The following is a 57,671-nucleotide window of genomic DNA, read 5'->3' as shown; positions in this document are numbered from 1 at the left end:
GCAGCGTACGTCGGTGTGGATGGAGAACATGGAAGGGGGCTTAGACTACCTTAAACAAGTGATTCTGGATGACTCTCTGAATCTATGTGACTCTTTGGATGAACAAATGGCACGAGTCGTAGATACCTATCAATGTGAGTGGAAGAGTACGCTGGATAATCCTCAAAAACTGCAACGCTTCCGTCCTTTCTTGAACAGCACGTCGGGCAGCAAAGTCTTGCCTTGCCAGCGTGTGCGCGGACAGCGTATTCCAGTGAAACAGGAGGTGTAAATGGCAGCGTTAACCAAAGTGAAATTGTGTCAGCTTGATGACCTAATGCCGTTCATCGGTGCCACGGTGTTGATTGAAGGCGAGCATGTCGCGCTATTCTACATTCCTGATAGCGGTGTTTACGCCGTTCAAGATTGGGACCCAATTGGTAAGGCTTATGTGATGAGTCGAGGGATTGTCGGTGATATTGATGGTGAGATGTGTGTTGCATCACCACTGTATAAACAGCACTTCAGTTTAAAGAATGGGCAATGTCTGGAAGACGAAGCGCACTGCCTAAAAACGTGGCAAGTAACGATCGACGATAATCAGGTTTGTTATTTAGCCGAAGAATGATCCTCGAAATTAGTTTGCTCGATATGAGTAAATTCTTAGCGTAAGAGATAAGCGAATAAAGCTCCAGAGACAGTACAGTATGGCTCTGGAGCTTTTTACTATTTGGAAGGATTCACTTGTAGTTCGGTATAGCCAGTCGAGTCGTCCATTGCTCTGGTAAACTCAAGTTTTGAGTAAGAATGGATGATCAATTCTGCGGTAGTATCAATCACTGTGCCTTCCAGCAAATGCCCACCCCAAACTCGTCCTTCACGATCAGACACCGAGATATGAACGTGCTGATGCTCAGGCGTTAGTGTTCCCATCACAGAGACGATTTCAAATGGCTCTTGTTTGGTTAACGTACTCTCTGCACCTGCCAAACGAAGGTTGAGGTCAGAGACACAACCAACGCATGAAGCAATCGAGCCTGCTTTGATACCATGTTGCTCGACCAATTTCGCTAGGCTCAGCTTTAAGTCCATGCCTTTGGTAAGACGTACTGCTATCACTTCAATCGACATGTCACTTCCTAATCAAAACCAGCAAGCAGGAAAGCGCCGTATCCAAGTCGGCATAACGTTTGGCTTTGCCAAGTACGCGCATGCCTTGCATGTTGTTGAGAACAAAACGAGCGAGTTCTTCTGGTTTCAGCGTTTTCGGCACTAAGGTTTCTTTCTGCGCATTGGTCAGCGCATCCGCAATGATGTCGATAAGATGGTCAAATAAGAAATGCCCTTTACGCAGTACATCATCGTCTTCACCAGCGTGCTCAATCAACGCATTTTGAATAAAGCACCCACAGTTGCGTTTGCGTTGCAGCTCAGCAAAAGATTTAAGGAACGATTCCAACTCAGGTAAGGACGCGTCGTCTTTTTCCAAATCATTCAGTGACGGTAGCGAGACCTTTTTCAAGTAGGTATCGAGCGCTTCGTAGTAGAGCTGTTGCTTGTCACCATAGGTGTTGTAAAGACTGAAGCGGTTGATGTTCAACTCGTCGGTGAGATCCGAGATAGACGTGTTCGCAAAGCCCTTGCGCCAAAACACATCCATAGCCACGAGAAGCTTTTCATCTCGGTCGAAGTTGGCTTTTCTTGCCATAAATTACCTGCCTGGGTCTGCTTATCGGGTAATTAAATTGCTTTGGAGGGATGGTACAGAGAACCTCTAGCGTCCGAACTGAACCAATATGATGAATACCCATCTATTCTTGGGTATCAGCCTCCAAATTCATGTGAACTCACAAACGGCATCAAAAATCTCGCTCAGCAAACAGACCCACAACTGTTTGAAAATTTTTGATAGTGAAGTTCTTGACTGATCGTTTATAAACTGGCTACAGTATATCCTAACCAATCGGTTAGAAAAAGATAAAAGGATGTGAAATGAAGCTCTATGAAACCGCAATGACTCCAAGTTGTAAGCGAGTTAGCATTTTTCTAAAGGAAATCGGTGGCGAGGTTGAGCGAATTGCGCTGAACGTTCGTGAGGGCGATAACCTATCTGAACCGTTTAAATCGAAAAGCGTGAACGGCAAAGTGCCTCTACTGGAACTGGATGATGGCACGACGATCTGTGAAAGCGTGGCGATTTGTCGTTACCTAGATGAAGCGTTTGAAAATGATCTGGCGCTGTTTGGTGCTAACCAGCTCGAACGTGCTCAGGTGGAAATGTGGCATCGTGTGGTGGAGTTCCAAGGACTAAATGCGGCATTTCAGGCGTTTCGAAACATGACCGGAGTTTATGGAGACAGAGAACGTTGCGTTGAAGCATGGGGCGAAGAATCAAAACAACGCGTCTACGAATTTCTGCCTGTCTTAGACAAGCGTCTTGAACATAATGATTTTATCGCCGTAGACCATTTTACTATTGTCGATATAACAGGCTTTATTTTGATCAGCTTCGCAATTAAAGGCCTAGAAATTGATGTGCTATCGACGTCGCCAAACATTGCTCGATGGTATAACCAAATTTTAGCTAGACCTGCATTTCAGAGTTAATGTATTGCAGCGAGTGGATGATAGCTCGCTGCTACCACCTTACCGATTCTTAACTCAGCAGGATATTCAAATTTTTTCAGATTTTTCTTATTTTTTCTCCTATCGCCTATAATTGGAAAAACAACCTCAATTTGCTTCGTTGCGTTTTAGAGCCTCGAGCTCTTGGTCCGTAGACGCTCTCTTTCATCATGGAAAGTCTAATAATAGACAAGGAGAGGTCATGAGTATTCAAGTGAAAACTATCAATAATATTCTAATAGCCCTGTTAATGGTTTCGGTTTTTGGTCTATTCGCACTGTACCTCAATTACACACAGCAGAATGAACAGATTGAAAGGCTGCAAAGTCAATTAATCGAAAAAGAGCATCAGATACTAATTTCTAATGAAGCGTTGTCTTACACTCGATATCAACACCAATTATTAGCCGAAGACTACAGCCGTTTTAGAAATGAGCAGTCAGTGACTAGTGTTTTGCGTTAGCCAGTATAGCAACCGTATTAAGGAGGAAGATGAAATCCATTCTTTTGGTCGATGATAGTAAAACAGTCCTGCTTTACATCAGCAGTGCATTGGAAAAGCAGGGCTATGAAGTGGTTGCAGTTGAAGACGGAAGAGCGGCGCTTGAAGTGCTAACCCACCGCCCTGATATTCAGTTTGTGCTGAGTGATTTAATGATGCCTGGAATTAATGGTATTGAATTGTGTCGCCAATTAAAATCTAAAGTTAGCGAGCGTTACATTTTCTTTGTTCTACTGTCTTCTAGAAATGACCAAAGTTCGATCGTGAAAGGCATTGATGCTGGCGCAGATGATTTCGTAGATAAGAAGACGTCTGTAGAGGAACTTCAGGCCAGAATCCGTGCGGGGTTTCGTACTTTAGAACTGCACAACAAACTCGTTGAGAGAAATAAAGAACTCGATGCGGCCTATCAAACAATTCACCAAGACCTGCAGTCTGCGAGTCATCTGATGGAGCAACTACTCCCTGCTGAATCAACTATCCAAAATATACAGTTTAGTTATGTCTACAAACCATGCTCCCAGATTGGTGGTGATATGTTGGGGTATTTGGAGCTCGATGAACAACATGTTGCGTTTTATGTATTTGATGTTTCTGGTCATGGTATTTCTTCAGCTTTGATGGCTTTTTCTATTCAACAGACGCTATCTCAAAGTCAGGGGCCTGATTCGATCACGATGGAGTTGAGAGATGACGGCTATTGCGTAAGTGAGCCTGCATCTGTGATTGAACGGCTAAATCGGCGTTATCAGCAAACTAGAAACAGTCAACATTACTTTACTATGGCTTACGCCATTCTTAACACAAAATCAGGGCGACTTAGCTATTGCACGGCTGGCCACCCTAGGATCTTAGTTTGGCGAGCGAGTACGAAAACGATGGAACAGATAGGTGACGATAACTTTATCGTTGGTGCAATGCAGCCGATGGAATATATCGGTAACCAAATTAGTCTGGATGAGGGCGATGCATTGTGGCTTTATTCGGATGGTTTGATTGAAGCGAGGCAGGGTGAGGAGATGTTTTCACTACAACGATTGGCATCGAGTATAAAAGTTGTTTGCACGCTGACAGTTGAAGACCAAGTGGGAGACGTCTTTAAAAAAGTACAATCTTGGCATAACGAAGATGAGTTTGATGATGATGCCAGCCTTTTACAGGTAAAATGGCATGGTGAGAGGCTCGATTTTAAGGAAAAGAATGTCAAAGAGCGAATTTAAACGAACTTACGGGAGCTCCCTTACTCACTCACGAAGTGCGAGCAAAGACGTTGTTCGGTTTTTGATGGGTCATCAAATCCCCTTAAATGCAATTCAATCATTGGAGCTTTGTGTCGTTGAACTCATGAATAACGCTTATATTCATTCTTACAGTGAAATAGAAGGCCTACCAATTGAAGTGGAGTGTAGGGTTGGGGATGACCAAGTGTCCGGTTTCGTGGAACTGAGAGTCTCTGATTGCGGAGCGCCGATCAATGAAAAGACGTTCATCCAACATAAAAATAAACAGATTGAGGCACCTAACTTAATGGATGACGATAGTTGGTCCTCCTCAGGTCGCGGACTGATGTTAGTCGCTCAATTATCTGACCTGTTTACATTGGAAAAAGGTTTCGAAAACAATACGTTTGTTGTAGTGAAAAGGAATAGGGAGAGAAACTAACAACCAAGCAAAGTCGATTTGCTTCACTTGGTCCCTAGCGTTAATCTGACGGTTGCGTTGTATATCATTGTTATTTTGTATTCGTTGTTGGTGCCGGTGATAGTAACGCCTCCAACTCTTCTGGTGTTAGAATATCACTGATGTTTAACATATTACTTTCATCATCTAGCGCCATCTTTGTACGGTTAAGTAAGTACCTTTTTTGAGTTGGTGTTAAGTCTTTGAGAGACTCAATCAACTCCCTGAAATTGCTATTATTCATTGCCATATTTCCCCCAGTTAAGCCTTGAATTTCTTTATTGCATATTCTTCAAGTAAGTGAAGATTTGTTGATTAATTGCAGCTAGCTCTTTAGTAACTATAGCTATATCTGAGCTATCTGGCGCTGTATCGTTTCTGGTTTTTTCTTCTATTCTTTGAAACGCAATGACCGCGGTGTCTTCTCCGAAACTCTCTAAAATGCCCTTTAAACTATGAGCTAATAGATAGAGTTCTGACCAACATTTGCTTGCATATAGCTCATCTATACGCTCTATATCATTCGTGTGATCTTCAAGGTATGTAGAAAAAACAGTGACGATCAGATCTACGTCGTTATCCATGTATGTATTGAGAACATCAAAATTAATCATGTATACCCCTATTAAACGTTGAGGTAGAGGAATGTTTCGGATAATGAAGGCTTAGCCGAAGGTATGAATGGCATAACCAGTATTTGAGCAGAAATAGTTTGCTTGTCGCTTGAGATAAACTTACAAAAAGAAAGTCATTGTTAAAGATATTTTGACTTATATCCAAACGGCAATGGTCGAAATGTAGGGATGAAAAAACTTCAACTCGCGTGTTTTTAACACAAGTAGCAAAGGGGATGTTTCCAAGTAAAACGCCGAGTCGGTAAGTGTCTTGCAGTCCTAGTTTAAGGCTATCGTTACATACGGACGCCAGACGTTCGCCAACTTTGACTATTCCTTCAGTCAAGGCTAACTCTCCTCATTAAGTACAAGTATAAATTAGCAATCTAGTTGCATATTGGCAAGTAATCTACGGCAAAAAAGGGACTCGCGTCCCTTTTGTATTACTAGCTTTGCTTAGAGTCCTGTTCTATTTGCTTCATAAGCTCGTTGGCTTTCTTCATAGCGCGTCTTGCGCTTGAAGTCCTTCGCTTATTAAGCAATATATCGGAGAAGCGTAAGTATTTATCAGCAGTTTTGAATCTTAAATCGTTAACATCCTGAAAACCAATAGGAAAGTTTTTCGAGAACAGATCCACATCCTTCACCAAGTTATCGAGATGAGTTGTCGTCCTTGCCTTTTCTAGGCGAGAATAAAAGTTTTCAAACTCTTCTTGGAACAGGATTCTAGCGGCATCTTCTGGAAACGGTAGAGGGCTGTTGGAATCTAGCGCTGTCTCATATAATTTCATTTCCAGCACTGCATCTTTCATCGCATTACTTATCTGTAAGTTCTCTTGATGCTCTTCTACGTTTGAAAAGAAGGTGTTCCCAACCTTAATAAGAGCAACAAGTGCAGCTGCGTCTTTCTTTTTGAGTGCTTCAGTGAGGTGCTGACCGAAAACATCGCTAGATAACGAACTTGGCGTGAAAGGATAACCTTGATGAATCTGATTTAACTCATCCTTGAGCTCATAGATGGATTTACTGCCGTCTTCTTTACTGTACCGAGACTTTTCAAGTTGACTGTTGATTTGCCTTGCTATCGAAAGTAACGTGGAGTGCTTGCTTGACTGAATATCTAAGGCAAGAACTTCTATTTTATGTGAGTCAGGGTAGTAGGTTTTTGCTTTATCAAGTATGGACTCAATTTCATCATAATTCGGGTAGTTGTTGGCATCAGAATTCAAAACCTGATCAATTTCAGATTCAAACTCGCTGAGAATATAGGTCTTGTGTAAGCGTAATAAGCCAGCCTTAACGACTGGATGTAAGCTTTTTTCACTATCAATCAGTGCCAAACTTTTTTCTGCTGGCGTATCAAGCTGCCACTCTTGTCCGGCAATTTGATCATTTTGCTTGCTAATAACGGTTTCCAAATTGGCGATGGTTTCTTGTTGCTGCTGATAACCAAATACAATGCCGCTAACTAATAATATACTCGCTGCCGCGCCGCTAGTGATAGGCCAATAGCGCATATTCAATTTGCGTTTCAACTGCTCAGGGGTCAGCTCGTTCGGAATGATGCCAGTTGAAAATACGCTTGAAAATATTGGCCACTTAGATGCAGGCATGTTAGTTGGTTTAGAGACCTTGATCTTCTTTTTGAGAGCTTCATTAACTGGAGTTCTTGCGTAAGGGTGTTTGCAACTCAATAGCTCGTAAGCAATACAAAATAGAGCAAACATATCGTCGCTTAAGTTCGGTTCCTTACCGGATAACAGGTTGAGTGATGCATAGTTGGGAGTATAACCAAGCGTTTCAACATTTTCGGATTTACGTTTAGCCGCATATTGATCCTGCTTTAATTGATGAGTTTTAGATACACCAAAATCAAGCAACTTAACGTTACCCTCAGACGTTAAAATCACATTAGCGGGCTTTAGGTCGGCGTGCACTACACCAAGAGAGTGAGCATATGAGAGTGCATCGAGTACCTGATTTAGGATTGATAAAGTTGCATTAAACTTCAGCCCATGGGGCCTAGAACGCTGTATTAAACTCTCTAATGTTTCTCCGTTAATATACTCCATAACTAAAAAGTATATTTCGCCATCAACACCAAAATCAAAAACCCTAATGATATTAGGGTGGCTTAACCTTTGAGTTTGTTGAGCTTCACGTATTAACATGCGTGCAGTCTCTGGTTGAGAAGCAAACTCTTTCTGTAATATTTTTAACGCAACGTAGGGTGTTTCTGAACCTGAAGATTCAAGAATCCTATCTTTAGCTAAGTAAACATCGCAAAGCCCACCATGCCCAATAACCGACTCAATTTCATACCGATTTTTAACGGTCGCTCCTATTAAGCTTTCGTTAATAACATCTTTGTTATTATTTAATGAGTCATCTTTATTGTTTTTTTTCTTATTAACTAACGGAGTGTTTTCTTTTTGAGACAGTTTTGTATTTGTTTCATTTTTATTTTTAACGGAGGTTTCATTATTAGTGAGTTTGGTTGATTTAATTGCATTGTCTCGTTTTTGAGTCTTTACAATTTTAGTTTTATCTCCGCTTTCTTCGTTATTTATAGAATTGTTTTTATTACTGTCTTCCATCACAAGAACTCCGTATAAATGATGGGGGAATATATACCTTTCTGCTCAATGAAAAGTCATTATGTTAGAATTTCTCGGCCAAACTAACATTCGTTTTTTTATTGATGAAAGTCTAAGTGTCAAAAATTTGAACTTGGTTGGATAATTAAAATTGTTGAACAATACGTGATTGCTTTGATAAAAAAATGATTCATTATTCCGTGCATGATTTTCAATGGCAGTATTAAGATTTTTATTAATCTTACTGTTAATAAAAACGCAGTTAATAATAAAATTAAAAATAATATCTAGCAGGTCTTTGGCGAGGTTTACATGAAGTTGGTTTTAACCATAACAAGTTTTCACAAATTTACTCCAGAGATTGAGAGTGAGTTCGTGTTTGAATCAAGTGATGAACATGCCAAGGTTACATTTGGTAGGTCTGAACAATGTGATTGGACACTACCAGATCCTGAAAGAGTGGTATCCGGAACCCACGGAGAACTGATTAAGTTTGGTGACAAATACTTGATAAAAGACCTCTCAACTAATGGTACTTTTGTAAATAATGCTGTAACTCCTGTGGGTCAAGGAAATGAAATAGCACTAAGCGATGACGATATGGTTAGCTTAGGGGATTATCAAATTTCAGTTTCTATTCAAACAGATACAGATGTATTCAGTCTTGAGACAAGTAAAAGTCTTTCTAGCGCACCCCCTGAAGTAGTCTCAAGTCCATCGGAAGCAGAATTTGTTGACCTAGGCCTTAGTGCTAGTGAACTCTTAAACGAAAGTGTTCCTTCTGACTTTCAGCTAGATATTGGTTTAGTCGATGATTTTATTGATATTCCAAAGCCCGAAAAACAGAGCACCGTATCTGAAACTTTACCGAAAGTTAACCGACAATCAGAACACCTATCGACTCCCAACTTTGATACCAATGGGGGTGAACTTGCGGCTTTTGTTAGAGCGGTGGGTATAGATCCAATGATGATTCCCAGCGATAACCGAGAGGAATGGTTCGAACAACTGGGGGAGTCATTTTCTTTGATGCTAGTTGGTTTAATGGAAACACTGCATAACAGAGCAGTGTTTAAACAAACAAATCGACTTAGTCATACCGCATTTCGTAAGTCAGAAAATAACCCTTTAAAGTTTTCTGCAAACTTAGAAGATGCGATTCATAACTTATATAACCGTCAAACCGCTAGCTTCTTAAAGCCAAATGCAGCCATTAAAGAAGCATTTAATGACATCGAAAGTCATGAGCAAGCCTTAATGAAAGGTGTTGAAGGTACGGTTTCGAGTGTTATGTCACTTGTTGAACCTACTTCTATATACTCAGATGCTTTAGCGAAAGACACGGTTATTAATAAGGTTATTCCAGCTAGGAAATATGCTCAAAGTTGGAAGAGGTTTGAGGATATTCATGAAAAGCTATCCGATGATATTATCAATAAAGAGTCTCCGTTCTATTTAGAAGACTTCGCTAAGCACTATGAATTAGCATTAAAAAACAAAGGCTAGGAATTAGGGTGATGAAAAAGTTTTACCAATATATTTTGTTATTAATTTCAATAGCTTTATTTGGGTGCTCAGCAGCGAACCTAGTTGTTGATCCATACTCAGATTTAGAAATAGCAGCAAGTCATAACATTAATCCTGATTCAAACGGCAGGCCTTCTCCTGTAGTGGTGTATGTATTTGAATTAACGTCAAATACCATTTTCGAAAGCCAGGACTTTTTTTCTATTTATGAAGAAAGTGAAAAAGTCTTAGGACCTGATTTAGTGAATAAATATGAAGTTTCATTAACTCCAGGTCAGAAAGAAACATATCAAGCAAGTATGTCTCCAAAGACAGAATATTTAGGCATTGTCGTAGCGTTTCGAGATATTGAAAACTCAAATTGGCGACAAGTCATTAAAGTGGATAAGACCGGTTACAACACATATCAAGTATTGTTAGAAGATCTGTCTTTGGTCGTTAAATAACGTTTAGTTGGCTAATTATAAATGACGCAATACTCCAAGACGGCTTGGTGCGAAGGAATGTTTTTACGTCCCCAGCACTTCCAACAACAAGAACGCGCAACCTCTCAAGAATTCAAGGGCTTACATCAGTTAGGTGGGGCTTACAATTGGGGAGTTTGGAAATGTCGAGTAAAAAAACACGCGCTAAAAGATGGTCTTATTGAACTTGAGCATCTTGAAGCTGTTTTGCCAGATATGACGTTGGTTAATACGTTAATATCCAACGATTCAGTTTCGCCTCTACTTATTGATAAAAACACTGAAAATACGTTAGTAAAAATAACTCTCCCTCTTTCAAGTGTTACAGGTAAAAACGTTTCGGATGTAAGCGAATCGATCGTCTCTCGTTATGTACTTCAAGATATCGACGTGATAGATAACCTTACAGGACAAGATGAAGAAACCATCCAAGTTGCAGCCCTTAACCTAGAGTTGAAAGCGAGTAATGACAAATTAGCGGGTTATGTGGAGTTACCTATCTTAAGGATCAAAGAGGTAACTCCTGAAGGGGAAGTTATACTAGACGATGAGTACGTTCCTCCGCTTATCAACCTCCTTAGCGACAAAGTTATGTCAGCTTATCTACGTAACGTTATCGCGATGACAAAGATGCGTGCTGACGTTATTGCACAGCGCTTGATTAAGGGTAAATCTGCATCGGCATCTGCTGTTGATTTCATCATGCTCCAAATGCTGAACCGATATGAGGCGAAGTTAAAGCATTTCAGTGAGTTAGATAGGTTACATCCACTGGAATTAGCGACGACACTTAAAGGTTACATTGGTGAGTTAGCCACTTTTTCTAATAAAACTAAAAGAGTCCCAAGTTTGCTTGCGTATGATCACTTAGATGTATCAAGTGTCTATAGCGAGTTGAATCAGATACTCAGTCAGTACCTCAGTGTTGTCCTTGACCAAACTGCGGCCAAACTTCCGTTGGAGCCTCGCCAATACGGTATTCAAGTGACGCCGCTTCCAGATAAACGCTTGCTTGAGTCATGCCAATTTGTGCTAGCAATTAAAGCAGACACCACAACAGATGAAATAAGACGCCTGGTCCCAGCGCAACTCAAGTTTGGCCCGGCAGAACAGATTCGCGATCTAATTAATAATCAGATCAACGGTATAAACGTAGTGCCGTTGAGTGTCGTCCCGAGACAGATTCCTTACCAAACGGGCTATGTTTATTTCGAAGTTGTCAAGAAAGGGCCATTTTGGATGAGGCTAAAAGATAGTGGCGGTATTGCGCTTCACCTATCAGGGCATTTTCCGAATGCTGAACTTGAGCTTTGGAGTATTAATCAATAGGCGCGCTCTGTATGGAACAAACGATAGTAAAACCAACACCGGGTGGAAGAGCACCCGCATCGAAACCACAATCAGAAAAGTCTGTGGATAATACCGTAGTTATCTCAAAAAGTCCTGAATTGGTGAACAATGATTCAGTGGTCGCTTATGGGAATAACTCTCTACTAGCAGAGGCGAATGGCCTGTTATCTATTATCGGTCAAATTCGCTCGACAGCGACTCATTCCGATCCGTTGTTTCTAAAAGAGACATTGGCGCAAAAGCTTAGAGATTATGAGAACCGATTACGTCAGCATGACGTTGATTTGGATACCATTGATACAGCTCGTTATTGTTTATGCTGTTCACTAGATGAAGTTGTCCTTAACACCAATTGGGGTGGGAATTCATTCTGGAGTCACGATTCATTACTTAGCTCCTTCTATGCTAGCAGTCAAGGTGGGGAAGCGTTCTTTAAGCATCTTGATAAGTGCATGGCGAAACCAGATGTGAACTTAGATTTGCTTGAACTAATGTATGTGTGCTTATCTCTCGGGTTTCTGGGTCAATACCGTTTAGAAAAAAATGGACTGGAATCGCACCGGAAATTGAGAAGACAGGTTATTGCTACTCTTAAGACTTATGGGAGAGGAGTCCCTCAGGAACTAAGCAATAGTATCGACCAACACATTTTGAATGGCTCAAAGGCTTCTGATAGAGCTCCTCTTTGGGTTGTATGTTCTGTAACGGCGGCACTATTGGTCTGCATATATATGTATTTTAGTTATGAGCTAAATAAGGCATCCAATCGCACCTTTTCTCAATTAGTCAATTTGATTCAACCACAACAACTTAACCAAGATGCAACGTCAGAATCAAAATCAGCGCCAATTGCAGAAAAGATTTCAATGTATCTAGCAACTGAGATCGGTAAGGGGCTAATCAATGTTGAGCCGCTGCAAGACAGGGTAAGAATTTCGTTAAAGTCTCAAGATCTATTTGAATCAGGTAGTGCTGATGTTGTCGCTTACATCCAACCCGTTATTTCTAAGCTTGCGAGAACATTGGAGTCGACCCAAGGCAAGATCATTGTTACTGGTCACACCGACGATAGGCCTATTTTCACGAGTAAATATCCCTCGAACTGGCACCTATCATTAGCTCGAGCCACTGCTATGTCTGAACAACTGATCTCGAATAGTGCATTAGAAGGGCGAGTGATACCCGAGGGATTGGGGGATGCAAGACCATTAGTTGAAAACAGTAGTGATGAAAACCGAGCTATTAACCGCCGGATTGAAATCGACCTTCTTGTCGCGAATTAATAATAGGTAGATAGAGATGCGTATTAAAGAAATTGGCAGAATATTTACTCAAAGATGGTTTCTCGGTCTTATAGGTGTCGCTGCTTGTTCTATTTTCATTTGGGTTGTTGGTCCACTTATTGCGATAGCGGGATATGAGCCCCTAAAGAGTGACTTTCAACGGCTAGTCACTATTCTAGTGTTGGTGTTGCTTTGGGCGATATTTAACGTTACCAAGCAGCATAAGCAAAAGGTGAAAGAAGACGAAAGTATTCAAACGTTGCTTGAGGTTGATAGCCTATCAGATAAAGAAGCGGCAAGTGAAATTGACTTAATGCGCGAGCGTATTGAGCAAGCTGTCAAAGTAGTGACGAAAACACACAAAGGCAAGAGAAGCTTGTATGACTTACCGTGGTATGTGTTGATTGGCCCTCCTGGAACGGGGAAAACAACCGTATTAAAGCAGTCGGGGTTAGAGTTTCCATTAGGAGACAGCCTTGGCTCTGACTCTATTGCCGGTGTAGGTGGCACTCGCCACTGTGATTGGTGGTTTGCAAATAAAGCAGTTCTTATAGATACGGCTGGCCGGTATACGACACAAGACAGTCAAGAAAAGGTCGACTCTAAAGCGTGGCATGGTTTCTTAGGATTGTTGAAAAAGTATAGAACGCAAAGACCAATTAATGGTGCGATTGTTACGATAAGTTTAGCCAGCGTGATGTCTCAGACTCGAACCGAGCGAAGTCTTCATGCTCGAGCAATTAAGTCGAGACTTCAAGAACTGAAAAACCAGTTAGGCATGCAGTTTCCGATTTACGTATTGCTCACCAAAATGGATTTAGTTGCCGGTTTCAATGAGTTTTTTGCCGATTTAAGTAAGGAAGAGCGAGAGGAATTATTTGGTTTCATGTTCCCTCGTGAAGTGGATGATGAAAGAGGCGTTATTTCTCTATTCAACAAAGAATTTCATGGCATGTTGGAGCGCCTTGATGCCCGTATGCTTAGAATACTTGAAACAGAGGACGATTTAGATAAACGCGCGCTTATCTTTGAATTTCCAAAGCAATTAAGAGTGCTACAAGCTAATCTTGACGAGTTTTTAGCTGAAATTTTTGCACAAAACAGTTTTGAAGAGCCTGCCTTGATTCGTGGTGTGTTTATGTTGAGTTCGGTTCAAGAAGGCTTACCAGTCGATAAGCTGATGAATGAATCAACCAATGGACTTGGGTTAAATCGTTTAGCTCTAGCAAAGAGTCAGACTGGTTCTCATAGTTATTTCGTAAAGAATCTTTTTGACAAGGTTATTTTCAAAGAGCAACTGTTAGGAACAGTTAATCGTCACTATCAAAAGCAGTCAGGTTGGATGCGTCGAGGTGTTTACATTGGATGTACAACGCTACTGCTAGGAGCTTCTGCGCTTTGGTTTATGAGTTATAAGTGGAACTCACAGTTAATTGTCGATACCAATGAACAAGCGAGCCATATTGATGCAATGATTGGCGCTCAAAGTTTAGATTTTGAAGCGGATATTGTTTCAGCTGTAGAAACATTAGATAGGTTGATGACGCTTCCTCTCGGAAAGCAAAGCGACTACGGTGATGCCGACTCTGTAAAGAGGTTTGGTCTCTATCAAGGAGACAAAGTGTCTCAGGCGGCAAACAATGCATATTCTGATGCTTTGACCCAATATTACGCCCCTCTGCTTCTTGATAGCTTGGTGTCAGAAATGGAGAGCAATCAACAGCATCGTGAGTATTTGTACGAAACGTTAAAAACGTATTTGATGTTATTCAATCCAGACAAATATCAACAAGATGAAGTGTTGGCTTGGTTTAACTTTTATTTCGAACGTCAATATCCGGGTGAGCTAAACGCAGACTTAAGAAGACGTTTGCTACAGCACACTCAATATTTATTAGGCAACGATGGACAAGGCTTTACTTACAACACTGCTGCCGTGACGAGTGCTCGAGAAGTGTTGACTCAAATGTCTCTACCTGAACGTGCTTATCAGCGAATGAAAATACAATTTTCTAAGAGTCATGTACCTTCATTTCGCTTGACTGATGTATTGGGACCTAAAGGGCTTGAGCAGTTCGAGCGAGCTAGTGGAAAACCGCTATCACAAGGCATTTCGGGTTTCTACACGTACAATGGTTTTCATAGCATTTTTCAGATTCAGATCAACCGTACAGTAAAAAGCCTAATGGAAGAGAACTGGGTTTATGGTGACGATCTTAAGGCTCATGAAATTGATCAAGACAGTGCCATCCAAGGCGTTCAGTCTCGATACTATCAAGATTATGTTAATGAATGGAAAACGTTGATCGAAGATATTCAATTGAAGCAGGCTCCGAGCCTAGAACTTGCGACAGAGCAAGCGAGGGTTTTATCTGGAGTTGAAAGACCAATCGAATCTTTGTTGAGAGCAATCCAAAAAGAGGTTGCTCTATCAAAAGTATCATTGTCAGAAAATCAAAAAGCCGCTTCTGAAGTTGCTGGTAAAGTTGCCAAAGTTAAGTTTTCAAATACGGCAGATAGACTAGACATGTATTTACCTGAAGAAAACGGCTTCAATGTTGCTCTGCCAGGTAAAGAAGTCGAATCGCATTTTTCAGAGATCTTACGCCTTGGTGAGCAAGACTTTGATGATATTCAACAAGCAATGGTTAACTTGCGTTCGTATTTAAGTGACTTATCAAGCTCTGGTAACAATCAGAAAATTGCCTACAAAAGTATTTTAGATGGAACCGTTACACAAGATGTCGCAGCTTCCTTCGCTCGTGCTAAAGAACTTTTGCCGAGACCATTTAATCAATGGCTAGGTGAGCTTTCTCAAGAGTCGGTTAAGTTTGCGGAGAGCGGTTCGAAGGATCATCTAAATCAACTCTGGGTAACACAGGTGGTCCGCCCTTATCAGCGGACTATTGCTGGCAGATATCCATTCGAGCCCAACGCGAGCAGAGAAGTTAGATTGAAAGACTTTAAGCGATTCTTTGGTTATGGAGGTACGCTTGACGCATTCTTCCAAGAATACCTCGAACCGTTTGTGGATACTTCGAAAAGTCGTTGGCGATTAGAAAAGGAAATTGGAGTTCGTCCAGAAACACTAATGGTCTTTCAAAGAGCGCAACGTATCAGGCAGTCTTTCTTTGAATCTGATAATTCATTACGCGTAGAGTTTGGGATGAAGCCTGTTTATCTAGACCAGCACATTACTCGATTTGTCTTAGAGTTGGGTGGACAAGATTTGGTTTATAAGCATGGACCAGCAAGAGCTAAATCGTTGAGTTGGCCTGCCGGTCAAGATCAGACTCGAATTGTGTTCACACCACCTGAATCTAAACGCGAAATTGCGCATACCTATGAAGGTGAGTGGGGCATATTCAAGCTTTTGGATCAATCACTTAAAGCAAGGCCAGAATCGCGTAAAGACAATATAGTTATGATTGATTTAAAGGGAAATAAGGTGCAGCTAGAGCTTATTCCTTCTAGTGCCATTAATCCGTTTTGGTCAAATGAAATGGAGAGGTTCAGATGTCCACGAACCTTATAACATCAGGCTGGGGCTATATCGGTAAAATGCCTGCAAAAGGGGACTTTGTGAAAGATGGTTTATCACAAGATTTCTCGGAGCGTTGGCATGATTGGCAACAGGCGGTTATTGCAGTCAGCAGGGAACAACTGGGTGAAAGCTGGAATGAGCACTTTTTAACGGCTCCTGTGTGGCACTTTGCTTTGGATATTAGCTATTTAGAAGACTCAACCTACATTGGTAGCATGATTCCTAGTGTTGATGCATGCGGTAGATACTTTTTCTTTACTATAGCTCGTGCCGTAAAAGGTGAAGCTGCGCAATATTGGGGTGACAGAGCTTGGACCGAGGACAGTGCCGCTCTTGCTCTTTCAGTACTTGAGGACGACTTTGTCTTTGATGTTTGGCATAAGAGTACTCAAGAAAAAAATGACCTCGTTGCGAATGTAACAAGTGAAGTGAAGCCTCTAGAGTTTCTTTATCAAAGCCAAATATCTACAGTTTTTCATGATCACGGCAATACTGATCAAAACACGCTTTTGAATTACCTCATTAAAGAAAAATTGAGTAAACCATGTTTTTGGTGGACTGAAGGTTCAACGAAGGTTGAACCATGCATGTTCATTACTAGTGGATTTCCTTCAATTGGTCAGTTTTCAGCCATGCTTGATGGCGGCTGGAAAAAGTGGAATTGGTAGGATAGAAGAATGAATTGGAACTATTTTACCTTTGCTAAATCGCACGCAGGAAAAGTACGCCCTTATAACGAGGATGCTCTGTTGGATATGACAGAACAGCATATTTGGGTGGTTGCCGATGGAATGGGTGGACACAGTGCTGGCGATATAGCAAGCCAGATGCTAGTGGATAGAGTCGCGCGTCACATGCAGGATGTCTCCAATACTAATATCGATGATATCCGAAGAGTGGTTCAAGAAGCGAACTTAGAAATTTACCAATACGCACAAAATCACTTAGACGGTAAAACGATGGGAACAACACTTGTTTTGTTGTTTATTCAGGATGGGTATTACCACTGTCTTTGGGTGGGTGATAGCCGAATTTACCAGCTTAGAAGTGGTAATTTTGTCCAAAAAACACGTGATCATAGTCAAGTCATGGACTTAGTGGATCAGGGCTTATTGGCATTTGAAGATGCCGAATCGCACCCTCTTGCAAATGTTATTACCAGAGCTGTTGGGGTCGACGAAAGTGTCACTATTGATCAAGTTTCAGGGCAGTTGGCTGACGGCGATCAGTTTCTACTCTGTAGCGATGGACTCTCTAAGGAACTTACGAGTGATGAAATTCATCGGACATTGTATGCAGACTCAGTCAACCAAGCTGGATTAGCGCTCATGCATTCGGCTTTGGTTCGGGGCGCAAGTGATAACGTAACTTGTGCTTTGATCAAAGTTCGCCAAGCGCAAACGGAGTGCGAAGCAGTAACTAGAGAAGACGCGACGATACCTGTCTTTCTAAGAGGGAGAGCTTATGAGTAATGAAATGTTTGATTGGTATGAACAAGCGTTGGCTCCTATATCTCAAGAAAATCCTACAGGTATTGATCCTAGAGAGGATGTATCACCACAGTCTGCTTACTATCGGTTGAAAGATCAGCGTATGGCCGCCCGCAACGCTGAACGTAATGCTCTTATAGAAGAAGAAAGTATCTATACCCACAGTAATTTATGGCGAGTATTTATTGAAGATGTCCCAGAAATACTCACGAATCAGTCTAAAGATTTGGAATTTGTTGCCTGGCTTATAGAAGCCCTAACTCGATTGTATGGTTTTCGTGGTATGGGCGTTGGCTACAAACTCGCAACCAGTTTAATTGAGAACTTTTGGGATGATCTGTACCCAATGCCTGATGAAGATGGTATTGAGACAAGAATATCGGCGATTATTGGCCTCAATGGTATCGATAGTGAAGGAACACTTATTTTTCCAATTGCTTGTATACCATTGACTGACTTAGGCGTGGAGCAAGCTTATGCCTATTGGGAATATCAGCAAGCTATAGAGCTTGAGCGCTTAGACGAAGATAAGCGCCGAAATCGAGTCGAGCTTGGGGCTGTTGAGCTATCTGAAATTATAACTACGGTTAAGTCGACTTCTGATACGTTTTATCAAGAATTAATCACGGATTTGGAGTTCGCTACAGAATCATTTAATGAATTCAGTCAGCGATTAGACGAAGCGGTCGGTGATGTGACTCCTAGCTCTTATATATCAAAAAGACTCGAATCAATACACTCGGCATTAAAGCACCTTCTAGGAGATCGTTTCAATCAACCACAAGCCGTGTTTGAAGAGCTAGAGGATCTTGATGAATCTTCTTCTGAACAACCGTTAAGTTCACAAAGTTGTGATGCATTATTAGCGACAAACATGAAATCACGAGAGCAGGCAATTAGACAATTGCAGCAAGTAGCTGATTTCTTCCGAGAGAGTGAACCTCACTCACCAGTTTCTTACTCCATCGAACAGATTATTCGTTGGTGTGGGATGCCTCTGCCGGAGTTACTGGCGGAACTTATCTCCGACGGGGATGCAAAGAAAAGCTACTTCCGTTTGGTTGGCATAGCAGAACAAAATGAAAATTAATAAAGGGAGAATGGTATGACGAGTATCCACTCGAAACTATCACGAGTACGGAAGCCTCGTGTCCACATTACCTATGATGTTGAAACTGAAGGTACGACTCTTAAGAAAGAACTGCCTTTTGTTGTAGGTGTAATGGGTGACTTCGCTGGTCAAAACACAGAAGCGTTGAAGCCATTAAAAGACCGCCGTTTTATTCAGATAGATCGAGATAACTTTGACGATGTACTCAAAAAAATGAATCCATCGGTGAAGTTTAAAGTTGCGAATAAGCTTGCGAATGACGATTCACAGTTTGAGGTCGATTTAAACTTTAAATCAATGCAAGACTTTGAGCCTGCTGCGATCGTAAATCAAGTTGATCCACTACGCCAATTGATGGAAACGCGTAATAAACTGCGTGATTTGATGACAAAAGTTGACCGCTCAGAAGAGCTTGAAAATATCCTAGAGGATGTTTTGAACAATACAGACAATCTGGCAAGACTTGCAGGCGAGTTAGATCTTGGCAAGAAAGCGAAGTCAGACAGTACTGAAGGAGCGGAATAATGACGACTGAAGCTGAAAAACAGTTAGATCCAACTGTTAATGAACAGACAACTTCATTCTTAGATCAAGCTATTGGTGCGACTAAGCAGACCGAAGCTTCTCGTGCTGAGGAGCTGATTAAAACGCTCGCTGAAGAAGCAATGAAAGGGACAGTTACTTGGAACAAAAACCTAACAGTAACTTTTCGTGAAGCGATTAATTTGCTCGATAGGCAGATTTCTGATCAGTTGTCTGAAGTAATGCATCACCCAGAATTACAGAAACTCGAAGGTTCTTGGCGCGGCTTAAATTATCTAGTGATGAATTCAGAGACCAGCTCTACTCTGAAAGTTCGCATGATGAGCATGACCAAGAAAGAGCTACATAAAGACTTGAGCAAAGCTGTTGAGTTTGATCAAAGCCAGATCTTTAAAAAGGTTTACGAGTCTGAGTTTGGTAGTGCTGGTGGTGAACCGTATGGTGCATTGATTGGAGACTATGAGTTTACCAACCACCCAGAAGATATTGAGTCGTTACGCCTAATGTCAAATGTAGCGGCTTCTGGCTTCTCTCCATTCTTGTCCGCAGCTTCACCAGCACTATTCGGCTTTGATGAGTGGACTGAGTTGTCAAAACCACGCGACCTAGATAAGGTATTTGAATCACTAGAATACGCCCAATGGCGTTCGTTCCGCGAGAGTGCCGATTCGCGCTTCGTTAGTCTGACGATGCCAAAAGTCCTTGCTCGTTTGCCATACGGACAAGCTACCGCTCCAGTCGAAGAGTTTGGGTTTGAAGAGTTCGAAGTAGATCCTGTTTCAGGTATTGCTGTTAACGCTGAACATAACGACTACTGTTGGATGAACTCTTCGTATGTTCTTGGTGTTAAGTTAACCGACGCATTTTCAAAATATGGATTTTGTACTGCCATCCGTGGTGCAGAAGGCGGCGGTCGAGTGGATAACTTGCCAACGCATTTCTTCATGAGTGATGATGGCGACCCTGATATGAAGTGCCCAACAGAGATTGGTATTACCGACAGACGTGAGGCGGAGCTTGGTAAGCTTGGTTTCTTACCGCTTTGTCACTACAAAAACACCAACTATGCAGTGTTCTTTGGTGCGCAAACCTGTCAAAAACCAGCGAACCATGAATCCCCTGAAGCAACGGCCAATGCGGCCATTTCTGCCCGCCTACCTTATATGATGGCAACATCTCGTTTTGCGCATTATTTGAAAGTAATGGCTCGAGATAAAATTGGTAGCTTTATGGAAGCAGAAGACGTTGAGTCTTGGCTGAACCGCTGGATCCTAGGTTACGTCAATGCTTCTGAAGGCGGTGGTCAAGAGATCAGAGCGAAATACCCTCTAGCAGACGCTCGTGTTCAGGTTAAGGAAATTCCTGGCGCACCTGGTTCTTACAATGCCGTAGCATGGCTGAAGCCTTGGTTACAAATGGAAGAACTGACCACATCTTTGCGACTTGTGGCAAAGATCCCTCAGTCAGGTGGATAAGAAATGAATTGGCTGGTCGAAAGGCCAGCCATGACCAATCTTTATGTTCTAGATGGAATTAGCAGTGTCACTTAACTTTCGCGACCCTAGCAAGCTAAAACATGAGTTCAGTACCGGAGGCTATGCTGAACTTGATAGCCCGTGGTTGACTCGATTCAATGAATCTTCTGATCTTGTAGCGTCAGCGCGAATTTGGCTAGAAGGTACACGTTCAAGAGATTTGGACAGCTTTCGTCATAGTGTGATGAACACAATTAACCGCATTGATGAGCTATTAGAATCTCAACTAAATGAAATATTACATCATCCTGAGTTTCAACAGCTCGAAAGGGGGTGGGTTGGAGTTAGGTATTTATGTGAACAGGTTGATTCTCGTTCATCGGACTCTGTAAAAGTTAAGGTTTTAACGGCGACATGGAATGAAATCAGTAAAGATGCTTTAAAAGCCATCGAGTTTGACCAATCAGCACTATTTAAGTTGCTCTATCAAAATGAATATGGCATGGCAGGGGGAGAACCCTTTGGTGTGGTGGTTGGAGATTATCAGCTTCGCTGTGATCCTAGTAAAAATTATTTTGATAGAGATCTGTCTGTGTTGAGTAAGATCTCTCAGTCTGCAGCTGCAGCATTCAGCCCATTTATCATGTCTGCATCGCCAGAGATGTTTGGTGTTGATAGTTTCGCTCAACTCTCTGCGATAAGAGATATAGCAGCCCAATTTGAACAGGAAGATTATGCAAAGTGGCGTAGTTTGAGAGATAACGATGACGCTAAATTTATTGGTTTGACTGCACCTAACGTCTTGTTCCGTCAGCCATACAAAAGTGATGGCTCGCGGAATGATAAATTCAATTTTCAAGAACACATCTACGACTCCAACCGAGATTTGCTATGGGGGAGTAGTGCGTACTGTTTTGCTGCTGTATCAATTAGAGCATTTCAGGAACATGGTTGGTTCACGCATATGCGAGGGATTAAACAAGGCGATTACAGTCAGGGTATTATCGTCGCTCCTACAAGGAGCACGATGCGTGTTAATGGCAAGAATGATCGTGAAAGATGTCCGTTAAACTTGAAAATCACTGAGAGAAAAGAACAAGAATTGTCTGAGTGCGGTTTTATTTCTATTTCTCCAATACCTGAGACTGATATGGTAGGGATGACCTCGAATGTATCTCTCTACAAGCCCAAACAATACGCAGAAAAGCATATTTCAACGAATGCAAAACTGACATCGATGTTGCAATACACATTGTGTGTATCGCGAGTCGCACATTATCTCAAGGTTATGGGGCGTGACAAAATTGGTGGGTATCAAGACGCAGAAAGCCTAGAGCGTGACTTTCAACGCTGGTTACACCAGTACACTACCGCATCAGATGAAGCGTCTGATGAGCTTCGAGCTAAATACCCCCTAAATGAAGCGAAAATTACAGTTCGAGAGAAAAGAGAAACTCCTGGACATTATTACTCAGTTATCCATTTGCGACCGCATTTTCAACTCGATCAAATGGTATCTAGCATTAAATTAATTACCGAATTATCACCAGAGCACATGGTGTAAGGAAATAACAATGACTCAATGGAAAAATGCTTTGTCCCAAGGCCTATTGCAACACGCTCTAGAGCAATTAATTGATGAAATTAAAGCCACCCCTAAAGATGCGAGCTTGAGAAGTTCCTTCATTGAGCTTCTTTGCATTGATGGGGACTTCGAGCGTGCGGACGCTCAGCTCATGCAATCGATTAAATTGTTTCCTGAGTATCTGCCTGGTGCAAGTCAGCTACGACATTTAGTGAAAGCAGCTCAAGCTAGAAAGGATTTTATCAATGGTGCGGCTAGTGCCAAAGTATTAGGTGATGAGGAATTAACTAAAGAGCTTGTTCGATTTAATCTTGCTCTCGGAAATCAAGAGTACGAAGAAGCGTCACGTCTATCGCATCGCATTGAAGAGCGTCGTACTATTAAAGGGTTTAACGTAAACGGCACAAACTACGAAGATGCTAGAGATATTGATGATCGTTTAGGTGGTTACATTGAACTGTTTTCTACAGCAGGTAACTATTTTCTTGTACCCATATCGAGCATCCATACGCTAGAAGTTAAAGCACCTACTTCTTTGTTAGAAAGTATTTGGCGACCTGTCGAGTTTGATATCGATGGACTTGGTGAAGGCGAAGGCCATATGCCTTTGACGTATGTCGACTCAGAGACCGATGCACAAAAGTTAGGCCGAGAAACGGATTGGAAGCAGATTGGTGAGCAAGAATCTTTTGTTGGCTTGGGTCAAAAATGTTGGTTAGTCGGTGACTCAGCGCTTCCAATCTGTGATTTGACTACATTATTAGAACAGAAACAAATAGCGTAGAAATATCATGTCGTTAACCGTTTCTCTGCTCGACAAATTGATAGATAGTGATCCTCTCACTCGAGATGAGAAAGACTTCCCTGCAAGCCAGCAACAGATGTTGAGCAGCTTACTTAGAGATCTAGAGTCGATGCTGAATAGTCGTATTGGATGGAAAAATATTCCTGATGATCTTCTAGAGGTTCGTTATTCAATATTGAACTATGGGCTGCCAGATTTTTCCTCAATGCCCTATAGCAGCCAAGAAGGGCAGAATCAGCTTTGCGACATCGTTCATGATGCAATTAAAGAGTTTGAGCCGAGGTTAAGGAACCCTCATGTCCAGATTTCGGACGAGAAAAACGCTATTGATAGGGTATTGAGGTTACAGATAAATGCCACTTGCTTAATTGATAACAGTATTCATGAAGTGCGATTCAATTCTGAAGTAGAGCCGGTAAATTTAGGTATGAAACTGAGTAGAGCAAAATGAGTGAAGAGTTTCTCAAGTACTATAATCGCGAGTTAGCTTATTTGCGTCACAAAGGGCAAGAGTTTGGTGAGCAGTATCCCAAGATTGCCGCGAGACTTCGTATTAGTGAGGAACAGGTTGACGATCCACACGTAGAAAGATTGTTAGAAGGCTGCGCATTTCTAACAGCAAGGATTAGACAAAGCTTAGACAATAGTTACCCTCAGTTTACAGAGTCTTTGATGGGACAGTTATATCCGGATTTTCACGCCCCAATCCCGTCAATGTCAGTCATTAAAATGAGCTGTTCTAACTCCACTTCCTCTTATTTTGATGTAGAAGAAGGCGAGCGAGTTGTTATCGGTGCTACTGGATATCATGAATGCGAGTTTAGAACTTGTTATCCGGTCAGAATGTATCCTGTTGATGTGACCTCTGGCGTTTTTAAAAATGCGCCTTTCAAGCCAGTTGGCTCACGATGGGAAAGCAATGCTCATTCAGTTTTGAAAGTACAGCTCACGGCTCAAGATGAAGAGACTCCTCTTGGTGAAATGGGGATAGAACGGCTGCGCTTCTATTTAAACGGTCAATCTCAATTGACTTTTAAGCTCTACCAAATGCTGTTTCAAAACCTAATTGGTTTATCTGTTGTTGTGGATGGCAAAGAAGTTCGTCCTTTAACCAAAAGACATCTTTCTGAAGTAGGATTTTCAGAAGATGAGAAAGTTGTGCCATACAGTAAAAGAAGCTTTTCAGGAGCAAGATTACTTGTTGAGTATTTGCACTTTCCTGAGAAGTTTATGTTCTTTGATATCACCGAACTTGGATTATCTGAGCTAGATCTTGGAGAGCAAGTCGAACTGTATTTTTACTTTGATACCAACGATGACTGGCTTCCAAAGCAAGTGGACGAAGAAAGCTTAATGGTAGGTTGTGTGCCTGTAATCAACTTATTTAAAAGTATTATGGAGCCTAAGCGTATTCTACCAACTGAATACGATTACCACTTGTCTCCGCAATACCAAGAATCTGAAAGTAATGAGGTTGTCTCAATTTCTGACGTAACGTTGAGAAACTGGAACAAAACGTACCACAATTTGCCATGTTATCACGCTGGTGAGCACACGCATTATACAAACACTAGTGAGATTTATTGGTTGATGAGACGTGAGGATAAGAACTGGGCTGGTGGGTATGATGAGCCAGGTAGAGAAACTTACATTTCTTTTGTTGATAAAAAACATCAATTGTTCAGCCCGGATAGCCGGGAAAACTGGTTAATGTACGTGGAAGCTGAGTGCTGTAACCGCAACTTAGCGCAGAAACTTCCATTTGGAGGTGGGCTGCCGCAAGTATCTTTACCGGAGGTAAATGACAATTTCGAATCTGTTCGTTGTTTAGTTTCTTTATCAGAAACTATTCGGCCAGAAATGGATGAAAGCACACGATGGCAGTTAACTAAGCTTTTAACTTTAAACCATTTTACCGAGGAAGATGGTTTAGCAACTTTGAAGCAGACCCTTAATCTCTATGCATTTTCTGGGACAGCAGAAACGAAAGCGGTAATCGATGCTTTAACTAAGTTAGAGTTTGAGCCTACTACAGGAAGAATTAGTCAGAAAGGCAAAGTTGGATTTGCGCACGGTATAAAAATTATTTTGACGGTTTCTGATCAAATTTTACCTAAAGAGCAGATCTTTCTCTTAGGTAGTGTTTTATCTGTTTACTTCTCGCAATATGCTGAAATTAACATTTTTACGCAGTTAGAAATAAGAATTAAGTCCACGGGAAAGTCTTTCCACCTATGGCCCGCATTAACTGGCGATAAGGTGTTGCTATGAGCGCGGAACAATTTTATCGAGAATTAAAGCAACATCCATTGTTTGAAGCGATTCATCTTATTGAACACGAAGTTCTGCAAGCAGAGGCGCAAATAGGAACAGATGCGTTACCGAAGCATGAAAAGCTAAACTTAAAGGTTAATCCATCATTAGGTTTTGAAAATGCTCAGCTTTGTGAACTGAAAAATATAGATGACAGCAAGTTAGAGATTGAGACCAATTTAATAGGCCTAACGGGTGAGCAAGGTGTGCTTCCCCAGCACTATAGTGAATTAGCTTTACATCGCCAAAAAGAAGGCGATACGGCTATGGTGGACTTCTACGATATTTTCAATCATCGCTTATTATCTCTTTATTATCGATGTTGGCAACTGAGTCAGCTGACTGTTCAGTCTCGTGCGCATGCGCAGGGCGCGCGTTCGCCGTTAGAAAGCTGTAAATCGGCATTAACTGGGAAAGGGAGTTCACTGTCCCGGCACTATGGTGGTGTGTTTGCTTCACCAGTGAGAAGTAAAGGTGGACTGAAAAGTATTCTTGAATGTTTATCTGGATGCCAAGTAAAAGTTCATGAATTTCAAGGACAATGGTTACACCTTACAAAAGAAGAGCAAACACGCCTTGCATCCCGAACTATGCCTGAAGGGCAGTTTGCTCAACTTGGTTTAGGAGCGTCTTTGGGTTCGAAAGCATGGAACATCAACGCGGGGACAACAATAGAATTTCTGCCAAAAGATAAACAGCTAGTTAGTAAATTGCTTCCTAACCAACCCAATATAGCAATCATTAAGAACGCTGCTTATGAGTTGATTGGAAAACATAAACAACTGAAGTGGCAGCTCACCACCAAACATAGTTTGCTACCACAAGCTTGTTTATCGAAACAGCAGGGGCAGTTAGGTATTGGTTCTGTGCTTAAAAAACACGAACGTACAAAAGATCGAACTATAACAATTACTATTTAAAGGAAATGTAATGGCTTCACTCTCACTTTCAGCGTTGGTCGAAAGATTGTCTCCTCAGGCTAAGGAAACACTTGAACAGGCAGCTGCGATGGCAAGCTCCCGAACTCATCACAGTATTGAAATGTCTCACTGGTTAATGATGATTATCCGCCATCCTGACGATATTTACTCTGAAGTTTTTGACGAATTTGATGTCGATAAAATCAAGGTTGAAACCGATATTCAAAAGGCATTAGAAAAATACAAAACAGGATGCCAGTCGGTGCCTGGGCTATCAGCTCATACGGTGACTGTTATGCAAAATGCCTTGTTGTCTGCAACCATTGAATTCAATCAAGAACAGTTGGGGTGCATCCATCTTTTATTTGCCTACTTGTCTGATGATACGTTAGTCAACATGGCTGGTTCGATTAGTCCTGAACTAAACAAGATAGAACCATCTCGCTTATTGAACTTTAAAGAAAGTAATGCGCCTCAATCAAGATCGAATGACTTAGCGCAGTCAAACGCGAATTCCGCCTTGAATCAATTTACAACAGACCTTACTGAGCAAGCTAGGGAAGGTAAAATAGATCCGGTGATTGGTAGAGATAATGAAATTCGCCTAATGATCGATATTTTATTAAGACGCCGACAAAACAACCCGATTCTTACGGGAGAAGCTGGTGTTGGAAAAACAGCCGTTGTTGAAGGTTTGGCGCAAAAGATCATTGATGGCGATGTACCTCCCGCTCTGCAAAATGTGGCAATTAAATCTCTGGATTTGGCGTTACTGCAAGCCGGCGCAGGCATGAAAGGTGAGTTTGAAAACAGGCTTAAGAACCTTGTTAAGGAAGTAAACGACGCTCCCCAGCCTATTATATTGTTCATTGATGAAGCTCATGGCCTAATTGGCGGTGGTGGGCAAGCGGGCCAAGGTGATGCGGCGAATATTCTGAAGCCAGCATTAGCGAGAGGTGAACTCAGAACGATCGCAGCAACAACGTGGGCAGAGTATAAAAAGTATTTTGAAAAAGATGCAGCTTTAACTAGGCGTTTTCAAGTCGTAAAGGTTGATGAGCCTGCCCCTGAACTCGCGATCGAAATGTTACGAGGCTTACTTGATGTAATGGCACAACACCACGATGTTCATATCACTAACCAAGCTCTCAATGCAGCGGTCCAACTCTCAGCTCGATACATTAATGGTCGTCAACTGCCAGATAAAGCGGTTTCTGTTTTGGATACGGCCTGCTCTCGAGTTGCGTTAAGTCAGTCATCTACACCGGGAGGCCTAGATGCGAAAAGAAATAAACTTAAAGCAAAGCAAGCTGAGTATGAGCATCTTAACCAAGAGAATCGGCTAGGAGCATCTCTTGATGTGCAGCTGCAAAGTGTCCGAAAAGAGATTGATGCGCTATCTAATGACATTATTGAATTAGAAGTACTTTGGGAAAAAGAAAAAGAATGGGTAAATGAAGCTAAGTCACTTAGAACCCAAATAATCCAGGAGGGTTCTGAGACTGCGAGAGACAAGTTACAAGAGCTTGAAAATAACCTCTCCGCTAACTCACAGCCCTTAGTTTTTTCGCATGTAAATGAAGCGCTAATCGCAGAAGTTATTTCGGATTGGACCGGTATACCGCTGGGTAAACTTCAGGATGATGAAATCCAAGCAGTATTGGGTTTGAAAGAAAGTTTGTGCAAGCGAGTTGTCGGGCAGGATCACGCTTTAGAGCTCATGTCTGAAGTGATAAAAACTGCGAGTGCGCAGCTCACGGATGAGACACGACCAAATGGTGTATTTCTCCTAACCGGACCAAGCGGAGTGGGTAAAACCGAATCGGCTTTGGCGATTGCAGAGAAAGTGTATGGTAGTGAAGAAAATGTCACGACTATCAATATGTCGGAATTTAAGGAAGAGCATAAAGTCTCATTGCTATTAGGTTCTCCTCCTGGTTATGTCGGTTATGGAGAAGGAGGTGTACTGACTGAAGCTGTTAGACGTAAACCTTATAGTGTAATTCTCCTCGATGAAATGGAAAAAGCGCACCCTGGTGTTCAAGATATTTTTTATCAGGTATTTGATAAAGGCTCAATTAAAGACGGTGAAGGTCGAGATATAGACTTTAAAAACACTATTATTATTATGACCGCGAATACAGGGACCGAAACGACGATGTCTTTGTATTCTGATCCTGATTTAGCTCCTGAGCCGTCAGCACTAAAAGATGCTTTACGCGATGATTTGTTGGTTGACTTTAAACCTGCATTTTTAGGGCGTGTGAATGTATTACCCTATTTGCCTCTATCAAAAAAAGTATTGATAGAAATAACAAAATTAAAATTGGATAAAATTACGACTCGTATTCGTAAGCACTATAACGCTGACCTGTTTTTTGATGAGGAACTAATTAATGATATTGTAGACAATAGCAATGAGTCTGGGAGTGGTGCGCGTGTGGTACAAACAACCATAGAAAATACATTGCTTCCGAAGATTTCTCATGAAATATTGCATGCAATTCTTAATGATAAGACGTTTGATGAAATTATTGTTAAAGGTACAACTAGTGGACTTGATGTCTCAATAGTTTAACATCCTTTACACTCTCAATAATAATTGGGAGTTGGTTCATATTAACTATTATTTTTTATAAAAAACGCTTAAATTAAATCTTATTTAAAGATATAACAGGGCGTATTTAAAATGAAGTTTTTGATACATTAATCACTAATTATCACCAAACGTCAGATAATTAAATTACTACGATATATGTCAATTAATAATGCTATAGGAGATTAGCATGCAGTCTAATACGTATCTTAAATACGCAGATATTAAGGGTGAGGCAACAGCCGAGCAATACAAAGATTTGATTACACTACTATCTGTAGATTGGAGTGTAGGTCGTGAGATCTCATCATACACTGGTACAGCGATGGACCGTGAAGCGAGCGCTACTCGTCTATATGATTTGACTATCACCAAACTTCAAGACCGTTCTTCTCCTGACTTATTTAAAGAAGCGACGATTGGTAAAGGTAAACCAGCGGTTTTCCATATTACTAAGCAGGGTGAGAAGGTTGAAGAGATCATGAAGATCGAACTGACTGATGCGATGATTTCTAACTACTCAGTTTCTATCCAAGACGATCGTCCAGTTGAAACTATCACAATTTCTTACACAGAAATGATGATGACAGTGACTCCTACTGACGATAAGAACAACACTTCTGCTCCATTGGTATACGGCTACAGCGGTGTTAAAGGTCAACAAATGTAATTTTCATGCGGGGGAGTATTCCTCCGCATTTTTTTGAAAGAAGTATTTAATGAAAAGAGCAACTCAAGATAACAATTTCATCCGAATTTCTTCCCCATTCGGTAAAGATGCCATCATACTAAACTCGTTTGAGTATAGAGAAGAGATCTCAGAACTTTTTTCATTGCGTGCTAAAGCTTACTTTAATGATCAACGAAGTGAGTTAAACGAAATTATTGGTAAGGAAGTTACCATTACCCTTGAAAATAATGAGGATGTTTCTTCAAATCCTCGTTATATGCATGGTTATGTTTCTGCTGCAAGATTAGAAGGGAAAAGGGTTTCTAATACACATAAAGGCGAAAATTATAAAAACATAGAATTATTAATAGAGCCTAAATTACGTTTCGCTGAATATCGAAAAAATTGCAGAATATTTCAGCATAAAGATATAAAGGAAATTATCTCTGAAGTACTATCGGAGCATAGTGTTGCCTTTAGTTTTGAGTTAACCAAGTCCTATCCTAAATACACATACAAAGTACAATATGAAGAATCAGATCTTGAATTTGTTCGACGTCTGTTATCGGAGGAGGGGCTATCATTTAGTTTTACACATACTAAGTCTGCCCATACGCTCAATATTTTTGATGACATCAGTTTTTATAAGCCGGGTACTGAGTTTTTAGTCGATTTTGATACAGGTACGGCGAAATCTAGCCACATTTCTTCTTGGCATGAAACGCAAATTCTGACTACTAAAGCGAGTCAAAAGTCAGGCTATAACATGCTCAAGCCTTCTTCGAATCCTAAAAATACTGCAAAGGGTGAAAGTGATTTTTTTACAGTACCTGGAAGCGAGTATTTTGAATACATGGGTGAAATGGAGAGCAATGATCAATACGCACTGAGAAACACGCATGCAATAGAAGCACTACAGCAAAATGCATATTTGTGTCGTGGCGAGGCTACGTGCAGAACATTCAGTGTGGGCAAGTGCTTCAAGTTTAAAAAGCATGAAGATAAATCTCGAGTCGGCAAAGAATATGTACTGTCTTCTGTTTTTTTGTCTGCTGCTGTTTATAACCAGACTGGTCAAGGTGGGACCGGTGCGCAAGGTGTCAAAGTCTCGTTTAGTTGTGTTGACTCAAAGACAATCCTGCGTCCTTCAGTTAACTACCCGAAACCTCAGATGAAAGGTTTGCAAACCGCAGTAGTTACGGGGAACAAAGATGGTGAAATTTACATAGACAAACATGGCCGTATCAAAGTTCAGTTTCACTGGGACCGTGTTGGTAAATACGATGTAAATAGTTCATGTTGGATTCGTGTTGCGCAAAATATTGCAGGTAACGGATGGGGGTCGGTGTTTCACCCTAGAGTCGGACAAGAGGTCATCGTCGAGTTTGTTAACGGAGACCCTGATCAACCAATCGTTACGGGGTCACTATATAACGGTAGTCAACTCCCTCCTTACGCTTTACCAGAGCAAAGTTCTCAGAGTGGTTATAAATCACGCTCTGTACAAAAAGGTACATCCAATTTTAATGAGTTGCGCTTCGATGATAAGCCTGGTGAAGAGCACATTTATCTTCATGCTGAAAAACTGTTCCAAATGCTAGTTGAAGACTGTGTTGATATCGCCGTTGAAAACAGTAAAACCGAAAAAGTGACCAATGATGTTAATCAAGAGGTTGGTCAGAACGCGAGCTTGAAAGTAGGTAAAAACTTTTCGAATGAAACGGGTGAAGTACTGTCTTTTAATGCAGGAAAGAGCGTCGAGATCAAAGTAGGTGGTGCTTCTATTCAGATGTCTAGCTCTGGAGAAATCAATATCAAAGGTAATAAAATATCCATTAACGGCTCAGCTATTGCTCTTAAAGCTGGGCAAATTTCATTGAACTAAGGTGATTTAAAGTGGGTAAACCAGCCGCAATTTTGGGCAGCTTTCATCTTTGCCCTAAAAAAACAGGAAAGATACCGCATGTCGGTGGTCCCGTCGTTGTTGGTTCACCAAACGTAACGATTGGCGGGATACCTGCGGCAAGACAAGGCGACAAGCTTATTTGTATCGGTCCTCCGGATAGTATCTCAGCAGGTTCTTCTAGCGTAACAATCAACGGTAAACCAGCCGCAAGAGTCGGCGATTCAACGTCTCATGGTGGCAAAATTCTATCTGGTATGCCTACGGTTTTAATCGGAGGCTAGATGCCACTCGCATTTCAAACGCATCTTCTATCCTTTAATGGCCGTTCACAAACCGTTCGCGAGATAGCTGATGATTCTTTTAGATTGTCCGAGGAAATCCGACCCCCTGACTTTGCTCAATCAATAGATGAGCATATATTAAGCCTCGTGCGCTCTGAGCGCGAGAGTCTTGAGCAAGCTGATATCAAGGGGAATCTCTGTGTTCTTTTACCATCTTCGGTGGACAAAAGTTTGCTTAAAGCATTGATAAGCGAGCTTTCTATTTTCGTTGACCAAACTGTCAATACTGAAATTTACTTTTATCCTTATGGCCAAGCTGCATTTTTGATGGCACTAAATCGGATAAATCGTGAAGTTAATGAAACGCAAGCGACTTGGATACTGGCTATAGAGGTTACGAGTGATGTAGAAGGGCATGTCAAACCTCAAAGCTCTATCATTTTAACCAAGTGTTTTTTTCGACATTCAGGTCTTGTGCCTGATGTTGTTCGAATTGATTTAGATGCCAAACAACAACGCATCGCCGTGGACAAGGTGTTTAAGCAATTAGGAGTAAGTTGTGAACATCCACTCAGTCAATTGTATTTATCCGTTAATAAGGAAGAACCGCAATGGTTAAACTCAATGCAATTCTTGTCTCCGTGGGTGACCGATCAAACTCTGTATCAATTTGTTGATATCAAACTTGGCGGATTGGGTGCATGTGGCGGCGTTTTAAAAGCGTTAGTGATTGATGAGCTTCAAAGAAGCAGCCCCTGCCCAGACTTTCACGTGTTGCAAGCGGACATCGAGTCAGATGGCTATGCGGTAGGAGTAATATACAATTGGCGTAGTGAATAGGTCTGGCTATTGCTTTTCCTTCTAGTAGTAGCTGAGGTTTTAGTGATGCAAATGTTATGGGGGATTGACTCGAAACTGGCCCTTTAATGATGTTTGGACAATGACTAGGCGCAGCTTGCTTTTCAAAATAGCTTTGCTCACCGCGTTTTTACAGTGTTCTTCTCGCTTTCTGATTAAATAGCCAGCCATAGAACACAAACCACATGAAAAGCTGTTCGACTCAAGATATCCTTACCGAAATAAAATAACTTGAGTTTTGGCTTGTTCGAGATCCCACCCGTGACGCATTCCTTTTTATAAACGGTACATGGACTCTGACAGAAGCAAGCCTACTCATAGAATTGGCGGAAAGTGAATTCGAATGAAGTTTATCCACACCTCAGATTGGCATCTTGGTCGACAATTCCACAACGTATCACTACTCGAAGATCAACAAGCAGTACTCGAACAACTGATTAACTATATAGAACGCAACCCCGTCGATGCAGTTGTAGTGGCGGGAGATATCTATGACCGTTCGGTGCCACCAACGGTTGCAATAGAACTGTTAAATCGAGTCGTGAAACGCATTTGTACCGAGTTAGAAACACCAATGATATTGATATCTGGCAACCATGATGGTGCAGAAAGGTTAGGTTTCGGCTCAGAGCAAATGAAAAATGCAGGTCTCCATATTGTTAGCAACTTTGAAGAGATGCTCACTCCCATCATCATAAAAACGGACTCTGCGGACGAGGTCGCGTTTTATGGTATGCCTTATAACGACCCTGAACAGGTCAGGTTTGCCTACAAAGCCTCGGTATCCACTCATGATGAGGCTCATCAATTGCTTGTTGAGCAAATTAAAGAGCGCTTTATCTCTAAGCAAAAGCGCGTGCTCGTGAGTCACTGTTTTGTTGATGGGGCTATCGAGTCAGACTCTGAACGACCATTATCTATTGGTGGTTCTGATCGCGTGAGTCATGAACACTTCTTAGATTTTGACTACGTCGCACTTGGTCATTTGCATCAGCCTCAAAAGAAAGGCGCAGAGCATATCCGTTACTCTGGCTCTCTCATGAAGTATAGCTTTGGTGAACAGAACCAGAGAAAAGGTTTCACGTTAGTTGAACTGGACAAGAAAGGATTCGTTTCTGCAAAGCATATTGATCTTACGGCTCCTCATGAAATGCGTATTGTAGAGGGCGAGCTGGATAAAGTTATTGAGCAAGGGAAAACAGACCCCAAGAATGAAGATTATTTGTTAGTTCGTTTGATGGATAAACATGCGATTTTAAACCCAATGGAAAAACTTCGTTCAGTGTATCCAAACGTTTTACACCTTGAGAAACCTGGCATGTTAATTGGGGTAGAGCAGGAAATGGCGCAAGCAAAGTTGGCGCGAAGCGAAATTGATATGTTCCGAGATTTTTTTATTGAGGCGCAAGATAGCCAGTTGTCTAAAGAGCAAGAGCAAGCTGTTACTGACATTATTAAGCAATTATCACAGCAATAGGGACCAAAGATGAAACCAATTAAACTAACCATGCAAGCTTTTGGTCCGTTTGCAAAAACTGAAATCATTGATTTTGAGAAGCTTGGCAGTAACCCTCTATTTTTGATTAATGGTCCTACAGGTTCCGGTAAAACGTCGATCTTAGATGCCATTTGCTTCGCCCTTTATGGTGAAACCACAGGTAATGAGCGACAAGGTATTCAGATGCGGTGTGACTTATCCGCGCAAGACTTACCAACCGAAGTAGTTCTCGAATTTTCGTTACACGGCAAACAATACCGAGTTGTTCGATCCCCTGAGCAGGAAGCGCCCAAGGCCCGTGGTGAAGGGATGACGATTAAAAAGCACACTGCGGCTCTTTATGAACTCGGTGAGACTGAAACGCTTATCACCAGCAAGACGACTCAGGTTAAAACTGAAGTTAGCAATATTATTGGCTTGAATGAAACTCAATTTCGTCAAGTTATGGTGTTGCCTCAAGGAAAATTCCGAGAACTGTTGCTTGCTAGTTCTAAAGAGCGTGAAGAAATTTTTGGCCAGCTCTTTCAAACTGACATATATAAAAAAATTGAGTACTCGCTCAAAGATAAAGCGAGTGCAATTAGTAAAGCGAAAGGCGAATTTGATAATCAAATTCGAGGTGCTTTACAAGTTGCAGAAGCGAGTTCTGAACAAGAACTATTACAACAACTGGAACAAGTAACTAAGCAATTAGAGTCTGATAAAAAGAATGAGCAAGCAGCGTTAGATAAGCTCAATACTGCTAAATCTGAATTGCAAAAAGCGGAAACCTTGAATGGAGAGTTTTCGAAACGAGAGCAAGCAGAAAGCGCACTCAAGCTGCATCTAGAACACTCAGATTCGATAAAAGCTCGTCAACAGCAATTAGAAAACGCTAAAAATGCCAATAAGATAGAGTTGCCCTACATCTCATTACAAAATGCAAAAGCTCAAACGCAAGAGCTTAGGCAAAAAATCGTAGCTTTGAAAGAGAGTCTCGAAAAAGCTCATGTCGTTGCGAGAGAACAAGAAAACTTGCAGCAAAGTGCAAAAGAGGCCGCGGCAAAGGTCCCGCAGTTAACGCAACTGCAGTATCAGCTTGAAAGTATGAAAAACAAGTTGGTCGAGAAAGACAATTTGGAAAATAAAATAACGGCGGGTTATCAACAAAAACAACAATTTGAAGCAACGTTAAAACAGTACATAGAACTAAAAGATAAGTTAACTTTACAGGCCCAGCAGGGACAGAAGGAGCTAGAGAAAGCACGAGTTGATGTTGCGCTTATTGGCAGCATCGATGCGGAAATAAAACAAAAACAACGGCTGTTACAGGATCTACAAAAGCTGCATGATCTTACTTTAGAGCTCTCTAAACTCAATGCGCTAACTGTAGGCAAGCAGCAGTCACTACACGAAGCCAGTCAGCGCTATATGCAGCGTCAACAAGCCGCTGATACGATAGAGCTTAAGTGGCACAACGCTCAAGCGGCAGTATTAGCGCAGCGACTAAAAGCAGGTGAAGCATGCCCGGTGTGTGGTAGCGAAACGCATCCTAACCCCGCAACGTTTGTTGAAGAAGCCGTTACAAAAGAGCAAGTTCAGGCGGCTAGAGCTAAAGAGCGAGAAGCTCAAACCTTGTTGAACCAACTAAGCAATCAGCTAGAACAACATAACGTTGTCATTAGTCAGTATCAGAATCAGTGTAACCAGTTGAAAGAGGAGTTGGGTGAGTATGCTACATCTGAGATCTCGACGGTTCAAAATGATTTGCAAGCGATCAATGCTCAACTCCTACGTCTACAAGCTATTGATATTGAAAAGCTAGAAAAGAACGTTGAACAGCTTAATCAACGCTGCGTCGTGGGTGAAAATAAAATTCATGAGCTGCAGAATAAAATGGCGGCAAATGAATCAACCGTTAAAGCGAACCAAGAACAATTGGCTCAATTACAAGCTTCTATTGACCCAAAATACAGTTCCGCTGACTTGCTTGAACGTGAAATTTTGCTGACAAAAGAGCAAATTCTGAGTTTGAACACAGGCTTAGAAAAGGCGCAAACCGCTTTGCAGCAAGCGATATTGGAGAAATCAAATGCGGAAAGTCACTTAGCGACGAACAAGCAGTGGTTATCTGAGTCAGAGCAAAAACTTAGCCAAGCAGAATTAGCGTGGAATGAGGCACTACAGGCGAGTAAATTTGAGGATGAAAGCCATTATCTAAGTAGTCGAGTGGGAGATGATGAACTTCAAGCCTGGCAGCAAGAAATAGACAGCTTCAAAGAGGCACAAACCAAGCTTGAGCAAACACTACATGATTTAAATCATGCATTGAAAGATCTTGAAAGGCCTAATTTAGAGTCGTTTAACGATAGGTTAACCACTCTGCAGGCGCAATATATTGAAGTAAGGAATCAACTTGATACCACACGCTCAATATTTGAACGTCTTGAAAAGGTTCGTAAAGATATTGCCGTGTTGCATGAGAAAAATAGTAAGTTAGAAGAAGAATACAAAGTCTTTGGTACGTTGTACGACGTTGCTAGCGGTAAAACAGGCAGCAGGGTTAGCCTACATCGCTTTGTTCTTGGTGTACTGTTGGATGATGTGCTGATTCAGGCCTCTCAACGCTTAAGCCTTATGAGTAAAGGGCGCTATATTCTTGCTCGAAAAACAGAGGGCTTCAAAGGCGCTGCGGGTCGCGGCTTAGATTTAATGGTTGAAGATGGCTACACAGGAAAAACGCGTGATGTTGCGACACTTTCCGGCGGTGAATCATTTATGGCAGCGCTTGCTCTGGCACTTGGTTTGTCGGATGTTGTGCAATCCTATAGTGGCGGTATCCGTTTAGACACTTTATTTATTGATGAGGGCTTCGGTAGTTTAGACCCAGAGTCTTTAGATCTTGCTATTCAAACACTAGTGGACCTGCAACAGACTGGGCGCATGATCGGTGTTATTTCTCACGTTTCTGAGCTGAAAGAGCAAATGGCGCAGAGGATTGATGTTGAACCATCAAGACTTGGTTCAACGGTGTCGATTAAATCTCAATGTCGCTTCGCTGTCTAATTCAGTGACTACTGTTAGATCAAAAAGCCCCTATTGTTAGGGGCTTTCTGACTAAGTCGCTACTGTTCGCAAAAGTAGCCTTCTTTTGGCGATTGGGTAATCGCATATTCGCCATCGAGGTTGCGATAAACAATCGTGTTCCAAACAGAGCCATCATCCAATTCAAACTCAATAGCATAGTTGACGCCGCTAACGATTTGCGCGTGAACATTCAGTATTTGTTTAAACGACGCTATTGTGTCCATTTTCTTTAAAACAAAGGCCATTGCCTTTTGTGCATCAGGGGTCGCGTTAAACTCATTCCACCCACCTGGCATGTTTCCTTGTGCATTACATACATCTGCTGAGGTCGTTAATTGTGTCGTTTCGCTCGGCTTTTCCTGCTGACAACCTGCAAGTAACACCAAAAGTGCACAAACTGACACTGTTTTTAATTTCATAACAATAACCTCTGTCTATAACGCAACGTATTATAGGAGGGTGATATGCCTACGAATGTCTATGTTGTGCAAAGTTTCTATATGCATAGGGTTAAATGCTGACAAAATGTACAAGCATGGTCAGCTTGTAAGTCAAAAATAGAGCAATCTTGTTAACGATTTGCTGAGATGACGAGGTTTCGGTGTTCAGTGCGCTATTGATGAAGAATTGTGATGTGTACCTATGAAGGTGATGGTGCGGCTTAGTGATCGATTTGTTATCTTCTAGAGTAAAATCAATCACTAATTAAAATTTAGGTGTTGTATGAAATCGATAAAAATATTTTTACTTTTGTCACTTGCAACTTTATTTGGTTGTACCTCGAAGCCGGATGGGGTGGAACCCGTCAATAATTTCGATTTAGAGCCATATCTAGGTAAGTGGTACGAAATTGCACGCCTAGACCATTCATTTGAGCGAGGCTTATCCAACGTTACCGCTGAGTATCAGGTTCGCGAGGATGGTGGGGTTAAGGTGATAAACCGTGGATATTCCGAAGAAGAGCGACAGTGGTCAGAAGCTGAAGGCAAAGCTTATTTTGTTGAAGATGAAACGGTTGGACACTTAAAGGTTTCCTTTTTTGGGCCAATATACTCTTCTTACATTGTGTTTGAGCTAGGTGAAAACTATGACTATGCGTTTGTCTCAGGTTACAACCACGACTACTTGTGGCTATTGTCTAGAACGCCTAATGTTGATGAGAAAGTAGTGGAGCGCTTTAAGTACGTAGCTAAAGAGAAAGGTTTCGCTATCGACGAGCTCATTTTTGTTGAACAAGAGAAACAAAGACAGCTTTAAGTTCATCAGCGTGGCTGAAAAAGCGGACAGAGGGTAAGCTTCCTAATTAAGAGCTCAGTTTGTCATTTCGCTTAACAGTAATTTGTTACCGCGTAACTTAATGTGGTCAAAATGGATATAGCCCCATCATTTGTGATTACTCGTGATGGGGCTTATATAAATTTGAGTGAGCGTCGAAAGGTTGATCTATCAACAAACGGTTATGGTTTACTTAATCAAACGAACGATCAGGGAACCTGGTGCTCGAATAGATTCAACATTGTGGCTAAGTACTGTGCCGCTTGTTGGGGCGGTGTAGCGTTTAATCTCAGCGCCAAAGCTGTCGTATTGAATCGCAAGAAGTTGGCCTTGCTCGACAAAATTCATCAAACTGACATGAGGCAGTACAAAGCCGCCGTGTGTCGCTTTCACACTGATGATTTCGTTTCCTTCCAAGCATGACGTAATAGGGTCCATATCACCTTCAACAATGTTATGCTTTTTCATCACATTAAAAATGCCTGTTACAGTTCGACTGATAAGTTCTTGCTCGGTATATCGCCCCATACCTACTTCAACAGTAATACTTGGGACACCATGGTTATTCCAGACCGTTTCAAGGACGCCAGCATCTCCAGGATCATTTAAAATCGCATCAGGATTAATGAGGCGAGCCATTTCTAATGATTGCTCGATTCGGAAATCTGCAAACACGTAAAGTGGATAGGCCGCACCACTGGTTTGAGTGTGAAGGTCAATGGCTAAATCAGCATTTGGCTTGAGCAAATCATTCCACAATGCATATAAGTAACGTTGGGCCTCATTGCCGTTTTGGTCACCAGGAAAAAAGCGGTTTAAGTTTGCAGGAGACGCATCAGGGTCTGCGGAATAGAAATCGCGGCTGTGGTTTAGCATACCAGGCATGTTAATGGTTGGAACAATAGTGACAGTACCAGCGACTTCAGTGCCGATGAGCTCTCGAGCAGTTTTCTGCGCTGCTAACACACCATTGTACTCATCACCATGAACCCCTGCGGTAATCATGATCTTCTTGCCAGGTTTTTCACCTTTGAACACTAGCACAGGTAGGTGTTGCCACTGAGAGAGAGCATTCGTTGCGATGCGAAACCAAAACTTATGCTCGCCCGAATTTAGGTCTGCTACATTGAGAGATTGAATCACTTGATGACCTTGAATCACGTCATCGAGAAATTGTGTTGCCATTAAAGTTACCACTCCAAAACCATAAGCTAATCTAAAACCTTAGCGTCGTCATACCATGAATATTAATAAGGCGAGAACATGTCTCGCCTTAATTACCAATTGGCTTCGTTTTACGCAAAACCCATAATATGAGCTGCGATAACGACGATACTTGATAGGGTAAAGAGTAATAGAATAAATCGCCAGCAGAATTTTGCCCAGTCACCCCAGTCGATACGGCAGACACCAAGCGTTGCCATGAGAGATGCCGAAGTAGGGACGATAACGTTAGTAAAGCCATCGCCAAGTTGGAATGACAAAACTGCCACTTGGCGCGTAACGCCTGCAATGTCTGCCAGAGGGGCCAGTAGAGGCATCGTTAGTGCCGCTTGTCCGGATCCTGAAGTGACGAAGAAGTTGAAGATAGATTGGAATACATACATTAACCATGCCGCAGCCACGTCAGGAAGCCCGCTAATCACGCCGCCAGCACTGTTTAGAATTGAATTCAGTACACTCGCTTCATCAGTTGTACCACCACCAAGTATAAGCAATACACCTTTCGCACAACCCACTAATAGGGCAGGTGCAAGCATAATAGCTGCACCTTCTTTAAATGCATCAGCTGCGCAGTTTAGCGTCATACCGTTCAGGCGGAAAATCGTACCGATGATCGCGACAACAAAGCCCATAGTGAAAAATTGAGAAGCGATTTCTGGGATGTACCATGCGTTAGCGACTACGCCCCAAACGACCCACACCGTGGTCGCAATAACCGTAAGGATAACGAGTGTGTCACCTAGGTTCCAACGAGAATCTTGATTGCCAAGCTCTTGCTGACGGAAATACTGGTCTGTGCGGTGGCTGTAAGAAAGTTTAGGATTTGACTTCACACGAGCGGCGTAGATCATTGTGAAAGCGATACCGATTAACGTAAAGCCAGCCCATAACCCCATGCGCACTGTCATGCCGGATAAAACAGGTACACCCGCAATGCCTTGCGCAATAGCGACGGAGAAAGGGTTCATCCAAGAAGTAGCAAAGCCAATTTGAGTCGCAACATAGGTAACCATTACCGTGGTGATACCATCATAACCAAGGCGAACCATAAGCGGCGCGATAATAATCGCAAATGCTACGGCTTCTTCACCCATACCAAATACCGCACCGCCTAGCGAGAACAGCAAAAATAGCACTGGAATGAATAGCGCTTCGTTACCTTTGGTCTTATCGATAAGGCGCAGGATACCGTTATCGATTGTGCCTGTGCGCATTACAACGCCGAAAGCACCGCCGATAACCAACATGAACATAATCACGCCGATTGCGCTGCCCCATTTAGAGCCAGAAACTAGCCCTTCGAAAGGGAAGTTCATCAGACCAATGCCACCACCAGAAGCAAACAGGCCAACCTTGTTGTAAACCAATTCACCGTTTTCGTCGGTTGCATAAGAGAAAGAAGAAGGATCGATAACTGTGCGAGTTTTTTCTGCACCGTCGACCATGTAGGTCACCTGTTGGCTATCAAAATGACCAGCAGGAATTAAGTAGGTAAGAATCGCAGCAAGAATACCAACAATGAAGATCAAAATGAGGGTATCTGGCATCTGCCACGACTTAGGGGTAGCAACCGAGTCTGCTGGTTGCGCATGTGTGTGAGACATAACTTACTTCACGTCAAATTCAATAAAGCATGAAATATCGATAAAATAGAATAAAAAGTCAATATTAATGCTTATGTTGAACTATAAATTCATCAAATATTTGAAGTGAAGTTAATTTGATTGTTTTGTGGCCAAATGTTGGGTTAATGTTTCAATATGCGTTGAGTTTGGATGATTCACGAGCTTTCATAGTCATCTACAGGTGATCTAATTACTTGATTTCTGTCTGTTCTGCATAAAAAGCAGCGACATCACGAAGGTCTTCATCATTTAACATTTTTAACTGTGCTGCCATCATTTCTGCAAGCGGCCCTTTACGCTCACCGGCTTGATAAGATTTCATTGCATTGTAAAGGTACTTAGAATTTTGACCAGCAAGGCTTGGATAGGTGTTGTTCGTTGCGATGCCTGTAACACCGTGACAATAGACACAGCTAGGTGATTTGATTTTACCTTTATCAGCATCACCAAACGGCTCGGCATGGATAGCGGAAGAGAAAATAAAAGAGATTAGAAGTACAAATCTGAGCATGGAGGTTATCTATTCGCTAAAAATCATGCCGATACAATAAAGCTTCCCCTTAGGGGAAGCTCAATGATCAAAATCAAATTAAAGTAGAGATTTTATACTTGATAAGAAAGTGTCGATGTCTTTCGCTGAAATATCTTTATGAGTTACAAAACGAATTGGATTTCCAGGGGTTATCGTGATGTTTTGTTCCTTTAGTTTCGCAGCGATACTTACTATGTCCACTTGAGGATCAAGCTTCGCGAACACGATGTTCGTTTGAACAAATTCAGGGTTGACTGAAAAACCAGGCAGTTCTGCTAAACCTTCCGCTAAGGTTTTTGCGTTGATGTGATCTTGTTTTAGCTGTTCCACTTGTTCGGTAAGGGCAAGTTTGCCTGCTGCGGCAAGAATACCCGCTTGACGCATACCACCGCCGACCATCTTTCTTAAGCGACGTGCTTTTGCGATGTAGTCTTTGCTACCAAGCAGTAGCGAGCCAACAGGGGCAGCCAGACCTTTCGACAGACAGATCGTCATTGAATCAAAGTACTGACCGATCTCTTTTACCTGAACATCAAGTGCAACGGCTGCGTTAAAAACGCGAGCGCCATCTAGATGCATCTGCAAGTTATGTTTATTCACGAAGTCACGTGCTTCTGCTAAGTAAGACAGAGGTAGTACTTTACCATTAATTGTGTTTTCTAAGCTGAGAAGCTTAGTGCGAGCAAAGTGACAATCATCTGGTTTAATCGCAGCAGCCAGTTTATCAAATGGTAGCGCGCCATCTGGGTTATTTTCGACTGGTTGAGGTTGAATTGATCCCAAAACCGCCGCGCCACCAGCTTCGTATTTGTAGTTATGTGCTTGTTGCCCACATAGATATTCATCTCCCCGCTCGCAATGCGCCATTAAACCGAGCAGATTGGCTTGAGTGCCTGAAGTGGTAAACAAAGCTGCTTCGAAACCAGCAAGCTGCGCAGCAAATTTTTCAAGCTCATTGACCGTAGGGTCATCACCATAAACATCATCCCCAACAGGGGCCTTAAACATGGCTTCTCGCATGGCTTGGGTGGGTTGTGTAACGGTATCTGATCGAAAATCCATGAATGTCTCCTTGGTCAAAGTCCTAAATATATCCGCAAAGGCGCGCTTTGCTTAAGCAAGCGATCGTTTTGGCATCGGTGATCGTGCCATCGACAATCTTTTCTTCGAGTTGCTTGATTGACAAGGTGACGACCTCAATCACTTCGTCTTCATCGCACTCGTAACGGTTTGTTTTGTTAAGCTTTTCGGCAACAAATAGATACTGTATCTCATCACAAAATCCGGCAAGAGGGGTGACTTGGCCGAGAGACGTGAATTTCTCTGCACTAAACCCAGTTTCTTCCTCTAGCTCTCTTTTGGCGCAGCAGAGTGGCTCTTCGTTGCCTTCTCTGGTACCAGCAGGCAGTTCCAATAGCCATTTATTAAGTGAAGGCCGAAATTGGTGGACAAGGACAATGTGACCCTCCGCTGTAATAGGGAGAATCACCGCAGCACCCGGATGATGGATTGTGGTGTGCGTAATTGCCTGTCCTGTAGGAAGCATAACGTCTTCTTCAATCAGAGAAATTTGCTTCCATTTATGAATTATCTTGCTCATGCAGTTATGAACCCTAGCTGTTACCGCATTTTTGACGTTTTTCGACATTAACCACAAATGGTGGGAAACAAAAGCAAAAAATACTGCAACGCGACGAAAGCGTTTGCACTTTAAGTGAGCAATGTCTCATAAATGGAAACTTTGATTGCTTCGTCAAGAAGGGGAAAAGCATCTGCTATAAGGGGAATTCGACAAAATACATTTGTAACAAAGTTATAACAAGTGTATAAAAATGTTAACGCAATACCACTTCAGCAGCCGGAGAACGTATGACACAAACCTTATTTGCCTCAAATGCCGAAAAAGCGCTTCTCTCAGAACGCATCAATAAATTGGCGAAAGCGTTAACGGATGGCGTTTATGAGCGTGAACATACGATCAAGCTCTGCCTTCTTGCTGCACTTGCTGGTGAAAGTGTTTTTCTTTTAGGTCCGCCTGGTATTGCAAAAAGTTTAATTGCCAAACGACTCATCCAAGCGTTCGATAACAGCAGTTACTTCGAATACCTGATGACGCGCTTCTCAACCCCTGAAGAGGTGTTTGGGCCACTGAGTATCCAAGAGCTAAAAGACAACGGCCGTTATGTTCGCTTAACTAAAGGGTATTTGCCAACTGCACAAGTCGTATTTTTGGATGAAATCTGGAAGGCGGGCCCTGCAATTCTTAATACATTGCTTACAGTGGTTAATGAGAAAACATTCAAAAATGGCAGCGATATCGAGCGTGTGCCAATGCGCTTGTTGGTATCGGCTTCCAATGAATTACCCGATGAAGATAGTGGATTGGATGCGCTCTACGACCGCATGTTGGTGCGTGTGTTTGTGAATCGAATTCAGAATAAACAAAACTTTAAGTCGATGTTGACTGTGGGCACATCGCAAGAGGCACAAGTACCAGAAGGCCTAGCGATAACTGATGAAGAATATCATCAATGGCAACAACAGCTCGACAAATTGACGTTAACTGACAATGCATTCGAAAAGCTTTTCCAGCTTAAAACGATGTTAGAAAGCAAAGTTGAAGCTCAGTTTGGTGATGTGGCCAATACCGATATGTATGTCTCTGACCGCCGCTGGAAGAAAGCCGTGAAGTTGTTAAAAGCGAGCGCGTTTTTTAATGGTCGCGATGAGATAAATCCGCTTGACCTTTTACTGCTGCAAGATTGTTTATGGAACAGTCCTGAATCGCGAGATGTGGTACGTGAAGTGGTTCAAGAGTTCGCCTTAAAACATGCATTTGATCAACAAGACGCGGAGCAGGAAATTGAGTACTGCCGAGAGTCTTTGGTTGATGTTCAACATGAACTTGAAGATGCCTACCGCATGACGTTAACGTCTGAAGCGGCAACGGGCATTTTGCGTAAAGAAACCATGCGCTTTGATACCTCTAAAGCCAAGATGTACAAAGTTGGCGCAGCTGTTAACTTAGTTAAATTGGTTGTCTTGCAAAGCAACATGTCGGTTTCAGAATCAGAAAAAGGTGATAGCCGATGGGTTTATGTACCCAAAGATGAGTTAGATCGAGTCATTAAAGAGGGAAGCGGTGATGTGTATGGTTACGTCAATCAAAACACCAACATGTGCCGTTTACGATTTGATGTTGACGCGGCGAATAACCTAGTTATCCGTGATATCGCGAACCGAGGAATTTTGGTTAGCCTAGTGACTCAAGAGGGCTTGGATGTAGAGCTTTACCAAAAGTGGTTAACGCAGAGCGAAAAAGCCGTAAATCAGCTTAGTGAGGCAGAACACCATATGCGCAAGGTGAAAGCGAACTTTCATGATGCGCTTCCGCATAGCTTTGTTGATCCTGAACTACCCCGCCTAATGGAGTCGAGTCTGCAACAGGTCAGTCAGAGACTTGAATCAATCCAAGCAGAAAGTGAAAAAGTTATCCAACGCTTTAAAAACTTACATCAGTTTTTCTCATAAGGAGACGACATGCTAGGTGCAGACGGACTTAACCTCGCGCTGATGGTGGCCGACTCTGGCATCATCGATAGCGCAGTTAATGATTTGATGGCGCGTTCACAAGTCATGATGATGGCAGAAAACCGAGGCGTTAAATCTTCGGTCAAAGGTCACTTGTTAAAGTGGCGAGGCAGAGTTAAAAAACGGATCACCAAGGTATGTGAGACAGAGCGTTTCCAACAAGAGCTGTCTTTATATCAAGAGGTCATTCACTGGGATGAAGAGGCGTTTTTTGAAAACATCGAAGATGTGATTAAAAAGCTGGAATGGCACTCTGCGTTTTACATGCAAGCTCGCCGAATGATGGAAAAGAACAAAGGGATGAATAACCCTATGTTCCCACATTACTTTTGTGATCAATGGTACCAAAGCCTCACCGATGCAATAAAACAAGCGCAAGTAAGCGAGCTTGAAGCCAATAAAGAAAAGGTGCTGAAAGACCTGTATCAACGTATGGAAACCATGCGTAATATGGATAAAGTCACGGAGTCGGGTGATGCTGAAAGTGTAGGGCGCCTGTGGGATATGGCATCTGCCAAGTTGAGTAAAACAGACTTAACGGTGATGAAACGCCATGCTGAGTTTCTGAAGAAGCACCAAGGCTTGCAAGAAATTGCGGAGCAACTCGGTCGTATGGCGGGGCAAGTAAATGATCCTGAACTAAATCGTGCGCCCACTGAAGAACTTCAATTGGTCGAAGAGAAAAGTGATGAGGCGACGGATGATATTGTTGGTATTCACGAAAGCGATGATCTAAATAAGCTACTTCCCAACGAAACGATGTTTTTGGCGTATCCTGAACTTGAAGTTGTGTTCTATAAACACTTAGTCGATAAACGGCTCATGAACTATCGTACACAAGGCAAATCGCGCACGTTACGTAAAGTTAAAGCTCACCGACCTGACCATAAAGCGGTAGATATCGAAAAAGGCCCCTTCATTGTTTGTGTGGACGCGTCCGGTTCCATGAGTGGCTTTCCTGAGCAATGCGCCAAAGCCATGGCTTATGCTCTGATGCAAATCGCACTAGCGGAGCAACGTGATTGCTATGTCATTATTTTTTCTACGGAACACATTACCTACGAACTAACCAAACAAGATGGTCTGCGCGAGGCGGCGGACTTTCTAACTTATAGCTTCCATGGTGGTACAGACTTAGAGCCAACTTTGATTAAATCTATCGACTTGATGAGCGGTGATAAATATAAAAACGCAGACATGGTAGTCATTTCCGACTTTATCGCGCCAAAACAACAAGACGAGTTACTGGCCAAAGTGGATGCGCTCAAAGCGAAGAAAAACCGTTTTCACGCGATTAGCTTATCGAAATACGGAAATCCTGCATTAATGTCGATGTTTGATCACACTTGGTCTTATCACCCTAATGTTGTGGGAAGATTGCTAAAAAGGGTCAGCAACTATTAAACGCCTTAATGTTTCATGGGACAAAACGAACTGAAAGCGAGATTTATATTGCTTCGTTTTAAGCCAATAAGATCGAACTTTGGTCGAATTGACTTAAAAGAAATCAAACGAACAGAAAATGAAATGTTTTTGTTTGACTATCTTCTCTCAATCCGTAAAGTAGCCACCAACGCAACGGGGTAGAGCCCTGAAGCGTAATAAAAAGGCGCCTTGGCAGAGTGGCTATGCAGCGGATTGCAAATCCGTGGACCTCGGTTCGACTCCGGGAGGCGCCTCCATTATTCTTTTGAGAGTGAATGGCTTTCGAGAATAAATGCGACACTAGCTCAGTTGGTAGAGCGCAACCTTGCCAAGGTTGAGGTCACGAGTTCGAACCTCGTGTGTCGCTCCAAATTATTCAGATATGGCCATGGCGGTATCTCGATGCCAAGTGCATCAACTTAAAACCAGCGAAAGCTGGTTTTTTTGTATCTGAAGACTGATAAATTCACACCATCTCTTTTTCATTACCTGTGAGCTTAGCAACCCCATCTCTGTCACGAGTTTCTGATATTAAGTGTGACCCGATGTTTCGCACCTCAGCCAATTTCAGTTTACAATACGGGCTTCCAAAGGATTTGACGAAGACGCATGAGAAATACCGACGATTACATCATTTTTTATCACTTGATCGAGCAAGGTTCATTCAGTGCTGCCGCGAGACATATGTCACTGACCAAATCGGTCGTCAGTAAACGGATTGCCAAGCTTGAACAAGAGCTTGGTGTACAGCTTCTCTACCGAACAACGCGAACGCTAACGTTGACTGAAGCAGGACGAGCGTTTTTTACTCATGCAAAAGCGGTTTATCAAGCGGTGGCAACGGCGGAAGAATCCATTGTGGGTTTAGGTAAAAACTTATCTGGAAACATTAAAATTTCGGTGCCTACTATCTCTGGTGAATTAATTCTTCCTCAAGTGATTAATGAATTTAATCAGAAATACCCAGACATCAATATCGATATGGATCTAGATAATCGTTTCGTCGATATCGTGAATGAACGTTTTGATTTGGCAATTAGAACGGGTGTGTTGCCAGATTCTAGTCTGATTGCAAGAAAGCTGGTGGATGCAAATTGGATCATTTGCGCGTCACCCCAATACCTAGCTAAACATGGCATACCTAAACAACCTCAAGCCTTGGCTAAACACAATTGTTTAGTCTATTCCTACCAAGAAACCGGAGCGCATGAGTGGGCGTTTAAAGATGGAGACGAGGTATATCAAATCACCGTCGACGGTAACCTCTGTACTAACAATTCTTCTGTATTGAGAAATGTGGCGCTGTTAGGGCAGGGAATCATCTATGTGCCGCGTGTATTGGTTTATGAAGACTTAAAGCAAGGCAGTCTGATTCAGTTATTTAAAGACGAAACAGCCAAATGTTTGGGTATTTATGCGGTGTACCCTTACACTCGTCAGCAACCAGAAAAAATTAAGATCTTTATCGATCATCTATACACAAGCTTTCAAAGTCAAAACCATCGATTTTAAGCCAATAACTCAACACCGATCGTTATGTTGGTGTTGAGCTTATGTTTCCATCTTCATTTCTAAGAGTCCTCTTAAATTTAGGAGCTTACGCTTCTCCTCGTTTTCTTCACTAATATTGATAACAAGATACCCCGCACAACTGTTAACAAATGGTTTTGCTATTGTTTCTTTTAAGAAACGGTCTGTTTCTTACGTTAAATTTCTCAAATGTGAAAGATAAGTAACAGAAAAATAAAGAATTATTTTGTTTGTTGTTTATTGATTACGTATTGTTCGTCCGCCTGACATAGACGCAGAGAAATGGACTGCTTATAGTGGCTCAAACGCCATGCCTGCCGCTAAGCGGTGTTGTGAGCGAAGTACAATAACTAGAGATACGGATATGAAACAAAAGCAGCTGATTGAAGAATTTAAAACCATCGTGGGGGAAGAAAATGTTCTAACCGACGAGGTTAAAACGAAATATTACCGCTCGGGGTTTCGTTCGGGTAGTGGTAATGCGCTTGCTATCGTGTTTCCTAACACTCTTCTAGAACAATGGAAGATTATTAAACAGTGTGTTGAAGCAAACTGCATCATTATCATGCAGGCGGCTAAAACAGGTTTAACAGAGGGCTCAGCTCCGAGTGGTAATGATTATGATCGCGATGTGGTTGTGATCAATATTACCAAAATCAAGAAGATTCACTTATTAGATGGTGGTAAGCAGGCGGTTTGCTTGCCTGGTGCGAGCTTACACTCTTTGGAGAAAGAGTTGAAGGCAGTGAACCGAGCACCGCATTCTATCATCGGCTCTTCATCGCTAGGTGCCACTGTGGTCGGTGGTATCGCCAATAACTCAGGCGGTGCGCTAGTTAAGCGTGGTCCTGCTTATACGGAACTGGCGATCTACGCGCAGGTCGATAAGCAAGGCCAGTTACATTTGGTGAACCACCTTGGTATTGAAGGATTAGGTGAAACGCCAGAAGAAATTCTAACAAACCTGCAAGAAGGGAACTTTGACCCAGCGAAGATCATTCATGATGAGCGAATGGCATCAGACAGAGAATACGATGAACGTGTTCGAGACGTGACTTCTGACATTCCTTCTCGCTTTAATGCCGATGAACGCCGATTATTTGAAGCCAGTGGCTGTGCTGGCAAGTTGGGTGTTTTTGCCGTTCGGGTTGACAGCTACCCAGTACCCGAAAAAGAGCAGGTTTTTTACCTTGGCACCAATGACCCTGCGAAACTAACGAAGTTGCGAAAAGACTTCTTATCTACGTTTGATAACTTGCCTGAGATGGGAGAATACTTGCATCGAGATATCTTCAACATGGCAGAGAAGTACGGCAAGGATGTGTTCTTATCAATCGACTTGTTAGGCACAGATAAGCTGCCAAAAATGTTCGCACTTAAAGCTAAGGTAGAAAACTTCTTAGAGCGCATCCCGTTTGTCAGTAAATATCTGCCAGACACCATTCTGTACTACGCGAGCAAGTTGTTCCCACAACATTTACCAGAGCGAATGCTGGATTTCCGTGACAAGTATGAGCATCACCTGGTATTGAAAATGAGTGATGGTGGTATTGCTGAAGCACAAAAATACCTCAAAGAAGTTTGGGCTGTTGAAGACGACTGTGATTTCTTCGAGTGTACGCCGGAAGAGGGTAAAAAAGCTTATTTACATCGCTTTGCAGCAGCAGGTGCAGCAATTCGTTGCGAGACGATTCACCGAAAAGACGTAGAAGACATCGTTGCACTTGATATCGCTTTGCGACGTAATGATGAAGAGTGGCTAGAAACTTTGCCTGAAGAGGTAAGTAAGAACCTTGTTCAAGCGCTCTATTATGGTCACTTTATGTGTTACGTCTTCCATCAAGATTACATTTTCAAAAAAGGGACTGACACGAAGTTGATGAAAAAGCTGATGCTTGAGCACCTCAATAGCCGTGGTGCCAAATACCCAGCAGAACATAACGTGGGTCACTTGTATGAAGCCGAAAACTCGTTGCAGAAGTTTTACCACGAATTAGACCCAACCAATACCTTTAACCCTGGTATTGGTAAAATGGACAAATATAAGCGCAATTGTAACTGCTGTGCGTAATGTGCTGTCTCACCATGATTAATAATCGTTGTTCATCGTTAAAATGATGAGCATAAGATAAGCCCTGATGACACTTGTGACATCAGGGCTTTGTGTTTTGGGTCTTTTATTGATGACTGGTATCGGCTTTGAAACAACGACTAAAGAGCACGTACTGCAGCGGCGGCGATGATGCCTGCTGCGATTGCGGGTAGAGGCTTTTTCACGATGAACATGACAACGGCAGTAGAAAACAGTGCTGCTCTAGCACCGTTATCACCCTCTACTGCTAGCGGAGCTAAAAGGGCAACCAATACGGAGCCTGACATCGCAGTAATGAAACGTTGAACCCGTTCGCTAATTGGAATGAATGACATAACATACACTCCGCCCCAGCGGGTTATGAGCGTGACTAACGCCATAGCGATAATGATAAGCAGTGTGCCACCTAAGGTTGTTTCGATGTTCATGCTTTCTTCTCCTTCCAACAAGCACCCAAGACTCCGCCAGTAATGGCGCCAACCACTACGTGGCTATTCTCTGGCAAATACCAATACGCCAACATAGAAGAGGCTGCTGCTATGGCCCAAATAGCAAAGATTCTTAAGTCTTTCGGCCCGGCCACCACCATAGACAGCAGGAAGCATCCCATAACCATATCGAGCCCTAGGCCCACCGGATCTTTGATTGCGCTACCAAAATAAATGCCGATCCAGGTGCCCACAATCCAAAAAGACCACATCGCTAAGCCGCCACCAACAAGCAAGCCAAAGCCTGGTTCTTTTCTACCAAATGCATTGAGTGCCATTGCCCAGTTAGCGTCTGATGCTACCAGCATTACACCGTAACGTTTTGTTGGTGGGAGTTGTCGTAACCATGGATAAAGTGTAGCTCCCATCAAGAGGTGACGAGCATTAATAGCAAATACAGTAATAAGAACTGGAATGAGAGGGACTTCTGCTCCCCACATTTCTAACGTGGCAAATTGTGAAGCACCGGCGAAGACCAGTGTGCTCATCAACATAGTGGGAAATACATCTAGTCCAGTCTGTACCGCAGCAACACCGAAAGCGAGGCCAAATATGACCACGAACATAGAGAGGGGTAAAAGTTGGGTGAAGCCGTTCCAGACGTCAAGCCGATTAAATTCGTGCAACTCAGTGGAGGAGCGTTGAAGATGTTGAGTATTTTCTGTCATAGAGATACCTAGCTAGCAGGCAAAGGGGCAGTGCCATACGAGTGTGTTTGTTATTCTTTTGTAAACTTCATGTTTAACATCAATTGGAGGGGCTTTCAAACTCTAAGTGCTATATAAAATTGAGCCATCCAAGCGGCTTTAAGAAACAGAGTGTAGAGAGTCGCGCTTGGTAGTGCTAAAGGAGAATAAAACAACAGAAATAGTAAGCTCTGTTTAATTGATAACATCACGAGCTAGTACAGATTAGTAAATAAGAAAGAAAGCGAGCACGAGGCTCGCTTTTTCGCTCTGTTACGAATAACTGAATAGGTTTATTTTACGTAGACACGAGGGTTCGCGCTTCCCCAAACCGTGTATAGTTCAGGGAAGATGACTTCTGCGTGTTTTTCCATCTCAGCAGCTGAAATCGTTTTGCCTTGTTGGGAGCCAAACAAAACAACTTCAGAACCAGGCTCAACATCTTTGATACCTGTAACATCTACCATAGTAGTGTTCATTGAAGCAACGCCCGCAACTTTTGCACGTTGGCCATTGATCAGAACTTCTGCCGTATTCCCCATTTTTCGTGGATAACCATCAGAGTAACCAACAGGAATGTTCGCCATTAAGCTTTCTTTGCTTGTTGTGTAGCTGCTGTCGTAACCGACTGTGCTATTTTTTGGCAGGTGGTGAACGGATGCCACGCGTGTTTTGAAAGACACGATAGAAGGGTACTCAGGGTTAGTTGGTAAGTCTCCGTATAAAACGCCACCAGGACGAACCATATCAAGCTGCGCCTCAGGAACATTAAGCGCGGTGTAAGAGTTTGCTACGTGCAGTAAAATGTTGTCGCGTTTTAGATTCGCTTCTTTAATCAGCCATGCAGAACTGTCTTTGAATGAAGCTAACTTTTGGCGCACGTCGTCTGCATTGTAGTTAGGGAAATGAGTCATGATACCAACAATATTTACGCCAGCTTGTTGAGCGATTTTTAGCGCTTCTTTCTTGCCTGCTTCTGTCGTCATATCAACACCATTACGTCCCATACCACCGTCGTTCAGAGCAAGGTGAACTTTGATTTCTTTACCAGCTTTCTCGGCTAGTTTAGACAGTGCTTTAGCTTGCTCTGCTGTGCCTATCAACTCTTCGACATTTAGGTTGATTGCGGCTTCAATCTCGCCAATATCCGCTGAGCGTACACGCATAAGTTGGCCTTTAAAGCCACTGTCGCGAACAGTTTGTGCTTCGGCGTTACTTGCAACGGCAACGCAAGGAATTTGTTGCTCGATAATAGTCGGCATCAGGCCTGCGATACCATTGCCGTATGCGTCGGCTTTCATCACGGCACAAATTTTCGTTTTGCCATCCATGTGCGATTTAAACTGCTCAATATTATCGCGGAACTGACCTAAGTTTATTTCTAGCCAAGCGTTAGCACCTTGAACTTGCTCTGCTTTTGCTGCTGTATTGCTAATTTGAAGAGGAGCAGCAGTAGCTTGCATTACAGGAACCGCGATTGCAGCAGCGATAGTCAGTGATAGTAAGGTTTTATTTAAGCGCATAAAGTCTCCGTACGCGTTTTTTGTATTGGTTATGTTATTGAGTACTTGGGGAAAGTACCTGACGAAGTAAAACGCTCCAAGTGGTGCTTTGGAGCGTTTATTAAGATAGTGATTTAATATATACCTAAATATACCTCAGTGATGACATTCAATTTAAGCAAATCGGGATTGATTTGATATCTACTAAGGTACCCACTGAGTTTAACTCAGTTTAAAGCGGCTCATTACATCTTTAAGAGAAATGGATAGCTGGCTTAGTTCGCGGCACGCCTGTGCGGTTTGCTCCGAGCCTTGCGAGACCTCTTGAGATGCTAAATGTATGTTTTCAATGCTGCGGTTAAGCTCTTCCGCAACAGAGTCTTGCTGGTTACAAGCCGTGGCGATTTGGGTACCCATGTCTGAGATGTCCGAAATCGAATGCTCAATGTCGCTCATCAGCTGTTTTGATTGAATGCCTTGTTCTGCACATTCTGAGATACTGGTTCTAGAAAGTTCAGTGGCTGATTTTGCGTCTTTTGCAAGTGATTGTAGCTGCTCAATGATCGAAGTGATTTCACTCGTTGAATCTTGCGTACGGCCAGCAAGAGTTCGAACTTCGTCTGCAACGACGGCAAAGCCACGACCAGACTCACCAGCACGCGCCGCTTCAATGGCTGCATTAAGTGCAAGTAGGTTGGTTTGATCGGCGATGTCGCGGATAACATCCACGATAACGTTAATTTTATTCGATTGCTGTTCAAGCTCTGCTACGGTATCGCCTGCAGCGCCAATTACATTTGAAACTTCTTGAATCGCGTCAACCATACCTTGGGTTTCACGAACACCGTGTTGTGTGCGGCGGTTTGCTTCGTTAGCTTGGTTCGCTGAGTCTTCAGTGTTACGAGCAACATCGGCTACGGCCGCTTTCATTTCTGTCATTGCTGTTGCGATGTGCGTAATTTGCAGCTGTTGATCTTTCATACCAGACGCAGAAATATCGGAGATTTGGTTCATCTCTTCGACAGCGCTGCTTAACTGAGTAACTGCAGCAATCACATTATCGATAACTTGGCGTAAGTCATCTTGCATCTTAGTGGTCGCGTCTGCCAGTTCACCAAGCTCATCATTGCCGATTGCTTTACGGTCAATGTCACTTGATAGATCACCTGTCGCGATGGCATTTGCTTGCTCAACAACAAGTTTAAGTGGGCCACAAATTAGCCGAGTCAGCACGTATGTCATGCCTACCATGATCAGTAGAATAATCACGTTACTTGCAATTGAAGAATTACTCAATCCATTTACAGAGGACAGGATATGAGTTTTGTTGCTGTCCATAGCTTCTTTAAGGAGACGGATTAGTTCGCCTAACTCTGAGTCAACCGCTTCGAAAGCAGACAAAGAGTTCGCCAAAATAGGGTGGGCCTTGCTTTTGTCGTTAGCTAGCATCGCTTCATTGTACTGGTCCATAGTATCCAAGTACTTTTTCCACTGACGCATAAGACGCTGGTAAGTTTGCTGCTCTTCGCCAGGCCAGATAGTTTCACCGTAAGCGTTGAGCTCTCTAGTGATCTTTTCGCGTTCTCTAATATTGTTAGAAATTTTAGTTTTGACTTGGTCTGCGTCTTCATAAGTGTACGCAGCAAATTGAGCTCGGCGCCAGCGAGACAAGTGGTCTCGAATCGAATCGACCCTTTCCATTGCAGGAAGCGTATCATCGGTATAGTTTAAAAGCTCAGATTTGATGCTTTTGAGCTCTGTAGATAAAAACACGCCAAATGCAATGTTGACGATGGCAATGAGTAAAAACGATAGCGATATCTTTTTCGCTATAGAAAGATTCTTGATAGACATTAGTGATATACCTTGTTTTTCTTATGTTGTGTCGCCAAAGTAAACCACATCCTTATATGTGATATATGTCCATTAAATTACTGCAACTCGTGTAACGTACCATTATTTATTGATATTTTCGATAATGAATTGAGCTTTGTTTGAAAATAAAAAAAGTCAATGATTTTATAAAGGTACGACCACATTCGATATAAAGTTATCGGTAACAAAATATGATGTTCTGTACGCAGTCGTGCCAAGAGTAGGGAATCAAATTGTTACAGATGTTACAACGATGAAAAGATCAGCGTTCATAACGTGATAGTCGCGTGTTTACCTCGAAGCAGTTACGGACACTAGTATGCGTATGACTTCATAGCTAATGAAAGGGAACGGGTGCTTATTGGTCTAATTGAATGCCAAATATACTAGGCAGATCGCTTTTTAAGCACTTAAATCAAAAAGATAAAATTTATTGTTGACCAGATAAATTAATCCGTTAAAGTACGCCTCGTTCTCACGGCAAAGGTCGCTGAGACAGATGGTGTCTAACCCATCGCATGATTGCGTTGCCCTGGTGGTGGAATTGGTAGACACAAGGGATTTAAAAATCCTAGAAAAATTGCGGTGTCGTAATCAGTAAAAATCATATCAAGCCGGCTTAATGCTGGTTTTTTTGTACCTGAAATTCAGGGTAAGCCTTCTCCTCAAACCTACCTCCTGTCTATCTCCTGTTCTCTGTGCAGATTTCCTGTGCGATTAAAGTGTCAAGAATCTCCTGTGCTGATGAACTGTGCGTGATTTACGTGCCAATATAGCCAAGGCTGAATTGCTGTGGGTCTCTTGTCTGTGTCCGGTCTGGTGGGGCGTGATGAAGCGGACGCGAAACCTAATAAAAGTTTTTACTTAAGGGTTAGTGTCCACTTTATAGAAAATTAACTAGTAATCATCCCGGCCCAAACGTTATCAGTTCACAATTTTTGGCAAGTATGCGCATGCTGGAATATCTTTCTTATGCAGCGTGTTGATATGATTGTGTGCTAAAGATCAGCTTGAAATATGTCTATCGAAAACCTGTTTGTTGAAGACATTCAAGATTCATATTTGGAAAAGGGCGAGTTAATGAGTAAAGTATCATTGTTTTTTGGTGCTGGTGCCGAAATTGGCTATGGTTTACCGTCAGGAGGGAAATTTGCCCTCGACATATTTAGAATGGATGTTGCTGAAGACAAAAAACGGTTAAGAGAAGCAAGGGAAAAAGTCAATAAACGCTCAAATTATGCCAAGAATTGGCTACCACAAGACTATGAGAAGAAGCCCATATCATCATTTGGTAGAACTCAATATGAAAGCTTGGTTAAAAGTAGTTTAGAGTACAAACGTTTTGATATTATTAGATATCTATCAGAATTTGACTCTAGAGTCTCAGAATTAGCCCGTAAGTTTGATGAAACATTTGATAGAAACATACGCGAAGCTTTTGAAAGGGTTTTGGGTATATCATTTGGTTCAGAAACATTTAGCCATGAAATTAGAATTTCTGGTATTTTGGGAGATTATAATCAACTGTTCTCAAGCGACTTTTTCTCGAGTTACTTGAAAGCACTTGAGCTCCCATCCACGGATGAAAACTTCTTTATAAGAAAAAGGTGCCGTGACTTTTGTCGTTCTGTCCTTGAGCTGCTTATAGGGGCTTGTGGCGAAGAATTAGTGCATAATTTAAATGATGGCATTTTTGAAAAGAAACCTGATGAGATTGACATATTTGATGATCTCGGGGCTATTTTTTCTTTAGATTATAGAGGGGCAGGTTTGACAGGCCTCGAAGTTATCTTAGATGGCGAGCCAATTGCAATAACAGCTGATACAAGTGATGAACACCTTATATGTGCATTTGCCCTAGAAATTCTTGAAGATATCTTTGCTGCTTCACTAGACTATCAATCACTGATTGATTCTAACTGGCGCTATCTTTATAGCCCAAAAACAGATTGGGCCAAATTTTGCAAGATAAATATATTTTTGAATACGGCTCAACGATATATATCATCTATAGCTGATAAATTCCATGAGAAAATAATAAGTGGTGATGGTTACTATCATGATATTCTAAATATTAAAGAAGAGCATGAAATTAAGGCTATTGGTACAACGAACTATAACAACTTTATCGGAACAATATCAGATGAAGATGTTTATTATTTGAATGGTTCAGTTGATGACTGCTATGATCCTTACCTAAATACTATTGTATCTAAAGAAATCTCAGCCGATAGTCAGCATTTTACAGTTCCATTTTTATTTACTCAAAGTGGGATTAAACCTCTCACATCAATTAAAATGTCTGAACGTTATGTGAAATTATACAATAACCTAAAGGAGTCTGATGTAGTCGCAGTTATAGGCTATGGTTTTAATGTGGATGACGGGCATATTAATGGCCTATTCCGTTCTTGTATAGAAGATGATGGAAAGGAACTAGTTATTTTTCACTACACAAATGACTTTGGGCTTTGTTGCGTAATTCGATGGAACTAAATCAAGAAGCTACGATCTGAGCGGTTACGCCCATCAATCGTCGTAGCC

Annotated in this window: 49 protein-coding genes and 2 tRNA genes (1 of these 51 running past the window's edge); 36 read left to right on the top strand and 15 right to left on the bottom strand. The window is 42.1% G+C overall.

Annotated elements, in window-relative coordinates; translation table 11 throughout:
- Together nirB and nirD are read left to right on the top strand one after the other, a co-directional pair.
- A protein-coding gene (nirB, locus tag R7041_RS00255) for a nitrite reductase large subunit NirB (protein WP_206949033.1) crosses the window boundary here: on the top strand, positions 1-271 show its 3' portion. The gene continues 2,249 nt to the left of window position 1, outside the view; only the last 271 of its 2,520 coding nucleotides appear in the window; its start codon lies off the left edge, out of view; the stop codon is at positions 269-271.
- Positions 272-607 (top strand): nitrite reductase small subunit NirD, encoded by a 336-nt coding sequence (gene nirD / locus R7041_RS00250; protein WP_061009143.1) that lies wholly within the window; start codon positions 272-274, stop codon positions 605-607.
- 98 nt (positions 608-705) lie between these two features.
- Here nirD and R7041_RS00245 read toward each other — a convergent pair whose 3' ends face one another.
- Together R7041_RS00245 and R7041_RS00240 are read right to left on the bottom strand one after the other, a co-directional pair.
- A complete protein-coding gene (locus tag R7041_RS00245; RefSeq protein ID WP_047477492.1) occupies positions 706-1,110 on the bottom strand; it encodes a PPC domain-containing DNA-binding protein in 405 nt (134 codons plus the stop codon).
- A 1-nt stretch (position 1,111) separates the two neighbouring features.
- Entirely contained in the window at positions 1,112-1,687 is a 576-nt protein-coding gene (locus R7041_RS00240; protein WP_005375904.1) for a TetR/AcrR family transcriptional regulator, read from the bottom strand.
- Between the two features lie 284 nt (positions 1,688-1,971).
- Here R7041_RS00240 and R7041_RS00235 point away from each other — a divergent pair, with 284 nt between their 5' ends.
- From R7041_RS00235 to R7041_RS00220, 4 genes are all read left to right on the top strand, one after another.
- A complete protein-coding gene (locus R7041_RS00235) occupies positions 1,972-2,586 on the top strand; it encodes a glutathione S-transferase family protein (RefSeq protein WP_005375905.1) in 615 nt (204 codons plus the stop codon).
- A gap of 220 nt (positions 2,587-2,806) precedes the next feature.
- Entirely contained in the window at positions 2,807-3,067 is a 261-nt protein-coding gene (locus R7041_RS00230; protein WP_017820228.1) for a hypothetical protein, read from the top strand.
- 29 nt (positions 3,068-3,096) lie between these two features.
- Entirely contained in the window at positions 3,097-4,326 is a 1,230-nt protein-coding gene (locus R7041_RS00225; RefSeq protein ID WP_064369223.1) for a PP2C family protein-serine/threonine phosphatase, read from the top strand.
- On the top strand, positions 4,307-4,768 hold the full coding sequence (locus tag R7041_RS00220; RefSeq protein ID WP_025998580.1) for an ATP-binding protein: 462 nt from the start codon (positions 4,307-4,309) through the stop codon (positions 4,766-4,768). The genes R7041_RS00225 and R7041_RS00220 overlap by 20 nt, the downstream gene beginning before the upstream one ends.
- 70 nt (positions 4,769-4,838) lie before the next feature.
- On the opposite strand, the gene R7041_RS00215 is transcribed toward R7041_RS00220, so the two are convergent.
- The 3 genes from R7041_RS00215 to R7041_RS00205 all read right to left on the bottom strand — a co-directional run bounded on the left by R7041_RS00215 (position 4,839) and on the right by R7041_RS00205 (position 7,997).
- On the bottom strand, positions 4,839-5,030 hold the full coding sequence (locus tag R7041_RS00215) for a hypothetical protein (RefSeq protein WP_206949032.1): 192 nt from the start codon (positions 5,028-5,030) through the stop codon (positions 4,839-4,841).
- A gap of 34 nt (positions 5,031-5,064) precedes the next feature.
- Entirely contained in the window at positions 5,065-5,400 is a 336-nt protein-coding gene (locus tag R7041_RS00210; RefSeq protein WP_031781126.1) for an Hpt domain-containing protein, read from the bottom strand.
- Between the two features lie 446 nt (positions 5,401-5,846).
- The gene (locus R7041_RS00205; protein ID WP_064369224.1) at positions 5,847-7,997 is read right to left on the bottom strand and encodes a serine/threonine-protein kinase; all 2,151 of its coding nucleotides are present in this window, start codon (positions 7,995-7,997) and stop codon (positions 5,847-5,849) included.
- Positions 7,998-8,309: 312 nt separating this feature from the next.
- Here R7041_RS00205 and tagH point away from each other — a divergent pair, with 312 nt between their 5' ends.
- The 22 genes from tagH to R7041_RS00095 all read left to right on the top strand — a co-directional run bounded on the left by tagH (position 8,310) and on the right by R7041_RS00095 (position 37,261).
- Positions 8,310-9,503: a type VI secretion system-associated FHA domain protein TagH gene (tagH, locus tag R7041_RS00200; RefSeq protein WP_206949031.1), complete on the top strand. Its 1,194-nt coding sequence runs from the start codon at positions 8,310-8,312 to the stop codon at positions 9,501-9,503.
- An 11-nt stretch (positions 9,504-9,514) separates the two neighbouring features.
- On the top strand, positions 9,515-9,970 hold the full coding sequence (gene tssJ, locus R7041_RS00195) for a type VI secretion system lipoprotein TssJ (protein ID WP_005375933.1): 456 nt from the start codon (positions 9,515-9,517) through the stop codon (positions 9,968-9,970).
- Positions 9,971-9,991: 21 nt separating this feature from the next.
- Positions 9,992-11,317, top strand: coding sequence for a type VI secretion system baseplate subunit TssK (gene tssK, locus R7041_RS00190; RefSeq protein WP_082240190.1), 1,326 nt, complete (start codon positions 9,992-9,994; stop codon positions 11,315-11,317).
- Between the two features lie 11 nt (positions 11,318-11,328).
- Positions 11,329-12,621: a type VI secretion system protein TssL, long form gene (gene tssL, locus R7041_RS00185; RefSeq protein WP_005375939.1), complete on the top strand. Its 1,293-nt coding sequence runs from the start codon at positions 11,329-11,331 to the stop codon at positions 12,619-12,621.
- A gap of 16 nt (positions 12,622-12,637) precedes the next feature.
- Entirely contained in the window at positions 12,638-16,156 is a 3,519-nt protein-coding gene (tssM, locus tag R7041_RS00180) for a type VI secretion system membrane subunit TssM (RefSeq protein ID WP_047100988.1), read from the top strand.
- The gene (gene tagF / locus R7041_RS00175) at positions 16,138-16,833 is read left to right on the top strand and encodes a type VI secretion system-associated protein TagF (protein ID WP_005375944.1); all 696 of its coding nucleotides are present in this window, start codon (positions 16,138-16,140) and stop codon (positions 16,831-16,833) included. The genes tssM and tagF overlap by 19 nt, the downstream gene beginning before the upstream one ends.
- A gap of 9 nt (positions 16,834-16,842) precedes the next feature.
- Complete coding sequence (locus R7041_RS00170; protein WP_064369226.1) at positions 16,843-17,637, top strand: PP2C family protein-serine/threonine phosphatase; 795 nt, start codon at positions 16,843-16,845, stop codon at positions 17,635-17,637.
- On the top strand, positions 17,630-18,745 hold the full coding sequence (gene tssA / locus R7041_RS00165; protein WP_053307735.1) for a type VI secretion system protein TssA: 1,116 nt from the start codon (positions 17,630-17,632) through the stop codon (positions 18,743-18,745). Before R7041_RS00170 ends, tssA begins: the two co-directional genes overlap by 8 nt.
- A gap of 15 nt (positions 18,746-18,760) precedes the next feature.
- Complete coding sequence (tssB, locus tag R7041_RS00160) at positions 18,761-19,291, top strand: type VI secretion system contractile sheath small subunit (RefSeq protein ID WP_005375949.1); 531 nt, start codon at positions 18,761-18,763, stop codon at positions 19,289-19,291.
- Positions 19,291-20,784, top strand: a complete 1,494-nt coding sequence (gene tssC / locus R7041_RS00155; protein ID WP_005375950.1) for a type VI secretion system contractile sheath large subunit — start codon at positions 19,291-19,293, stop codon at positions 20,782-20,784. The genes tssB and tssC (R7041_RS00155) overlap by 1 nt, the downstream gene beginning before the upstream one ends.
- A gap of 52 nt (positions 20,785-20,836) precedes the next feature.
- The gene (gene tssC, locus R7041_RS00150; protein ID WP_053303680.1) at positions 20,837-22,348 is read left to right on the top strand and encodes a type VI secretion system contractile sheath large subunit; all 1,512 of its coding nucleotides are present in this window, start codon (positions 20,837-20,839) and stop codon (positions 22,346-22,348) included.
- A 10-nt stretch (positions 22,349-22,358) separates the two neighbouring features.
- Positions 22,359-23,153, top strand: a complete 795-nt coding sequence (locus R7041_RS00145; RefSeq protein ID WP_017820215.1) for a type VI secretion system accessory protein TagJ — start codon at positions 22,359-22,361, stop codon at positions 23,151-23,153.
- Positions 23,154-23,160: 7 nt separating this feature from the next.
- Positions 23,161-23,625: a type VI secretion system baseplate subunit TssE gene (gene tssE / locus R7041_RS00140; protein ID WP_017635621.1), complete on the top strand. Its 465-nt coding sequence runs from the start codon at positions 23,161-23,163 to the stop codon at positions 23,623-23,625.
- Positions 23,622-25,445, top strand: coding sequence for a type VI secretion system baseplate subunit TssF (gene tssF, locus R7041_RS00135; protein WP_017820213.1), 1,824 nt, complete (start codon positions 23,622-23,624; stop codon positions 25,443-25,445). The genes tssE and tssF overlap by 4 nt, the downstream gene beginning before the upstream one ends.
- On the top strand, positions 25,442-26,407 hold the full coding sequence (gene tssG, locus R7041_RS00130) for a type VI secretion system baseplate subunit TssG (RefSeq protein WP_005375963.1): 966 nt from the start codon (positions 25,442-25,444) through the stop codon (positions 26,405-26,407). The genes tssF and tssG overlap by 4 nt, the downstream gene beginning before the upstream one ends.
- 10 nt (positions 26,408-26,417) lie before the next feature.
- Complete coding sequence (tssH, locus tag R7041_RS00125; RefSeq protein ID WP_206949030.1) at positions 26,418-28,985, top strand: type VI secretion system ATPase TssH; 2,568 nt, start codon at positions 26,418-26,420, stop codon at positions 28,983-28,985.
- A gap of 208 nt (positions 28,986-29,193) precedes the next feature.
- Entirely contained in the window at positions 29,194-29,673 is a 480-nt protein-coding gene (locus R7041_RS00120; protein WP_005375967.1) for an Hcp family type VI secretion system effector, read from the top strand.
- A 49-nt stretch (positions 29,674-29,722) separates the two neighbouring features.
- Entirely contained in the window at positions 29,723-31,558 is a 1,836-nt protein-coding gene (tssI, locus tag R7041_RS00115) for a type VI secretion system tip protein TssI/VgrG (protein ID WP_206949029.1), read from the top strand.
- Positions 31,559-31,569: 11 nt separating this feature from the next.
- Positions 31,570-31,860 (top strand): PAAR domain-containing protein, encoded by a 291-nt coding sequence (locus tag R7041_RS00110; protein ID WP_005375969.1) that lies wholly within the window; start codon positions 31,570-31,572, stop codon positions 31,858-31,860.
- Positions 31,861-32,700 carry an NAD/NADP transhydrogenase subunit beta gene (locus R7041_RS00105; protein ID WP_206949028.1) on the top strand — a complete coding sequence of 280 codons (840 nt, stop codon included), beginning with the start codon at positions 31,861-31,863 and terminating at the stop codon, positions 32,698-32,700.
- A 361-nt stretch (positions 32,701-33,061) separates the two neighbouring features.
- Positions 33,062-34,195 (top strand): exonuclease SbcCD subunit D, encoded by a 1,134-nt coding sequence (locus tag R7041_RS00100; RefSeq protein WP_005375971.1) that lies wholly within the window; start codon positions 33,062-33,064, stop codon positions 34,193-34,195.
- 9 nt (positions 34,196-34,204) lie between these two features.
- Positions 34,205-37,261 (top strand): AAA family ATPase, encoded by a 3,057-nt coding sequence (locus R7041_RS00095; protein ID WP_206949027.1) that lies wholly within the window; start codon positions 34,205-34,207, stop codon positions 37,259-37,261.
- 59 nt (positions 37,262-37,320) lie between these two features.
- On the opposite strand, the gene R7041_RS00090 is transcribed toward R7041_RS00095, so the two are convergent.
- Positions 37,321-37,701: a cystatin domain-containing protein gene (locus R7041_RS00090; RefSeq protein ID WP_170893256.1), complete on the bottom strand. Its 381-nt coding sequence runs from the start codon at positions 37,699-37,701 to the stop codon at positions 37,321-37,323.
- A gap of 304 nt (positions 37,702-38,005) precedes the next feature.
- On the opposite strand from R7041_RS00090, the gene R7041_RS00085 reads away from it, so the two are divergent.
- Positions 38,006-38,539: a lipocalin family protein gene (locus R7041_RS00085; RefSeq protein WP_025767720.1), complete on the top strand. Its 534-nt coding sequence runs from the start codon at positions 38,006-38,008 to the stop codon at positions 38,537-38,539.
- Between the two features lie 207 nt (positions 38,540-38,746).
- On the opposite strand, the gene R7041_RS00080 is transcribed toward R7041_RS00085, so the two are convergent.
- The 5 genes from R7041_RS00080 to R7041_RS00060 form a co-directional block, all read right to left on the bottom strand.
- Complete coding sequence (locus R7041_RS00080; protein ID WP_206949026.1) at positions 38,747-39,742, bottom strand: succinylglutamate desuccinylase/aspartoacylase family protein; 996 nt, start codon at positions 39,740-39,742, stop codon at positions 38,747-38,749.
- A 110-nt stretch (positions 39,743-39,852) separates the two neighbouring features.
- Positions 39,853-41,385: a putative basic amino acid antiporter YfcC gene (gene yfcC / locus R7041_RS00075; protein ID WP_005387492.1), complete on the bottom strand. Its 1,533-nt coding sequence runs from the start codon at positions 41,383-41,385 to the stop codon at positions 39,853-39,855.
- 211 nt (positions 41,386-41,596) lie between these two features.
- A complete protein-coding gene (locus R7041_RS00070; protein ID WP_206949025.1) occupies positions 41,597-41,917 on the bottom strand; it encodes a c-type cytochrome in 321 nt (106 codons plus the stop codon).
- A 78-nt stretch (positions 41,918-41,995) separates the two neighbouring features.
- On the bottom strand, positions 41,996-43,000 hold the full coding sequence (ltaE, locus tag R7041_RS00065; RefSeq protein WP_206949024.1) for a low-specificity L-threonine aldolase: 1,005 nt from the start codon (positions 42,998-43,000) through the stop codon (positions 41,996-41,998).
- 22 nt (positions 43,001-43,022) lie between these two features.
- Positions 43,023-43,538: an NUDIX hydrolase gene (locus tag R7041_RS00060; protein ID WP_054579018.1), complete on the bottom strand. Its 516-nt coding sequence runs from the start codon at positions 43,536-43,538 to the stop codon at positions 43,023-43,025.
- 269 nt (positions 43,539-43,807) lie between these two features.
- On the opposite strand from R7041_RS00060, the gene R7041_RS00055 reads away from it, so the two are divergent.
- The 6 genes from R7041_RS00055 (at position 43,808) to dld (ending at position 50,555) form a co-directional block, all read left to right on the top strand.
- Positions 43,808-45,469 (top strand): ATPase RavA domain-containing protein, encoded by a 1,662-nt coding sequence (locus R7041_RS00055; protein WP_053303672.1) that lies wholly within the window; start codon positions 43,808-43,810, stop codon positions 45,467-45,469.
- Positions 45,470-45,478: 9 nt separating this feature from the next.
- Positions 45,479-46,933 carry an ATPase RavA stimulator ViaA gene (gene viaA, locus R7041_RS00050; RefSeq protein WP_206949023.1) on the top strand — a complete coding sequence of 485 codons (1,455 nt, stop codon included), beginning with the start codon at positions 45,479-45,481 and terminating at the stop codon, positions 46,931-46,933.
- 204 nt (positions 46,934-47,137) lie between these two features.
- A tRNA-Cys gene (locus R7041_RS00045) sits at positions 47,138-47,211 on the top strand.
- A 37-nt stretch (positions 47,212-47,248) separates the two neighbouring features.
- Positions 47,249-47,324: transfer RNA gene (locus tag R7041_RS00040), tRNA-Gly, on the top strand.
- A 239-nt stretch (positions 47,325-47,563) separates the two neighbouring features.
- Positions 47,564-48,466, top strand: coding sequence for a LysR family transcriptional regulator (locus R7041_RS00035; RefSeq protein ID WP_017633645.1), 903 nt, complete (start codon positions 47,564-47,566; stop codon positions 48,464-48,466).
- Positions 48,467-48,848: 382 nt separating this feature from the next.
- Positions 48,849-50,555, top strand: a complete 1,707-nt coding sequence (dld, locus tag R7041_RS00030; RefSeq protein ID WP_206949022.1) for a D-lactate dehydrogenase — start codon at positions 48,849-48,851, stop codon at positions 50,553-50,555.
- 140 nt (positions 50,556-50,695) lie between these two features.
- Here the strand turns inward: dld and R7041_RS00025 are convergent, their stop codons facing one another.
- From R7041_RS00025 to R7041_RS00010, 4 genes are all read right to left on the bottom strand, one after another.
- Positions 50,696-51,004, bottom strand: a complete 309-nt coding sequence (locus tag R7041_RS00025) for an AzlD family protein (RefSeq protein WP_017820198.1) — start codon at positions 51,002-51,004, stop codon at positions 50,696-50,698.
- Positions 51,001-51,732, bottom strand: a complete 732-nt coding sequence (locus R7041_RS00020; RefSeq protein ID WP_017820197.1) for an AzlC family ABC transporter permease — start codon at positions 51,730-51,732, stop codon at positions 51,001-51,003. The genes R7041_RS00025 and R7041_RS00020 overlap by 4 nt, the downstream gene beginning before the upstream one ends.
- A 311-nt stretch (positions 51,733-52,043) precedes the next feature.
- Positions 52,044-53,273 carry an alanine racemase gene (alr, locus tag R7041_RS00015; RefSeq protein WP_025767730.1) on the bottom strand — a complete coding sequence of 410 codons (1,230 nt, stop codon included), beginning with the start codon at positions 53,271-53,273 and terminating at the stop codon, positions 52,044-52,046.
- Between the two features lie 201 nt (positions 53,274-53,474).
- Positions 53,475-55,106: a methyl-accepting chemotaxis protein gene (locus R7041_RS00010; RefSeq protein WP_053303666.1), complete on the bottom strand. Its 1,632-nt coding sequence runs from the start codon at positions 55,104-55,106 to the stop codon at positions 53,475-53,477.
- Positions 55,107-56,144: 1,038 nt separating this feature from the next.
- On the opposite strand from R7041_RS00010, the gene R7041_RS00005 reads away from it, so the two are divergent.
- Positions 56,145-57,623 carry a hypothetical protein gene (locus tag R7041_RS00005; protein WP_318114805.1) on the top strand — a complete coding sequence of 493 codons (1,479 nt, stop codon included), beginning with the start codon at positions 56,145-56,147 and terminating at the stop codon, positions 57,621-57,623.
- Positions 57,624-57,671 lie beyond the last annotated feature (48 nt).

It is taken from the genome of Vibrio sp. 1751 (genome assembly GCF_033339895.1).
In the GTDB taxonomy this organism is placed as follows: domain Bacteria; phylum Pseudomonadota; class Gammaproteobacteria; order Enterobacterales; family Vibrionaceae; genus Vibrio; species Vibrio alginolyticus.
Note: the sequence above shows the minus strand (reverse complement) of the source record. Positions and strands in the feature narration are given on the sequence as shown.

Bases quoted from the DNA above. Each gene is read 5' to 3' on its own strand.
- nirD (WP_061009143.1), top strand. From the start codon at position 272: ATGGCAGCGTTAACCAAAGTGAAATTGTGTCAGCTTGATGACCTAATG.
- R7041_RS00245 (WP_047477492.1), bottom strand. From the start codon at position 1,110: ATGTCGATTGAAGTGATAGCAGTACGTCTTACCAAAGGCATGGACTTA.
- R7041_RS00240 (WP_005375904.1), bottom strand. From the start codon at position 1,687: ATGGCAAGAAAAGCCAACTTCGACCGAGATGAAAAGCTTCTCGTGGCT.
- R7041_RS00235 (WP_005375905.1), top strand. From the start codon at position 1,972: ATGAAGCTCTATGAAACCGCAATGACTCCAAGTTGTAAGCGAGTTAGC.
- R7041_RS00230 (WP_017820228.1), top strand. From the start codon at position 2,807: ATGAGTATTCAAGTGAAAACTATCAATAATATTCTAATAGCCCTGTTA.
- R7041_RS00225 (WP_064369223.1), top strand. From the start codon at position 3,097: ATGAAATCCATTCTTTTGGTCGATGATAGTAAAACAGTCCTGCTTTAC.
- R7041_RS00220 (WP_025998580.1), top strand. From the start codon at position 4,307: ATGTCAAAGAGCGAATTTAAACGAACTTACGGGAGCTCCCTTACTCAC.
- R7041_RS00215 (WP_206949032.1), bottom strand. From the start codon at position 5,030: ATGAATAATAGCAATTTCAGGGAGTTGATTGAGTCTCTCAAAGACTTA.
- R7041_RS00210 (WP_031781126.1), bottom strand. From the start codon at position 5,400: ATGATTAATTTTGATGTTCTCAATACATACATGGATAACGACGTAGAT.
- R7041_RS00205 (WP_064369224.1), bottom strand. From the start codon at position 7,997: ATGGAAGACAGTAATAAAAACAATTCTATAAATAACGAAGAAAGCGGA.
- tagH (WP_206949031.1), top strand. From the start codon at position 8,310: ATGAAGTTGGTTTTAACCATAACAAGTTTTCACAAATTTACTCCAGAG.
- tssJ (WP_005375933.1), top strand. From the start codon at position 9,515: ATGAAAAAGTTTTACCAATATATTTTGTTATTAATTTCAATAGCTTTA.
- tssK (WP_082240190.1), top strand. From the start codon at position 9,992: ATGACGCAATACTCCAAGACGGCTTGGTGCGAAGGAATGTTTTTACGT.
- tssL (WP_005375939.1), top strand. From the start codon at position 11,329: ATGGAACAAACGATAGTAAAACCAACACCGGGTGGAAGAGCACCCGCA.
- tssM (WP_047100988.1), top strand. From the start codon at position 12,638: ATGCGTATTAAAGAAATTGGCAGAATATTTACTCAAAGATGGTTTCTC.
- tagF (WP_005375944.1), top strand. From the start codon at position 16,138: ATGTCCACGAACCTTATAACATCAGGCTGGGGCTATATCGGTAAAATG.
- R7041_RS00170 (WP_064369226.1), top strand. From the start codon at position 16,843: ATGAATTGGAACTATTTTACCTTTGCTAAATCGCACGCAGGAAAAGTA.
- tssA (WP_053307735.1), top strand. From the start codon at position 17,630: ATGAGTAATGAAATGTTTGATTGGTATGAACAAGCGTTGGCTCCTATA.
- tssB (WP_005375949.1), top strand. From the start codon at position 18,761: ATGACGAGTATCCACTCGAAACTATCACGAGTACGGAAGCCTCGTGTC.
- tssC (WP_005375950.1), top strand. From the start codon at position 19,291: ATGACGACTGAAGCTGAAAAACAGTTAGATCCAACTGTTAATGAACAG.
- tssC (WP_053303680.1), top strand. From the start codon at position 20,837: ATGGAATTAGCAGTGTCACTTAACTTTCGCGACCCTAGCAAGCTAAAA.
- R7041_RS00145 (WP_017820215.1), top strand. From the start codon at position 22,359: ATGACTCAATGGAAAAATGCTTTGTCCCAAGGCCTATTGCAACACGCT.
- tssE (WP_017635621.1), top strand. From the start codon at position 23,161: ATGTCGTTAACCGTTTCTCTGCTCGACAAATTGATAGATAGTGATCCT.
- tssF (WP_017820213.1), top strand. From the start codon at position 23,622: ATGAGTGAAGAGTTTCTCAAGTACTATAATCGCGAGTTAGCTTATTTG.
- tssG (WP_005375963.1), top strand. From the start codon at position 25,442: ATGAGCGCGGAACAATTTTATCGAGAATTAAAGCAACATCCATTGTTT.
- tssH (WP_206949030.1), top strand. From the start codon at position 26,418: ATGGCTTCACTCTCACTTTCAGCGTTGGTCGAAAGATTGTCTCCTCAG.
- R7041_RS00120 (WP_005375967.1), top strand. From the start codon at position 29,194: ATGCAGTCTAATACGTATCTTAAATACGCAGATATTAAGGGTGAGGCA.
- tssI (WP_206949029.1), top strand. From the start codon at position 29,723: ATGAAAAGAGCAACTCAAGATAACAATTTCATCCGAATTTCTTCCCCA.
- R7041_RS00105 (WP_206949028.1), top strand. From the start codon at position 31,861: ATGCCACTCGCATTTCAAACGCATCTTCTATCCTTTAATGGCCGTTCA.
- R7041_RS00100 (WP_005375971.1), top strand. From the start codon at position 33,062: ATGAAGTTTATCCACACCTCAGATTGGCATCTTGGTCGACAATTCCAC.
- R7041_RS00095 (WP_206949027.1), top strand. From the start codon at position 34,205: ATGAAACCAATTAAACTAACCATGCAAGCTTTTGGTCCGTTTGCAAAA.
- R7041_RS00090 (WP_170893256.1), bottom strand. From the start codon at position 37,701: ATGAAATTAAAAACAGTGTCAGTTTGTGCACTTTTGGTGTTACTTGCA.
- R7041_RS00085 (WP_025767720.1), top strand. From the start codon at position 38,006: ATGAAATCGATAAAAATATTTTTACTTTTGTCACTTGCAACTTTATTT.
- R7041_RS00080 (WP_206949026.1), bottom strand. From the start codon at position 39,742: ATGGCAACACAATTTCTCGATGACGTGATTCAAGGTCATCAAGTGATT.
- yfcC (WP_005387492.1), bottom strand. From the start codon at position 41,385: ATGTCTCACACACATGCGCAACCAGCAGACTCGGTTGCTACCCCTAAG.
- R7041_RS00070 (WP_206949025.1), bottom strand. From the start codon at position 41,917: ATGCTCAGATTTGTACTTCTAATCTCTTTTATTTTCTCTTCCGCTATC.
- ltaE (WP_206949024.1), bottom strand. From the start codon at position 43,000: ATGGATTTTCGATCAGATACCGTTACACAACCCACCCAAGCCATGCGA.
- R7041_RS00060 (WP_054579018.1), bottom strand. From the start codon at position 43,538: ATGAGCAAGATAATTCATAAATGGAAGCAAATTTCTCTGATTGAAGAA.
- R7041_RS00055 (WP_053303672.1), top strand. From the start codon at position 43,808: ATGACACAAACCTTATTTGCCTCAAATGCCGAAAAAGCGCTTCTCTCA.
- viaA (WP_206949023.1), top strand. From the start codon at position 45,479: ATGCTAGGTGCAGACGGACTTAACCTCGCGCTGATGGTGGCCGACTCT.
- R7041_RS00035 (WP_017633645.1), top strand. From the start codon at position 47,564: ATGAGAAATACCGACGATTACATCATTTTTTATCACTTGATCGAGCAA.
- dld (WP_206949022.1), top strand. From the start codon at position 48,849: ATGAAACAAAAGCAGCTGATTGAAGAATTTAAAACCATCGTGGGGGAA.
- R7041_RS00025 (WP_017820198.1), bottom strand. From the start codon at position 51,004: ATGAACATCGAAACAACCTTAGGTGGCACACTGCTTATCATTATCGCT.
- R7041_RS00020 (WP_017820197.1), bottom strand. From the start codon at position 51,732: ATGACAGAAAATACTCAACATCTTCAACGCTCCTCCACTGAGTTGCAC.
- alr (WP_025767730.1), bottom strand. From the start codon at position 53,273: ATGCGCTTAAATAAAACCTTACTATCACTGACTATCGCTGCTGCAATC.
- R7041_RS00010 (WP_053303666.1), bottom strand. From the start codon at position 55,106: ATGTCTATCAAGAATCTTTCTATAGCGAAAAAGATATCGCTATCGTTT.
- R7041_RS00005 (WP_318114805.1), top strand. From the start codon at position 56,145: ATGTCTATCGAAAACCTGTTTGTTGAAGACATTCAAGATTCATATTTG.